Source organism: Massilia sp. UYP34, assembly GCF_056279385.1.
This window is the reverse complement of the sequence record NZ_JBWBRF010000005.1, coordinates 1-56,390: the sequence shown is the minus strand read 5'-3', so window position 1 is coordinate 56,390 and position 56,390 is coordinate 1. Positions and strand designations below refer to the sequence as shown.

The window sequence follows — 56,390 nt, the reverse complement described above, 5'->3', positions numbered from 1 at the left end:
CCGAGCCGTTGTTGATCGGGGCCGGCTGGCCGCCGTCGAACGGCAGCGGCGCCAGGTTCGCGCCGGGCGAGATCATGCCGCTCGAGACGCGGTTCGCGGTGCCGCCGCGGAACGAGGCGAACGAGGCCCAGTTGATGCCGCTCTGGTAGCTGTCGGAGAGCTCCACCTCGAGGATCTTCGCTTCAAGGATCACCTGGCGGTCCACCGACAGCTGGGTCGCCTTCAGGTAGGCGTCGACATTGCGCAGTTCGTCGGGCATGGCGCGGATCACCAGCACGCCGGACTGCGGGCTGACCACCACGCTGCGCCCGCCCTCGAGCGTGCCGACGATGGCGGCGATCGATTCCTTCAGGTCCTTCCAGAAGTCGTTGTCGGAGCTGGTCTGGACGTCGGTGCTGTTGAGCTGGCGCTGGCCATTCTGGCCGTTGCCGTCCTGGCCGTTCTGGCCGTTCTGGCCGTTCTGCCCGCCCCCGTTGCCGAGGCCCTGGCCCATCGCGCCGTTGTTGCCGTTGTTGTTACCGGCGTCGGCCACCGAGGTCGACGACACGCGCAGGTTCGACATGCCGCGTCGCTGGGCGGTCAGGTAGTTCACGTGGAACATGCGGGTCTGCATCGTCAGCGGACGGATGCTGATGCGCGCGCCCTCGATCCGGTAGTCGTAGCCGTACATGTCGCGCACGGCTTCGAGCGTCTCGACCAGGGTCACGTCCTTCAGGTTGGCGCTGATGTTGCCGCTCACGTCCGGGTGCACCAGCATGTTGTAGCGGGTGCCGGCCACGATCGAGCGGAAGAACTGCTGCGCCGGCACGTTGTTGAAGGCGACGTTGAAGCGCTCTTCGAGCGCCGGCCGCGCCTTCGGCAACTGGCTGGCCAGGGCCGCGGCCGGCGGCAGCAGCGCATTGGCCACCGCATCGTCGACCGCCGGCCGCGACGCCGGCTGGCTGCTGGCCTTGGCCATCTCCTGGGCGATGGCGTCGTAGGTGGCGTTCGGCGGCGCGCTCTGGCAAGCGCCCAGCAACAGCGCCGCCGCCAGCGCGCAGGGAGTCGCGAAAAGCTTGGTCATGGATTGCCTCGTCATTTGGCGGCGGCTGTCATGCCCGGCAGCGGCGCGTCCATGCGCAGCACCTGGCGCTCGGCGCCGCGCACCAGCACGACCTCGTTGGCGCTGACGCGCGCCACACGCGCGCCCTTGAAGGTCTCGCCCGGACGCACCGTCTCGCCGTCGATCACGGCCACGTGACGGCCGCCCGCATGGCGCGCGATCAGCACCGATTGCAGGCGCGGCCCATCGTCGCCGGCGTTGGCCTCGGGCGCGATCCGGTCCATCCCCGGCGGTGGACGGGTCGGATCGAGCAGCGTCTGCGCGCCGGCGGGGTGGGACAGCGCCAGGCAAGCCAGCGCGCTCAGGAACAGGTTTTTCACAGCTTCATCCATTGTCGGTCCAGGCTCAGGGTGTGCAGGGTGAGCGTCAGGCGCGCGGCGGGATACGCCTCCACGTCGAGCTGCGCGCGGCCCCAGAACATCCGGGTCGGCATCGCATCGAGTGCGCTCATGTAGTCGACCATGTCGAGATAATTACCGCGCACCGTGACTTCGATGCCGTGGCGGTACAGCAAGGGGGCGGGGGCCGGCGCCGACGTTGGCGCCGACGTTGGCGATGACCTCGCCGGCCCCGCCAGCGGCTCGACCGGCAAGGTGCGCATCGACACCAGCTTCAGGCGCCCGTTGGCGCGCAGGATGCCGTCGACCAGTGGGCCCATGCGCTCGGGCGGCACCAGGCCGTGCTCGATGGCCAGCAGCTGGTCGCCGAGCTGGCCCACCTCCTGGCGCAGCGCATTCAGGCGCGTGCGCGCCGGCGCGTCGGGGTCGAGCTGGAAGGCTTGCACGCGGCCCGTGATGGCGTCGTCGATGGCGGCCATGTCGGCGCGCTGCTGGGCGATCTGGCTGCGCAGCGCCTCGCGCGCCGCGTCCATCGGCGAGAGCACCAGCGCGTGGCCGAGGATGGCCAGCAGCGCGCACGCCGCCAGGCACACCAGGGCGCGTTCGCGCAGCGACAGCGCGTCGATGCGCGCACGCAGCTGAAGGATGCGCTCCTTGATTTGCCCGCTCATGGAACAGGTTCCTCGACAAGCGATTGCAGGCTGAATTCGATATAGGGCGCCGGGCGCGTGGCCGGCTTGCCCTCGGCATCCTGCACCTGCAGCGGCGCGGCCTCGCCGATCTGCAGGCTGGCGAACGACTTGCCCTGCATCAGCGGCTCATGGGTCAGGCGATTGAGGTAGCCCGGCACCATGGCCGGATCGACCGTGCGGCCCTTGATGCCGATCTGCGCGCCGCCGGCGCCGATCGTCACGCCGGTCAGCCACAGGCCCTGCGCGCTCTGGCGCGCCAGCGCCTCGAAGTAGCCGGCGAAGCCGCCCGCGGCTCCCAGCTCGCCGCGCGACAGCGCGCCGGTGATGTGGCGCATGGCGGCCAGCCGGCTGCTCGCCTCGGCGGTCTGCGCTTCCAGCGTCGCATCCTTCTGGCGCGGGGTGAATTCGCGGTTGGCCGACGCCAGGCGCGCCTGGCGCAGTTCGAGCTGGGCCGCGCCGCTGTCGGCCTGCCGCCGGAGTTCCGTCGTTTCCATCTGGCCAATGACGGCGAGGATGGCGACGCCGGCGAGCACGGCGCCGACCGCCAGCGCGATGGTGGCGCTCGACAGCGCCTGCTTCTGCGGCTGGAACGCTGGATTGAACAGGTTGATCTGCTGCTTCATGCGCCCTCGCCTTCGCGCAGCGCGGCGCCGATCGCAAGAAAGAAGCGCTGCTGCTGCGCCCGGTCCGCCAGCTCGGGCGTGCGCGACAGGTCGAACAGCGTGGCCAGGTCGAGCGTCTCGACCGGCGTGTACAGGTTGCTCGACAGGTATTCGTCCAGGCCAGTGACGGCCGACGGGCCGAGCACCAGCTTGGCGACGCTGATGAAGGAATACTGGCGCTCGAAATGGTCGAGCGAGCGTTGCAGCTCCAGGGTGATCTTGTCGAAGCTCTGGTGCTTGCGCTCGTGGTCCGCCTCGAGCAGCTGGTCCAGGGTCACGTCGAAGCGCCGCGACAGATACAGCTCGCCGCGATACGACACCGTGAGCAGGCCGCCGTCGTCGCCGAACGACAGCATGGCGACGCCGCGCCCTTCCGGCTCCAGCATGGCCGACACGTTGCGCTGGGCCATTTCGGGGATGTCGATAGCATGCAGGTCGACTTTCGCGTCGAGGAACATCTTCTGGCGCGGCTGGATCACGGTGTTGCGGGCGGCGACCGCGAAAATCGATTGCTGGGCGCGTGAACTGGCGTCCAGCGGGATGTCGAGCACGTCGATGGTCGCCTCGAGCGCCGGGAAATCGAGGATATCCTTCAGGCGCCAGCGCATGGCCGTCTTCATTTCATCTCGCGGCACGTTCGGCGCTTCGACGTTGAGAATCTGGTATTCGCCGCCGGCCAGCAGCGTGACGACGTGGCGCGATGCGACTTGACCCTCGCGCGCCACCTTGTCCAATGCGTCAACGCCAGGGTGGCCAGGGAAGAACTGCATCACGCCGAGAGCCGGCCTCGCATTCGCGTGGCAGTCGACTGTGACGGCCGCCACCCCATCTCGCAGCAAAGCAATGGCTAGCCAGCCATCCTTCTTTTTTGCTCTATTAAACAGGCGCATGCAGGCAGCTAAGGTAGTCGAGACGGTTGCCGGTGGCAGAACTCTCTTGATTATAGACAATGCTACGCGGAAAAATCGCAGAAACTCGCGAATCCTGCAATTGACCGATTCCAGCGTGGCATACGTACATCAGGATAGAAGGAGTTCGTTACCGGGTCGGTTGTCGCGATAAAAAAGCGCTGCCTGGGCAGCGCTTCGATGGTGCCCGATTCGTTATTCACATTTGAGGGGATTCGCCACCGTCACCACAGCGGCGCCGCCACTCTCTGGGGCCGTATAGACGACATTACACGTATCCGCGAGATCTGCAGGCAAGTTCTTAGGCACAACGCGCAAACCCTTGGTGCCGATGGGGGTTGTGGTGAACTCTTCGTCCACACCCGCCGCTCTCGCCATCGTCGCGGCGGTTGGATACCCGTGCTCCATCGCCACGACGTGTCCGCCTTCGACCGTGATCGAGCTGGCGTTATTGATCAGCCACTTGCCATGCAGCATGGCCGACGTCGACACCAGCGAGCCGCGCGCGGCCTGGACTGCAGCTGCGCGGGCATCGCCGCCCAGGCCCGCAAATTTCGGCAGCGCGGTCGCGGCCAGGATACCCAGGATGACGATCACGACGATCAGCTCGATCAGGGTGAAACCACTCTGCGCTTTCTTGTTAAAACTGCCTTTCATTATTTCTTCTCCATGACGATAATAGGACGAGTGGCCATGCTGCCTAGCGCTACACTGCTGCACGATTCTACCGTGAGAACTCGCAACTTTGATGTCTTGGCGGAAAACAGGTCGCCATATTGCAATGTTTCATTGATGAAATTTTAAGTTTCATCGGGCCCGTGCGTGCTTTTTACAACATGGCGCCCGGCCGGCGCTCATTTCGGATGCAGCGCGGCCTGCCCGAGGTCCCACATCGGCATGAAGATCCCCAGCGCCAGGATCAGCACCATCGCGCCGAGGAAGGTGATCAGGATCGGCTCGATCTGGCTCGACAAGGTCTTGAGTTCGTAGTCGACCTCGCGCTCGTACATCTGCCCGATCTCGTCCATCAGGTCGTCGATCGACCCGGTTTCTTCCCCAACCGCGATCATCTGCAGCACGATCGGCGTGAACACGTTCGCCGCGGTCGAGGTGCGCAGGATGCTCTCGCCGCGCTCGACGCCGTCGCGCATCTGCTCGATGCGCGAACTCAGGTAAGCATTGTCGGCGGTCTGCGAGACCACGGTCAGCGCATGCACGATCGGCACCCCGCTGCGCATCGACAGCGCGAAGCTGCGCGCGAAGCGCGCCATCGTGGCCTTGTGGATGATCTTGCCGGCGATCGGCAGGCGCAGCTTGCAGCGGTCCCAGTCCAGCCGCCCCTTCGCGGTGCGGGTCCAGGCGCGAAATCCGAACCAGGCCAGCGCCGCGCCGCCGGCGATCGCCGGCCACCAGGTGACCGTGAAGCTGGAGGTCGCCAGCAGGATGCGCGTCATCAGCGGCAATTCGGACCCGAACGATTTGAACACCGAGGCGAACTGCGGGATGACGAAGATGTTGACCACCACCATGGCGAGGACCATCGCGATCACCACGAAGCCCGGGTAGCGTAGCGCCGTCTTGACCCGCTCGCGCATGTCGCGATCGAACTCCAGGTGGTCGAACAGGCGCAGGAACACTTCTTCGAGGCGCCCGGTCATCTCGCCCACCTTCACCATCGCCAGGTAGAACGGCGAGAAGCATTGGGGGTGACGCATCATGGCCGCCGACAGCTCGCGCCCGGCGTCGAGCGACTCGCGCAAGTCCTTGATCACGCGCGCGAACGACTTGCTGATGGCCGACTCCTGCAACCCGGCCAGGCCGCGCATGATCGGCACGCCCGACTTGAGCAGGGTATGGATCTGGCGGCTGAACAGCTGCACGTCCATCGACGTGACCTTCTTCTCGAACAGGCGTTCGCGCCAGAGCAGGCCCTTGGCGCCGGCGCGCTTGCGGGTGGCGCTGATCTCGATCGGCGTGACGCCGCTGCCGAACAACTGGTCGGCCACGGCTCCGCTGTCCGCGCCCTCGAGCACGCCCGTTACCTGCTCGCCGCGTCCATTGCGGCCCTTGTAGGCGAAATATGGCATCGATCAGTCCCGGGCGTCAGTCGTCCATCTGGTTACTGACCCGCATCGCCTCGGCGATCGTCGAGCGCCCCTGCACCGCCAGGCTCACCGCGTGGCGGCGCAAGGTCTCGCCGCGCATCTCGCCCTGGGCGACCTTGAGGAAATGCCCCGGATCCGGGTGGTTGACGGCGTCGGTGACGGCGCGCGTCATCTCCAGCAATTCGTAGACGCCGGTGCGGCCGCGATAGCCGGTGCCGTTGCAGTGCGAGCAGCCCTTGCCGTGATAAAAGCGCGTGCTCGCGGCCTGCTCGCCCAGTTCGGCGCGCAGCCAGTCGATCTCGTTGGCGGCCGGCCGGTAGTCGACGGTGCAGCTCTCGCAGATCACGCGCACCAGGCGCTGGGCCAGCACGGCCTGCAGCGAGCCGCTCACCATATAACGCGGCACCCCCATGTCCATCAGGCGCAGCGGGGTCGAGGCGGCGTCATTGGTGTGCAGCGTCGACAGCACCAGGTGACCCGTCATCGCGGCGCGCAGGCCGATGGCGGCGGTTTCCTGGTCGCGCATCTCGCCGACCAGCACGATGTCCGGGTCTTGCCGCAGCGCCGAGCGCAGCACGCGCGCGAACGACAGCTCGATCTTGTCGTTGACCTGCACCTGGTTGATGCCCGCCAGCCGGTATTCGACCGGGTCCTCGACCGTAATAAGCTTTTTCTCGACCGAGTTCAGTTCGGACAAGGCGCTGTAGAGCGTCGTGGTCTTGCCGCTGCCGGTCGGCCCGGTCACCAGCACCAGGCCGTTCGGCCGGGCGACGATGGCGCGGAAGCGCTCGACCAGGCGCGCCGGCATGCCGATCGCATCCAGGCGCAAGTTGGCGCTGACCTGGTTCAGCAGACGCATCACCACCGATTCGCCGAACTGGGTCGGCATGGTCGAAATACGCACGTCGATGCGCTGGCTGCGCACCTTGACCGCGAAGCGGCCGTCCTGCGGCAGGCGTTTCTCGGAGATGTCGAGATCGGCCATCAGCTTGAGGCGCAACGCGAGCGGCGTGGCGACCTTGAGGTCGGCCTCGGTCTGCAGGTGCAGCACGCCGTCGATACGGAAACGGATCTGCAGCCGCCCCTCCTGCGGCTCGATGTGGATGTCGGATGCGCGCACCTGGGCCGCGTCGTCGAACACCGATTGCAGCAGCTTGACGATCGGCGCTTCCTCGAGCCCCGGATTGGCGGCCAGCGCACCGAAGTCGATCGACGCATCGCCCAGGTCGGCCTCGACCTCGCGCGCGAGACCCGTGATCTCGCCGGTGCGGCGGTAGATGCGGTCGATCGCGGCCAGCACCTCGGTCTCGTTGACCACCGCCAGCTCGACACCCTTCTTGATGAGGCGCGCGATCTCGTCGTAGGCGAACAGGTCGGTCGGGTCGGATACGCCGACCAGCATCGTTTCCTTGCGGTCTTCCAGCACCAGCGCGCGGAAACGCCGCGCCGCGGTCTCGGGCAGCAGGCGCACCAGCTCGGCGTTAATGTTGTAGAACTTCAGGTTCAGGTAAGGGATGTCGAGCTGGCGCGCCAGAGCGCCCGAAATCTGGTCTTCGGTGACGAAGCCGCTTTCGACGAACACGCGGCCGAGCTTGCGGCCGGTACGCTTCTGATCGGCGAGCGCCTGCTGGAGTTGCTCTTCGCTCAACAGTTTCTGCTGCATCAGCACTTCGCCGAGGCGGACTTTCTCTGGCCTTGCCATACCATCCCTTGGGTTAATTCCTGCAAAAGGGATTCTAATGCCTGAAGGCACAATAGTGATTATCAGCATCATGCGGGCGCGCAATTCTGTCTCGGTTTCGCCTCGTTGCCAGTATCTTCCACTCACCTTCCGGTAACAATCTCCCTTCGACTGACGCATCTGTGGCGTTCAATCCGGACCAGGTGGAAGGTCCGGCATGTTGCAGGGTGAATACGATGCACGATGGCAATTAAAACCGGTGCTATGCGGCATGGATGGGGCCAGCTAACATGCTGGCTGTGTCCGTTACCACGTTAAAACCAGGAGTCGTCCTTGCCGTTTGCCCGTCTTTCGCTGCCTTCGATCCGCGCCAAGCTGTACATCCTGGTGCTGGCGTGCGCGCTGCCGATCCTGGTCGGCTACGTCGCCCTGGCGCGCGACGCCGCCGTACGCGAGCGCAACCACGTTTCGCGTGACGCCCAGACCGTGGCCGAGGTACTGGCGGCGGCGGTCGATCGCGACATCGACAGCGGCGAGACCGCGGCCCGGGTCCTGGCCAATACGTCGATCATGACCCGGGGCGACATGGTCGCCATCCACGAGATGGCCAGGGGCCTGCTGCGGCCCGACTTCCCGGCCCAGGCCTTCGTCCTGAGCCTGCCGAACGGTATGCCGTTGATTAATACTCGCTATCCCATCGGCGTTTCGCTGCCGCGCACCGGCAACGAGGACGACATCCGGCGCGTGGCCGTGACCGGCAACACCGTGGCCTCCGGCCTGCACCGGCTGGACGACGGCGGCCAGTACGCGCTGTCGGTCGAAGTGCCGATCTGGCAGGAGGGCGAGGTGCGCTTCGTGCTGTCGGTGCACCTGCGTCCGCGCCGCATGGCCGAGCTGCTCGACAGCCAGCACCTGCCGGAAGGCTGGATCGCCGGCATCTACGACCGCCGCTTGTTGACCATCTCGCGCAGCGGCGACCGTGGCCAGCACCTGGGCCTGCCGATGGCGCCGGCGCTGGCCAAGGCCGTGGCAAGCGGCGGCGCCGGCACCGTCGAACTGCCGCAGGATGGCGGGGCGCGCGGCTACGCGGCCTTTGCCCGTTCCCCCGAACATGGCTGGGTGGTGACGATCCGCTATCCGTACCACGCGGCGCGCGAGCTGCTGGGGCAGTCGATGGCCAAGACGGTGGCCGCGATCGGCGGCATGCTGGCGATCAGCCTGGCCCTGGCCTGGGCCCTGGGCGGCTCGATCGCGCGCGCCGTGCAGGGACTGGCCGGCCCCGCCGAACAGCTGGGACGCGGCGCGCCGCTGGTCTTGCCGCTCTCGAACATCCGCGAGGTGGAGACGGTGGCGCGTGCGCTGCGCCGGGTGGACGCCGAGCTGCAGGAACACCGGCACGGCCTCGAGACGCTGGTGGCCGAACGCACGCAAGAGCTGGAGCGCTCCAAGGCGCAGCTGGAGACGGTATATGCCTCGATCCCCGTCGGCCTGTGCTTCATGGACCGCGAGCTGCGGGTGGTGATGGTCAACGACTACCTGGCCGACATCAACGGCCGCCCGGCGCGCGACCATGCGGGCCGCAGCCTGCCCGAGCTGCTGGGACCGATCGGGGAGGAATTCGAAACGAACTACCGGCGCGTGCTAGCCAGCGGCCGGCCGCTGGTCGAGATCGAGGCCGCCGGCGAGGCCCCGTCGGCGCCGGGCAGCACGCGTCACTGGATCTCGAGCTACTTCCCGGTCTATGGACCCGACCGCCGGCTGATGGGCGTGAATGTGGTGGTGCTCGACGTCACCGAGCGCAAGCTCCAGCAGCAGCGCGAGCGCGACCACCAGGAGATGTTCCGCGCCCTGTTCGAGGCCGCCGGTGACGCCCACCTGCTGCTGGCCTACGGCGCCGGCTACGTCAGCGCCAACCAGGCCGCGGCCGACCTGTTCGGCTTCGCCAACCCGGCTGCCCTGCTCGACGAGTCGCCGGCCAGTCTGTCGCCGCTGCTGCAGGCCGACGGCCGCGCGAGCGACGAGGTGGCGATGGAGCACATGCGGCGCACGCTGGACGAGGGCCGGGATGCCTTCGAGTGGCTGCACCTGCGCGCCGACGGCAGCGTGTTCCATGCCGACATCCTGCTGACCCGGGTCGACATCGGCGGCGTCGGCATGATGCAGGCGACGATCCGCGACATCAGCACCCGGGTCGCGGCCGAGGCGGCGCTGCGCGCGACCGGCGTCCAGCTCGAGGCGGCGCTGCGCCTGGCCGAACAGGCCAGCCGCGCCAAGAGCGAGTTCCTGGCGAACATGAGCCACGAGCTGCGCACGCCGATGAACGCCATCGTCGGCCTGGCGCGCCTGCTCGAGGAGGGCCAGCTGGGCCGGCGCGAACGCGGCTATGTGGCGCGCATGCGCACCGCTACCCGCTCGCTGCTGGGCATGCTGAGCGACCTGCTCGACTTCTCGCGCATCGAGGCCGGCCAGCTGAACCTCGAGCGCATCCCGCTGCGCCTCGACGAGATCCTGGCCAGCATCGCGGTGCTGCACGGCCCCGGCGCCTGGGCCAAGGGCGTCGAGCTGACGTTCGCGGTCGATCCCCACCTGCCGCCGCTGCTGGAAGGCGATCCGGTGCGGCTCGAACAGGTGCTGCTCAACCTGGTGGGCAACGCGGTCAAGTTCACCGAGCGGGGCGAGATCGTGCTGTCGATCGCGCCGCGCGGCGATGCCGACGGCCAGCTGCTCCTGGCGTTCGAGGTGCGCGACACCGGCATCGGCATCGCTCCCGAGGTGCAGGCCGGGATCTTCGAAGTGTTCTCGCAGGCCGACAGCTCGACCGTGCGCAAATATGGCGGCGCCGGCCTGGGACTGTCGATCGCGCGCCGCCTGGTGGAGCTGGCCGGCGGCGCCCTGCGCCTGGAGAGCGTGCCCGGCGACGGCGCCGCCTTCCGCTTCGAGCTGTCCTTCCCGGTGCTGGAAGCCGCGGCCGACGCGCCGGCCGGTCACGACGATGCCCTGCGCGTACTGGTCGCCGACGACAACGCCAGCGCGCGCGCCGCCCTGGCCGCGGCCTGCGCCGCCTTCGGCTGGCGCGTGGACACGGCGCCCGATGGCGCCGCCGCCCTCGATGCCTTGCGCGCTGAGCGCTATGAGTTCGCTTTCGTCGACAGCGCCATGCCCGGTCTGGACGGCCTGCCGTTGATCTCGGCCGTGCGCACGGCGCACGCGCATGTGCCGCGCTTTTGCCTGCTGGCGCCCGACCCCGACACCGAGCGCTATGCCGAGCTGGCCGATGGGCTGGAGAATGAGTCGGGCCTGGCGGCGGTGCTGGGCAAACCCTTTACCCGGGCCAGCCTGCGCGCGGCCGCGTGCCGGCTGCTGGGCGGCGCCGGGGCGGCGCTCGCGCTCCCCGCCAGCACGCCGCTGGCTGGCGCCCTGCGCGGCCTGCGCGTGCTGCTGGTCGAGGATAACCTGATCAACCAGGAAGTGGCGGGCTTCATCCTGGCCCATGCCGGCGCCACGCTCGAGATCGCGGCCAACGGCCGCGCCGCGCTGAGCATGCTGCAGGAAGACGCCGCCTTCGACGTGGTGCTGATGGACTTGCAGATGCCGGTGATGAACGGCTTCGAGGCGACCGCCGCGATGCGCGCCGCCGGGCTGGACCTGCCAATCGTCGCCATGACCGCGAATGCGATGGACGAGGACTGCCAGCGCTCCCTCGACGCCGGCATGCAGGCCCACCTGGCCAAGCCGATCGACGTCGACGCGCTGGTGGCGACCTTGTCGCGGGTCACCGGCCGCGCGCAGGGCGCGCCCGCCGCGGCAAGCGCGGCTGCGGGCGCCGCGTCCGCGCCGTGCGCGCCACTGCCGCACCTGCCCGGCATCGACCTGAAATCGACGCTGCCGCGCTTCGCCGGCAGCATCGAGCGCTTCTGCGAGGTGTTCGTACGCTTCGCCGAGGGCCAGGCCCACACCTTCGGCGAGCTGCGCGCGCACGTCGAGGCCGGCGAGCGCGGCGCCGCAGGCCAGCTGGCGCACCGGCTGCGCGGCGTGAGCGCCAATCTCGGCGCCACCGGCGCGGCCGAGGCGGCCCGCGCCCTCGAACAGGCGCTGCGCGATGCCGACGACGCCACGGTGCGCCTGCGCCTGGCGGACCTGGCGCGCGCGCTCGAGGCCGTGACGGCGACGGCGCGCGAGCTGGCGCCGCCCGCGGCCCGTGAACCGGCCCAGGAACTACCTGGCATGGACCAGGGCGCCACGCTGCACGATGCGCTGGCGTGCCTGCTTCACTTACTGGAGAATAACAATATGAGGGCGATCGCCGCCGAAGGCGCCTTGCGGCCGGCGCTGGCGCTTGACGCCGGGCAGCCGGCCGCGGCCGCGCTGGCCGACGCTGTCGCCACCCTGCGCTTCGGCGACGCGGCGCGCCAGGTGGCAGACCTCATGAAGCGAAAGGGAACCCCATGAGCTGGACCGAGATGGCGCTCAATGGCCGCATCCTGGTGGTCGACGACGCGATGGAAAACATCCAGATCCTGCATGCGGCGCTGCAGGAAGAGCAGGAAGTGCTGTTCGCGCTGGACGGCGCGCGTGCGCTCGCGCTGGCGCGCAGCCAGCACCCCGACCTGATCCTGGTCGACGCGATGATGCCCGACATGGACGGCTACGCCGTGTGCGCGGCCCTGCGCGCGGCGCCCGAGACGCGCGACATCCCGGTCATCTTCGTCACCGCGCTCAAGACGCCGGAGGACGAAACCCGCGCGCTGGAGGCGGGCGCGGCCGACTTCATCACCAAGCCGGTCAACGCGGCCGTGGTGCGCGCCCGCGTGCGCACCCAGCTGACCGTCAAGCGCCAGGCCGACGCCCTGCGCGCGCTGACCCTGACCGACCCGCTGACGGGCGTGGCCAACCGCCGCGCTTTTGATGAGCGGCTGGAAGCCGAATGGCGCCGCTGCGCGCGCGCCGGGCTGCCGGTGGCGCTGATCCTGGCCGACGTCGACCATTTCAAGGCCTATAACGACCACTACGGCCACCAGGCCGGCGACGCCTGCCTGGTGCAGGTGGCGGCGGCGCTGCGCCGCGGCGCCGGCCGCACCCACGACCTGGTCACGCGGTATGGCGGCGAGGAATTCGCCATTCTGCTGCCCCAGCTCGACGCGCTCGGCGCCGAGGGCGTGGCGCACCGCCTGCAGGCCGAACTGGCCCAGCTCGGCCTGCCGCATGCGGCCTCGCCCACGGCGCCGTACCTGACGATGAGCCTCGGGCTGTCGAGCCTGGTGCCGCGCGACGCGCAAGGGCCCAACATCCTGGTGGCCAGCGCCGACGCCCTGCTCTACCAGGCCAAGGCGGGCGCAATCAGTATCGGATGAGCGGCATCGGCGCACTCGGCAGCGCCGGCAGCGCCGGCGGCCACGGGGTCTAGTGGCTGCGCCTCGGGTGCTACCGGCGCGTCAGGGGTAGCAGCGGATCAGAAATTCGGCCACGCATACGGGCTTGGTCGCCCCATCGGCTTCGATCGTCACGTCCCAGGTGAATTGCCAGCCGCCGGCAACCGGCTCGGCGCCGTGCAGGGTCCAGCGCCCGCGCACCCGGCTGCCGGCCGGCAGCGGACTCGGGAAGCGCACCCTGTTCAGGCCATAGTTCACGCCCACGCGCATGCCCTCGATCGCCAGCGCGCTGGTCAGCATGGCAGGCAGCAGCGACAGGGTGAGAAAACCGTGCGCCACCGGCTGGCCGAATGGCGACTCGCGCCTGCAGCGCTCGGGGTCGAGGTGAATCCACTGGCGGTCGTCGGTGGCTTCGGCAAAAGTGGCGATGCGGTCTTGCCCGACTTCGAACCAGTCGGAGACGGCGACTTCGCTGCCGATCCGGGCCGGCAGCGCATCGAGTGCGATCGTGACAGCCATCAATTCTCCTTGGCGGGCCGGCGCCCGTAGAGGCCGACGCCGTCGATCGTGCATACCGCGACGCCGTGCTGGTTGGTGGCGGTCCAGGTCGACCAGACGACGCCGCGATCGGGCTTGCTCGCGGACGCCTTGACCTGGCGCGTGAGATAGTGCACGCGCAGGGTGTCGCCGGCGCGCACCGGTTGCAGCCAGCGCACGCCGTCCAGGCCGGGCGAACCCATGCCGTCGGCCGCGCCCAACAGGCCATCGACCACCAGGCGCATCATCATGCTGCAGGTATGCCATCCGCTGGCGATCAGGCCGCCGTAGGGCGACGCTTGCGCCGCCTCGGCGTCGACGTGGAAGGACTGCGGATCGAACGCATGGGCGAAGGCGAGAATCTCGGCTTCGGTGACGGTGCGCTCGCCCAGCGCGATCTCCTGGCCCGGATAAAAGTCTTCGAAATACCAGCGCTTGCCAGCCGGCGCAGCGGGCAGTACGCGCTCGCGCGCGTGGGCCGGCGTGCCTGCTCCTTCGTCTGCTCCTGCCGTCATGCCGCCTCCCGGAAACCTGGCTGCGCGATGAAGCGGTCCAGGTGGTGGCCCATATCGCCCAGCGTCAGCTCGATCATCGACAGGCGCTTGAAGTAGTGCGAGGCCGGCAGTTCGTCGGTCACGCCCATGCCGCCATGCAGCTGGATGGCGCCCTGGCCGATGAAGCGCGCGGCCAGGCCGACGCGGTACTTGGCGGCCGACACCACACGCCGGCGCGTCTCGCGGGCGGCGGCATCGCGGTCGCCATCGCGATCGGCATCGGCGCCACCGGAACGCGCCAGGGCCAGCGCCGCCAGCAAGGCCATCGATCGCGCCTGTTCGAGGTGGATCGCCATGTCGGCCATCCGGTGCTGCAGCGCCTGGAACTTGCCGATCGGCGCGCCGAACTGCTGGCGCGTCTTGAGATACTCGAGCGTCATGTCGAACAGGGCCTCCATTGCCCCCAGCGCCTCCGCGCACACCAGGCCGGCGGCATAATCGAGCGCTGCATCGAGGATGGCGCCGCCCTCTTCCACCCGGCCGATCACGGCGTCGCGCCCGACCACCACGCCGTCGAGCGCCACGTCCGCCGCGCGCAGGCCATCGAGCGTACGGTACGCCGTGACGCGCAGGCCTGCGCTGTCGCGCGGCACCACGAACAGGCTCACGCCATCCATACCCTGCCCTTCGCCTACAGCCCCTGCGCTGCGCGCCGATACGATCAGGGCGTCGGCTTCGGCGCCATGCACCACCACGCGCTTCTCGCCATGCAGGCGGTAGCCGCCATCGACGGCATCGGCCCGGGTGGCGATGTCGAAGGCGTCGTGCCGCGACTGGCGCTCGCCCAGCGCGCAGGCGAGCTTGAATTCGCCGGCGGCGACCCGCTCGAGCAGCGCACCATGCCCCGCCTGTGCGCTCCCCAGGCGCAGGAATTCGGCGCCCAGTACCGTCGCCATATACGGTTCGACCACCAGTCCACGGCCGAGTTCCTGCATCACGGCGAACATGGCGAGGGCGTCGCCGCCGAAGCCGCCGCGTTCCTCGGGCACCGGCAGCGCCGTCAGGCCCAGTTCGGTCATCGTGGCCCAGGCGTCCGGCGAGACGCCCGAGGTCGAATGGACGATCGCGCGCCGCGTCTCGAAGCCGTAGTCGCGGCCGATCCAGCGCCGCACCGCATCGGCCAGCTGCTGCTGTTCCTGGTTCAGTTCGAAATGCATGCCGTCCTCACAGTCCCAGGATCATCTGGGAGATGATGTTGCGTTGGATTTCGTTCGACCCGCCGTAGATCGAGGTCTTGCGGTAGTTGAAGTAATGGCCCGCCAGCGGCGCCGCATCGTCGTCGCCCGCGACGGCGTGCTCGCGCGCGCCGGCCAGGTAGGCCGGATCGAAGGGCAGCGCCTGCGGGCCGGCCGCTTCGACCATCAGCTCCGTCAACTCCTGCTGGATCTCGGTGCCCTTGACCTTCAACATCGACGCCTCGGGACCGGGGGCGGCGTCGCCCCTGGCCAGCACGCGCAGCACCGTCATCTCGAGCGCGATCAATTCGATCTCGAGCGCCGCCACTTTCGCGCCGAACAGGGGGTCGTCGAGCAGCGGCCGTCCGCGCTTCTGTTCGCGCAGCGCCAGGCGCTTGACGAAGGCCAGCTCGCGCTTGGAGCGGCCCACGGAGGCGATGCCGGTGCGCTCGTGGCCGAGCAGGTATTTGGCGTAGGTCCAGCCGCGGTTTTCCTGGCCCACCAGGTTGGCGACCGGCACCTTGACGTCGTCGAAGAAAACTTCGTTGACTTCGTGGTCTTCGTCGAGCGTCGCGATCGGACGCACCGTGATGCCGGGACTGCGCATGTCGATGAGGAGGAAGGAAATGCCCTCTTGCTTGCGCACGCCGGGATCGGTGCGCACCAGGCAGAAGATCATGTCGGCGTGCTGGGCCAGCGTGGTCCAGGTCTTCTGGCCGTTGACGACGTAATGATCGCCATCACGGACCGCGCTCGTCTTGAGCGCGGCCAGGTCCGAGCCGGCGCCCGGTTCGGAATAGCCCTGGCACCACCAGTCCTCGCAGGACAGGATGCGCGGCAGGTAATAGTCCTTCTGCTGCTGGCTGCCGAAGGCCATGATCACGGGCGCCACCATATTGACGCCGAACGGCAGGACTTGCGGCGTGCCGGCCAGCGCGCATTCTTCCTCGAAGATATGGCGCTGTAGCGGCGTCCAGCCGGTGCCGCCGTATTCCACCGGCCAGCCGGGCGCGGCCCAGCCCTGGGCGGCCAGGATGCGGTGCCAGCGAACGTAGTCGTCGCGGGTCAGGCGCAGGTGCTGGCGAACCTTGTGCCGGAGGTCGGGGGGAAGATGGGAAGCGAGAAAGGCGCGGACCTGGTCGCGAAAGACCAGGTCCTCGTCGGAGTAATACAGGTCCACGTCGTCTCCTTGTTGTTGTCGTCATGAATAGCACGATCGTTCACAAGGATTGTACCCGAATCAGCCGCGCCGCCAAGCCTGGGCAGCGCGGATCAGCGCACCTGGCGCGGGCGGGAAGCGCCCGGGCCGGCAAGCCATTTACTGCTTAGCGTTGCGGCGGCGCGAGAACACGCCAGCGCCCATCAGGCCGGCCATCATCAGCGCGATGGTGCCTGGTTCCGGCACCGCATTGACCTGGTTCGGCAGTGCGCCGATCTGGTCCTGGCTTGGCAGGGCGAAGATCGGTTCGGCATCCGCCACCGGGACGGTCACGCTGCCGCCACCGCTGGCGCTGCCCGAGCCTGGCGCGGCCGGGGTGGCGCTGCCGCCACCCACTGCGACGCTGCCACCCACCGCGGCGCCGCCGCCAGTGCTACCGCCGACGGCTGGGGCGCCGCCATTCTGACCAGCCACGATCCTCACGCCATCGCCATCGTTGATGACAGAGACCGAGTTACCATAACGCGCTGCCAGCAGGCCGTTACCGGCGCTCAGCACGTACGAGGCGTCGATACCTTGCTGAACGAAGAGCTGCTGTGCGTCCGCGGACGACAGGCTGGCGCTTGCCATGCCGATCAGGTTGCCGTTGGAGCCGTGCGCGACGCCGCCAACCAGGCTGACGTCGCTGCCGAGCACGCCGGAACCGATCACACTGGTGCCGTTACCGGCGGTCCATCCATTCTGGAAGCCTGTCGTGGAGACGACTTCGGCCTGGGCTGCACCGGCACAGGCCAAAAGGGCAGCAACAACGAGGTGACGTGTTGACATAGAGATAACTCCTGAGTTAAGTAAGGATTATTGTTTTTGCAACTGCAGAGTTATCGTATCACAAACTAAAAATACCTATCTATTAACTATCTGCAAATCGTGCATGCGATCTTATTGTCGAGTGATAGTTTTCTCATGCCAATTCTGTGATCTTTAAAGCAATTTCATTTCCTTTAGATGCTTGCCTAAAGAACATGTACTTTTAACAGACACACGAACGTCCGCCGGTCACCATGATTGCCTTGCCAACAGGTCGGCCAGGTACGGCAAGGCCTGTTTGCTGGAGACCAATAAAAAAGGCCGCACCAGTCACGGTGCGGCCTTCACGCTGCGGCGCGGCGTGTTGTCGGCGTACTTACTTGCTTTCGACCACGGTCATATATGGCATGACGCGTGACGCCATCCGGGTATCGGTCTTCAACATGCCGACCTCATCCGCCAGGATATTCGCGGCTTCCTGCAGCATCACGTCCTTGGCATCCTTGGCCGCCTTCTCTGCTGCCAGTTCGGCCTGGAGATTGCGCTCGTCGGCTTGCAGGCCATCGTCCTGGCGCGGCGTGCCGCGCAGGGCGACCACCGACTTCTCGGGCTTGGTCGGATCCGGCGCCTCGGCGCGTTTCTCGGCGCTGCCCGGACCGCTGGTGGGCTCGTCCGGCGTGGCCGACGTGCCCGCCAGGCGCGCTTCGCGCAATTTCGAGCGGGCATCCTGGGCGTCGCGTTCCTTGCGGCGCACGACCTCGTTGAGCGAGATGACGTTTTCCTTGCGCAGCTTGAGCACCTCGTTGATATCTTCCTGCAGGAACTGGAAGTCCTTGTCCTTGGCGATGCGTTCTTCATGGCGCTTCTGCAGCGGTGCGACGAGCTCCTTCAGGTCGCCCAGCGGCATGTATTGCGCCGGCTTGATCGCCACCCATGGCAGCGCATTGTCGTAGGACGATTCGCCAAAGGTGTCCATATCGGTCAGCACCGGCAGCTTGATGTCCGGCGTGACGCCACGCAACTGAGTGGTGCCGCCATTGATGCGGAAGAACTGGGCAATGGTCATCTTCAGCTCGCCGTAGCGCATCTTCTCGTTCGGCGCAAAGCGGTCGAGGTCGATCAGGGTCTGGACCGTACCCTTGCCGAAGCTCGGCTCGCCGATCACAAGGCCGCGGCCGTAATCCTGGATCGCCGCCGCGAAGATTTCGGACGCCGAGGCCGAACCGCGGTTGATCAGCACGCCCATCGGACCATCCCACGCCAGGCCCGGCTTGGTGTCGCTCTCGACTTCGACCCGGCCTTCGGCCGTGCGCTGCATGACGACCGGGCCCTTGTCGATGAACAGGCCGGTCAGCTCGACCGCCTCGATCAGCGAACCGCCGCCGTTATTGCGCAAATCGATCAGGACGTTGTCGACCTTCTCTTTCTTGAGCTCGGCGAGGATGCGTTCGACGTCGCGGGTCGCGCTGCGGAAATCGCGCTCGCCCTTGCGGCGCGCTTCGAAATCCTGATAGAAGGTCGGCAGCGAAATCACGCCGATGCGGCGCTCGACGCCGTTTTCCTTGACCTTGATGATCGTCTTCTTGGCGGCCTGCTCTTCCATGCTGATCTTGTTGCGCACCATCGACACGGTCACGTGCTTGGCGTCCACGCCGCCGTCGCCCGGGATCACATCCAGGCGCACGGTCGAGCCCTTCTCACCGCGCACCAGCGCCACCACGTCGTCCAGGCGCCAGCCCAGGACGTCGACGAACGGCTTGTCGCCCTGGGCCACGCCGACGATGCGGTCGCCGACCTTCAGCTTGCCGGACTTGTCGGCCGGGCTGCCCGGCACGATTTCGCGGATGATGGTGTAGTCGTCGCGCGTCTGCAGCACGCAGCCGATGCCTTCGAGCGACAGGCGCATCGCGATGTCGAAGTTGTCGGCCGAGCGCGGGCCGAGATAGTTGGTGTGCGGCTCGATCGCGGTCGCATAGGCATTCATGAACATCTGGAACACGTCCTCGTTGTTCAGCTTGCCGATGCGGCTGACATAGTTGTCGTAGCGTTTATCGAGCGTTTCGCGAATCGACTTGTCGTCCTTGCCCGCCAGCTTGAGGCGCAGCCAGTCGTTCTTGACGCGCTTGCGCCACAGGTCGCGGATGTCGTCCTCGCTCTTGGCCCAGGCCGCCTTCTCGCGGTCGAGTTCCATGGTCTCGTCGGCGCCGAAATCGAAATTGGTCTTGAGCAGGCCGCGTGCATAGGCCATGCGCTCGGCAAAGCGCTTCTGGTACAGGTTGTAGATGGCGAACGGCGCGTTCAGGTCTTCGTTGTTGATGGCGTCGTCCATCTGGGTGCGCAGCGCGGCAAACCGATCCAGGTCGGCCTGCACGAAGTACAGCTTCTCGCCGTCGAGCCCATCGAAGTAATTGTCGAAGATCTTGGCCGACATCGCGTCGTCCAGCGGCACCGGGCTGTAGTGATAGCGGCCCAGCACGCGCGAAGCCCACAGCGCGGCCTGGGTCTGGGCGGCGATCGGCTTCATCTCGGGGGATGCCGGCGCGGCCTTCTTGTTGGCATCGAGGGGTTTGGCGGGCGCCGCGGGCGTTGCGATGGCAGCCGATTTCTCGGGCTGCGCGGTCACCACGTGGGCGGACATGGCAAATGCCAGGGCTGCGATGAGCACGTGCTTCTTCATTCTGCGTTTCTCCGAACGGAATTCCTTGCGGATGCGACATGACCATATATCGATAAGCCAGCCATACCGCGCTTTACGGTCCATTCTACAGGATAGAACCCGGCGCCAGAGGCGGCTTGTCCCGCCGAAAACGCCGAAATCGCCGGGAATTAAGTCTGCCGTAAGCCATTTTTTGCGCGGTATTTACGCCTTGATAAGCCCCAGCACCGCATCCTTGCAATACCAGCATGCCGCGACCAGCGCCAGCAGTGGCGCCCAGGGCCAGGACCGGGCCGCCAGCTTCCAGTCGACCGGCGATGGCCAGAATGACAGGAACTGGGGCGCGAGGAAGAACATGATGGCCAGGTCGGCCGGCGCGAAGTCCAGCCCCCCGCGCGTGCGCCACCACGCCACGCCCAGCGGCACCAGCAGCACCAAGAGCGGCGCCAGCGCGGCCGGGGCCGCGTTGTACCAGCGCAGGTTGGCAAAGGTGACCGAGCCGAGTTCCCAGTTGTGGCCGCCGGGTTGGCGTCCTTTTGGCCGCTTGATCCGGCGCGGGACGACGCTCATCCCTACCGGCTCGGCATTGGTCAGCAAGCCCATTGAGAAGTGGGCAAGCTCATGGCACAGGGTGCCAGCGGCGGTGAACACGAAAAAGGCGGGATGTGCGCTGGAGGCGATCCACAGCAGCACGGCCAGCGCGGCCGAGGGGATCAGGTACAGAGCGATGTCGAGCGCGGGCCCGGCCGCGGCGCAGGCGGCGGCGGGGAGCCAGGCGCCGCAACCGAACGACATGGCGGGCTCAGGCCGAGTAGAAGCAGCGCCCGCAGGCCTGACGGTAGCGCTCGTTGCCGCCGATGCTGACCTGCTCGCCCTCGCGGATGCGGCGCCCCTGTTCGTCGACGCGGATATTCATGGTCGCTTTCTTGCCGCAGGTGCAGATATTCTTGATTTCCTCGATATCGTCGGCCAGCGCCAGCAGGTAGGCCGAGCCGGGGAACGGCTCGCCGCGAAAGTCGCTGCGCAGCCCGTAGCAGATGACGGGCACGCCCCGCACCTGGGCCAGCTGGTGCAGCTGACCGACCTGGGCGCTGGTGAGAAACTGGGATTCATCGACCAGCAGGCAAGCCACGCCCGACACTTGCTCAAGGAAATTGGTGTCGGCATCGAACACCTCCGCATGGCGCTGGGCGCCCAGGCGCGAGGTGATCAGGCCGACGCCATAGCGGTTGTCGATCGCCGCCGTGTAGAGCTTGACCTGCTGGCCCTGCTCTTCGTAGTTATGGGCGACCTGCAGCAGGGCAGTCGATTTGCCCGCATTCATCGCCGAGTATCTGAAATAGAGTTTGGCCACTGCCCTGTCCTGCCTTGCTGTCCTTTGATGCGAAGCTGCGATTATAGCAAGCCCGTCGCAAGCCCGAAACAAGCCCGAAGCAGGCGCCGCCAGCCATCCGGCGCCAGACAAGAGCGTGATCAGCCCGAAATCGGCTGCGCCGGATTGCCCGCGACCTGGGCGCCGGCCGCCACATCATGGGTGACGACGCTGCCAGCGCCCACGATGGCGTCGTCGCCGATCGTCACGCCGGGCAGGATGATGGCGCCGCCGCCAATCCAGACGTTGCGTCCGATCGTGACCGGCCGGCCCGATTCGAAGCCGGCGCGGCGCAGGGACGGGTCGCGCGGATGGTCGGCGGTATAGATATGCACGCCCGGGCCGATGCGGCAATCGTCGCCGATCGTGATCGGCGCGACGTCGAGGAACACGCAATCGAAGTTGATGAAGACGCGCGCGCCGAGGGTAATGTGCCAGCCGTAGTCGCAGTGAAACGGCGGACGCACGGTCGCTCCCTGCCCCGCGCGCGCGATCCGTTCGCCCAGCAGCGCCGGCCAGCCGGCCGGTTCGCCCAGTGCCGCGTTGTAGCGCGCCAACCAGGCCGCCGTGGCGTGCTGCTCGGCGCGCAATTCGGGATCGCTCGCATGGTATGGCATGCCAGCCAACATCTTCTGCTTTTCGCTCAGTTCCACGAGGTCCTTTCTGTGGTGGCTGTCATGCTGCCGCGGCAGGCACTACTGGCCCGGATGGTATTTGCGTTCCAGGTTACGCTCGATGTCTTCCTTGTAGAACAGTACGTCCTTGAACTCGCCGCGCGCATACATCGCCGCCTGGTCGTTGAAGTGCGGCGAGCGCGGATCGCCGCTCTGGCCGCCGGCCAGGATGCTCTTGGCCTTGATGCGCGGGCCGAACTCCACCGCCGCGACGAAGCTGTTGCCGCGATCGCCGTAAATGCGCTTGGTCTTCTGCTTGGCCGACATGCCGAACGAGGCCAGCGAACCCCAGTTGGCCGAGGCGAACGCCACCGGGATACTCGGCTTGCCGTCGTCGTATTGCTGGTCGACGTCACCGCTGAGGCGCTGGAAGCGGTTGATTTCGCCCCACGGCGTGCGCCAGTCGCCGAAGTCGGCCTGCAGCCTGTTCGAGGCGCGCACCAGCGCATCGAGACGATCGGCCGGGCTCAGGCGAGCAGCGATGTAGTCGACCGCCGGGATGCTGTCGGCACGCGCACGCGCCCCATGCTCCGCCACCATCTCTTGCCCCCAATAGATCGCGAGCGAGGTCGGCACCGAATCGATCGCGTAACGCAGGTTCCAGTCGCGCAGCACGGCGATTTGTTCCGCCAGACCGGCCTTGCGCGCATCGCTTTCGGGCAGCGCCGCATGATCGGCCACCACGGCCGGCACCACCGGCTCGAACGCGGCCAGGCGCGTGTCGTACGACGCCGCGATCAGCCCGTCGATAGTGAGCGCCTTCGCGTCCTTGAACACACGGTCGGCATTGCGGCCACGGGCATTCTCGGGCAACGACCACATATAGGCCGGGTAGCTGGCGCATTTCGGGCTGCTGCCGGCACCGGCCGCATTACACGGCCAGTTGTTGGTGTTGGAGATGTAGCCACTCGCTGGGTTCAGCAGGGTGATCGTTTCCTTGATCTCGTGCAAGCCCTGCCACTCGGTGGCCGGATTGCTGCCGTCGACCGGCCGGGTCCAGTCAAAGCGCGGATCGCGCTTCGGAATGAAATTGCCGTGGAAGTAGGCAATATTGCCCTGCCCGTCGGCGTACACCGTATTGTTCGAGGAATTGGTGCGCAGCTCCATGGCCTTGTAGAACGCGTTGTAGTCGCGCGCCTTGGTGCGCGTATAGGACTGGGTCAGCGCATTGAGCGGATCGTCCATCATCTTGACCGACACCCATTTATCGCCCTCCTGGCGCACGACCGGGCCGTGGTGGGTGAAATAGGCGGTGACGCTGCGGCTGGCCATGCCGCCGTTCGGCGTCTTGTATGGCACGTTGATCTGGGCAACCCGCATCCGGCCTTCGTGCTTGCCGTATTTGTAGAAGAACTCGCCATCGCGCTCGACCACGGTCTCGAGGTATTCGTCGATCACGTCGCCGCCGCCCGAGGTGTGCATCCAGCCCAGCTTGTCGTTGAAACCCTGATAGATGAAGAACTGGCCCCAGGTCACGGCGCCGTAGGCATTGAGTCCCTCGTCGCTGATCATATGCACCTCGGGACGGAAATAGAACGAGGTATGCGGGTTGATCATCAGGAGCGCATGGCCGTTGGCCGAGCGCCTGGGGGCGATGGCGAAGCCGTTCGAGCCGCGCGGCTCGGGGTCGAAACCCTTGTCGAGGCCGCCGCCGGCGAGCACCGGCCGCTTGCCATAGAAGCGTTCCAGTTCCTTGAGGTCGATCGACTCGATGTCGCCGCCGATGCTGCCTTCACTGAACGTCAGGGCCATCCACGGCTCGAAGCGGGTCAGGAGCTTCGGCTTGACCTCGGGGTGGGTATGCAGGTAGTAGTTCAGGCCATCGGAGAAGGCATTCATCAGGTTCTTCAGCCACACCGGGCTGGCGGCGTACTTGGCCTGCATGTCGGCCGGCTGGATGTACAGCTTCATGCGCAGGTCGCGCCAGATTTCCTTTTCGCCCTCGACCTCGGCCAGGCGCCCCATCGCATTGATGTAATTGAGCTCGATGCGATTGAAATCATCCTCGGCCTGGGCGTACAGCATGCCGAACACGGTATCGGCGTCGGTGCCGCCATGGATGTGCGGAATGCCCCATTTGTCGCGCATGATCGTCACGCGGTGCGCGCTCGCCTTCCAGCGCGCGACCTCGGCGGCACTGAAGGGTTGCGCGGCGGGCGCGACCGGCGCGGCGCCGGCAGGCGCCTTGCTCTGCGCAACGGCGAGCCCTGGGGCGGCCGCAGCGGCCAGGAGAGCGCCGAGCAGGGCCGGCGTGAACGAACGTGGCATGCGCATCGATGGTCTTCCTTCAGGTCGTGTCAGTCGTCGGCCAGGCCGGCATTGGCCAGGCGCTGCTTGAGCCGCTGGTTGTCGGTCAGCAGCGTGGCCAGGCGGTCTTTCAGGCTCGCCACTTCCTTGCGCAGGGCCGCGAGCTCGTCTTCCGGATCGAGCTCGGCCTTTTCCTTTTTCGGACGGCTGGCCATCTTTTGCTCGCGCACCTGGCGCGCGGCCTGCTGCAACTCCTTGCGGCCGCCGGCGACGGCGGCGATCTGCTGCTCTTGCGGCAGCTGCGCCACGTTGGCGGCGGCGTTGATCGAGATGGCGCCGGTACGGACAGCCTCGCGCAGCTGCGGGGTGGCGGCCTTCTGGATGCGCTCGATCTGGCTGATGGTATTGCTCGACACCCGCGCCGCGCGCGCGACGTCCTCGCGCGTGTTCCAGGGCGGCGTGGCAGGGTCGGCCGGGGCGTTGTCGTCGCCCTCCTCCGCCGGCGGATGCTCGGCCATGCGCGCGGCGACGATTTCCTTCTTGCGCAGCGCGAACACGCCGCGCTGGAAGTCCGACACGCTGCGGCGCGCCAGGTGGTTGTCGATCATCCACAGCATCACGTCTTCGAGCGAGGCGAAGTTGTTGTTGTGAACGGTGCGGAACGGAATGCCGTGCTTGGTGCAGATCTCGTAGCGGTTATGGCCGTCGATCAGCGTGTCGCGCCAGAGCACCAGCGCGTCGCGGCAGCCCTCGGTCTGCAGGCTGCGCTCGAGCGCGGCGTATTCGATGTCGGTGAGCGGGTCGACGAAGGACCGCAGCTCGTCGTTGATCTTGATGTCCAATTCTTGTCCTTGCTAGTCTTGCCTGGGGCGGCGTCATGGATGACGCCGTTTGGCATGCTACACCATCCGGCGAGGGTTCCAAAGATGCAAGAGACCGTTTGGGGAGGGATGGGCGGGCAATCATGCCGCAATACGGGGGCTGATCGGGGGATAAAGTTGCCGAACTGCTCCGACTTGAGCACGCCTGTGCTAGAATCGCGGGCGTTGCCCGGATGGTGAAACTGGTAGACACCGCAGACTTAAAATCTGCTGCCAGCAATGGCGTGCCGGTTCGATTCCGGCTCCGGGCACCAGTGTTTACAAGGCTCTCACTGAGAGGCTTGCTCCGATTGTAGTTCCGCAAAATCGAAGTGGTTTCGCAAAAACCTTGGTTGCGAAACGGTTATAGCGAATCGAAAACCACACTTACTTGTCCTTGGCGCGCTGGAAGGTACAGGGGCGCCCCTCGACTTTGTCACGAGCAACGCGGCGACCATCGTTAGGTCGCCCTCGCACGGACCGTGCCGTCAAGTATTCCCGCTCATCACGCTTTTGGCCGAGCCGACGAAGCTGCTCCGCTTGGCTATGCATTTTTACAGTATGCCAGTGCGCTTGCTTGACCTGGGTCGCTGCCGGCGCCGATCGGTCCACTACGCTACCCTGATGTGCGCCCGAACCGACCTCATGGCCGCCAGCCACGTCGACGTTACCCTCACCCTGCTGCCGTTGATCGGGCTGGCAAATGCGGAGCAGATGCTTATCGGCGCCGGCGTGCCACGCACCGTTCTCAACCGCGTGCTAACGCACCCAGCGGAGCGCCGCCCAATGATTGAACCCGAGGTCAAGATTAACGCCCTACCGGCGTCCGGCTGAGGCAGACTCGACAAAGCGGCTCCTGCGCGCTCGCTTTATTGTTGACGCCAACCAATTCACCCACGCAGCGCATCGGCCACGATGGCCTTTCCAACTTGGGAGGACACGATGGCTCGACAACAGCGGATGACGACATGCGCGGTGGCTCTACTGGCGGCTCTGCTGCCGGTCGAGTTGCTTGCCGCACCCTACACCCCAACCTTAACCGGCGAGAAGTTCGTTCGGGACGTTTTGGCCGCGCCTGACAACGGCGCTGCTTCGATGCGTCGTGAGCGCGCGATGGGCTACATGGATGGCGTCATGGATGGCACGGTCGGTTTGCTCTGGTGCCCGGCTGGCCAGCACGTTGGGCATGAGCTCAGCTACCTGGCCGCTGAGCAAATGAAGTCGCTGCCGGCGGACCAGTTGAAGAAAGGCGCCGCGCCGTTGGTCGTGGCTGCCTTGGCCAAGATCTACCCGTGCCCGGTCAAAGGGAGGACGTCATGAGGCCGCCACTGCTCAGCGTGATGATGCACTATCCCCGTCGCACAACGCGTGAACACCTGTATGCCGATATTGGCTGGAATGACCTCATCGACAACAAGGCCTACAACGACACCTGCGCGATCCGCATGAGCTATGGCCTGCTCATGGCCGGGGTGAGTTTGCCCGGCGCGCGCATGAAGGCGAAGGCCGGCGCCCCTCAAGGGCAAATACATTGAGCCGGGCCAGGCCAAGCTGTCGAACATACTGCGGCAGCAGTGGGGCACTCCCGAGGTCTATCAAGGTGAGCAGGCGGCGCGCAATGGAATCGGCTCGCGTACAGGCGTGGTGTCGTTCTTCCGCATTGGCGGAGGCCACGGCGGACACATCGACCTGGTCGTGCACAAGCCCGGCGGAACTTTCCAGGATTGCGCTCGAGTCTGCTTTTGGGACTCGGATACGATCTGGTTCTGGCCTCTAACGTGACTCCACCGGCCGGCATCGCCTGGCGATGGGCACCCTAGTTCGACCTGGCCTGCACGGTCTTCACGTGGCGAGCCGCGCACTCAGCATACTGGCGCAGCAGCTCGAAGGCCCAGGCCTGCCAGACGTCGTAGTCGGCGGCGACCGGGTGCTCGGTCACCGGGCACCGCGCCGCCCGCGCGCTATCGAGCGGCGGCCTGGTTGGCGGCGTCGATGGTGGCGTCGAGGTCGCACACCCGGACAGGATCAGGGCATCAATCAGCGACAAGGAGCTTCGCGCTGCGCAGCTCCTTGGTGAGCGCCGTCATGCCCGGCGCCAGGGTGGATTGGATGGTGGCCGACTCGCTCGCGGCGGTGCGGATCGCCGCAGCGTCGGCCTGGACATCGGCGAGTGAAAGCGACAGGGCCATATCTGACACCTTTTCCACTTGTAGCTCGGCGACCCGACGGTCAAAGTCGCGTGCCATGACACCTTCGCCCAGCAGCTCGAAACAGCACATCCTGGTTTCGACAAGGCTACGCCGGTGGTTGCCGCTCCACCTCTTCCATATTGCCCGCCCCACCCTTTTTGTTGTCCGCAGGATATCGTTACGTGCATCGGCACCGCAGCGGTTCGCCCTCCAGGGCTTAGCGTTCTTGCGGATCGCGATAATGGCATGCGCGGCGCGCAAGGCGATGGCCACCTGTAGCGTCTTTTGCCGCCGGCTTGCCGTGCTGTAGCCCGGCGCCGGCCAGTCGAGCCCAGCCAGGCGCAGCAGGCTTGCGCCATGCCATGGCCTGGCGTAGTGGTAAATTGAAGAGGCACTTGATGCTCAGGCAGAACTCGATCGACTCGTCGCTGAACGTCTGGCTGCGCCCGCGTTTGCTGCTTGGCTGGCCGTGCCACTTCATCGGGTCCAGCCAGATGAGCAGCGAGCCGCGTGACCTCAACGCTTCGTTGTACGTCTTCCAGTTGGTCGTGCGGTACTTCTGCGGAGCTGGTTACGTCCGTTCGGGCTACCAGACCTGCGGATATTACGCTGCCCCAGCCTGATTTGCGCAACAAAGCCTCGCAGAGGGAGAAACACCGGAAACAGGTCGGCTATCTTCATGATGCGTCGACAAGGTGCGCCAGGATGCCCAGCACCTTGCGACGCACGAAAATAGTGTGTAGATGACACGAGGCGCACCAGAACTGACCGTTCGATGCATTTCCACATCATTTCGCCCGGCCCAAGTGCACTGCTCGGTGCCGACGCCGGGACCTTGCACTACGAAGAGACGCACCTGTTACTGGAAGGGGCCCTCGAAAAACCGTCACAAGCGGCGGGGCTGCGCGGCCCGACCGCAACGCAACGCAACGCGCATCAGGTTGTCGACATGCCCGAAAGTGGCACGGAAAATGCTACCTACCATCTCATGCGAGATGAACAGACTCACCACAGTGCCTCCGCCACCGGGTGGCTGGCCAGCCTGGAACTGGAAATCGCCTTCAAAGGCGGCGCCAGCGTCCTGGCTCGCAACCGCCATCACGGACCGCTACGCGTGCAGAAGCCGCTTTATCCGGAAGGCATCCAGACCGCTCACGCGATCGTGGTGCATCCTCCAGCGGGCATCCGCGCCGGCGACCGGCTCCAGATCGACACCAGGGTCGGCCCGGCGGCGCACGCCTTCCTGACTTCTCCAGGTGCGGCCAAGTGGTATCGCGGCGACGACGGCGAAGCGACCCAGTCGGTACAGCTATCGGCCGGCGACGGCGCGGCGCTCGAATGGATGCCGCAAGAGACCATCTACTTCAACGGCGCCCGGGCGGCGCAGCGCCACATCGTGCAGCTTGGCCTTGGCGCCCGCTATATCGGCTGCGACGTGATGTGCTTCGGCCGGCAGGCCAGCGGCGAGCGCTTCGAACGTGGCCAGCTGCGCCTGCATTCGGAGATCTGGTGCGGCAGCCAGCTGCTGTGGTACGAGCAGGCACGCCTGCGCGCCGGTTCGGAAGCACTCAATGGTGAGTTCGGGCTCGATGGCCAGACCGTCTGCGCCACCCTGACGGCAGTCGGGCCGGCGCTCCCCGCTCTACTCCTGGCGCAGATCCGCGCACTTGACCCTGCGCTCGGGGCCAGCCAGCTCAAATCCGTTTTCATGGCGCGCCTGCTATGCAGCGACAGCGAACGCGCGCGGCGGGTGATGACGCGCGCTTGGCAGCTGCTGCGCCCGCACCTGATTGGCCGCCCGGCGCTCGATCCCCGCATCTGGGCCACCTGACCTCACCCTTGCACAGTACCGACATGGACCTGAGACCAAGAGAAAAAGACAAGCTGTTGATCTTCACCGCCGCCCTGCTGGCGGAGCGGCGCCGCGCACGCGGGCTGAAGCTGAATTATCCGGAATCGGTGGCACTGATCTCGGCAGCCATCATGGAAGGCGCGCGCGATGGCCGCAGCGTCGCCGAGCTGATGTACGAAGGCACACAGATCCTCGCGCGCAGCGACGTGATGGAGGGCGTGCCGGAGATGATCCCCGACATCCAGGTCGAAGCCACGTTTCCGGACGGGACCAAGCTCGTCACCGTCCACCACCCGATCGTTTGAGGTTGAGTCCATGATTCCTGGTCAAACCATCCTGCGCGAGGACGACATTGTCCTCAACGCCGGTCGCCCTGCGCTCACGCTGCGTGTGGCCAACAGTGGCGACCGCCCGGTGCAGGTCGGCTCGCATTTCCATTTCGCCGAGGTCAATCCGGCGCTGCGCTTCGATCGCGCCGCCGCGCTCGGCATGCGCCTGAACATTGCCGCCGGCACGGCAGTGCGCTTCGAGCCCGGCCAGCACCGCACGGTCGAGCTCATCGCACTGGCAGGGGCGCGCGAAGTCTACGGCTTCAATGGCCAGGTGATGGGCGCCTTGCCCCCACTGGCGGAGAACTGAGATGGCCACCATCAAGCGCCAGGCCTACGCCGAGATGTACGGTCCCACCGTGGGCGACCGCATCCGCCTGGCCGATACAGAGCTGTTCATCGAGATCGAACACGACTACGCCGCAGCCCACTACGGCGAGGAAGTCAAATTCGGCGGCGGCAAGGTCATTCGCGACGGCATGGGTCAGTCGCAACGGCTGCATGCGGACGTCATGGACACCGTCATCACGAATGCGGTCATCGTCGACCACTGGGGCATCGTCAAGGCCGATATCGGACTGAAGGACGGACGCATCGCGGCCATCGGCAAGGCCGGCAATCCCGACATCCAGCCCGGCGTGACGATGACCATCGGCGCGGCGACCGAAATCATTGCAGGAGAAGGCCATATCGTCACCGCGGGGGGCGTCGATACCCACATCCACTTCATCTGCCCGCAGCAGATCGAAGAAGCGCTCACGAGTGGCGTCACCACCATGATCGGCGGCGGCACCGGGCCGGCGGTGGGCACGGCGGCGACGACCTGCACACCCGGTCCCTGGCATATCCATTCCATGCTGATGGCGGCCGATGCCTTTCCGATGAACCTGGGTTTCATGGGCAAGGGAAACGTCAGCCTGCCGGGCCCCCTCGAAGAACAGATCAGGGCCGGCGCAGTGGGCCTGAAGCTGCATGAAGACTGGGGCAGCACGCCGCAGGCCATCGACAACTGCCTGGCCGTTGCGGAGCGCTTCGACGTGCAGGTTGCGCTGCACTCCGATACGCTCAACGAGGCCGGCTTCCTGCAAAGCACGCTCGGCGCGTTCAAGGGCCGCACTATCCATACCTTCCACACCGAAGGCGCGGGCGGCGGGCATGCGCCGGACATCATCGCGGCCGTCGGCGAGGCCAACGTGTTGCCCTCGTCAACCAACCCGACCCGCCCGTACACGGTCAACACGCTCGACGAGCACCTGGACATGCTGATGGTCTGCCACCACCTCGACGCGTCCATCGCGGAGGACGTGGCATTTGCGGAGTCGCGCATCCGCCGCGAAACCATCGCCGCCGAAGACATCCTGCACGACCTGGGCGCCATCTCGATGATGTCCTCCGACTCCCAGGCACTGGGCCGCGTCGGCGAAGTCATCCTGCGCACCTGGCAAAGCGCGCACAAAATGAAAGTACAACGCGGCCACCTGGCGGACCCCAACGCGCCGAACGCGCCGGCGGCCACCCACGACAACTTCCGCGTCCGGCGCTACATCGCGAAATACACGATCAATCCGGCCATCACCCACGGCGTAGCGCACGTAGTGGGCTCGATCGAGGTCGGCAAGCTGGCCGACCTGGTGCTGTGGAAGCCGGCGTTCTTCGGGGCCAAGCCGTCGATGATCCTGAAGGCCGGCATGATCGCGATGGCGCAGATGGGCGACCCGAATGCGTCCATTCCGACGCCGCAGCCGGTGCACTACCGGCCGATGTTCGGGGCATTCGGCGGCGGACTGAAAAAGTCCGTGACCTTCGTCTCGCAGGCGGCGTTCGACGACGGCATCGCGCAGCGCCTGCAGCTGACGAAGACGGTGTTGCCGATCCGCGGCACGCGCGGCCTGGCCAAGGCCGACATGATCCACAACAGCGCCACCCCCGTCATGCAGGTGGACCCCGAAACCTACGAGGTGCGCGCCGACGGCCAGCTCCTCACCTGCGAACCGGCCACCGAGCTGCCGCTGGCGCAGCGCTACTTTCTGTTTTGAGGCGTATTTTGGAGGACTATCCGATGCTGACCCTGCATACCCGCCTCGAGCGGGCCGACCATGCCACCGCGCATGTCACTGCGCATGTCACTGATGAAGCAGTGCTGGCCTACGACCAGCGCGAGCGCTGCCGCTTGCGTCTCTCGCTCGCGTCGGGCGCAGCGGCGGCGCTGTTCCTGCCGCGCGGCTCGGTGCTGCGCGACGGCGACCTGCTCACCGGACCGGAAGGCGCGGTGGTGCGCGTCCGCGCGGCGATGGAAGCAACCTACCGCGTCAGCGCACACGATCCACAAGCGCTGGTGCGCTGCGCGTTCCACCTCGGCAACCGCCACGGCCAGGTGCAGATCGGCGTCGACCACCTGCGCATCCGCGCCGATCCGGTGCTGCGCGACATGCTGGCCGGCCTGGGCGCCACCGTAACAGAAGAGCATGCGGCGTTCCATCCGGAGCCCGGGGCGTATGGCGGTGGCCACGGCCACGCCCATGGCCACGAATCGCGCCACCTGCTTGCCCCTGTTCCGCTGCGCCAGAAAATCCACCGCCCGGGCGACGCGGAGAGCGCGTGAACGGGACGGCCCTGCTGCACCTGCTGCAATTGGCCAGCCCGTCGCTGCCAATCGGCGCGTACAGCTATTCGCAAGGCCTCGAAACGGCCATCGAACGCGGCAGCGTGCGGTGTCCGGACAGCGCGGCGCGCTATCTGGCGCGCCAGCTGGGCGATGTGCTGGCGCCATGGGACGGCGCCGTGTTCTGGCGCCTGCTGGCCGCCTGCAGGATTGGCAATAGCAGCGGCAATGGCGCTGAGGACAGCGCCGGGGGCAGCGAAGCATTCTGGCAATGGAACGCGCGTTACCTGGCCTCGCGCGAAAGCGCGGAGCTGCGTGCGGAAACGGTGCAGATGGGCTACTCGCTGACCCGGCTGCTCATGGAACTGAATCTGGTTCCATCCGGCCCGATGCGCGACACCTGCCTGCCCGCCGCGCTGGCGCAAGCCGTGCATGCGCTGGGGGTGCCGCATGAGGAAGCGTTGCTGGCGATGCTGTTCTCGTGGACCGAGAACCAGGTGCTGGTGTGCGTGAAATCGATCCCGCTCGGCCAGGTGGCCGGGCAACGCCTGCTGCTGGGGCTGAGGCCGGCGATCGAGCAGGCGGCCGCGCAGGCGCGCTCGCTGCCTGACGACGAATTATCGAGCTGGGCGCCGGGATTGGCCCAGCTGTCCATGTACCACGAAATCCAGAGCGGCCGGCTGTACCGGTCGTGATCATGAAAGGAGCAAGCATGCAATCGAATCCCCTGCGCGTGGGAATCGGCGGCCCGGTCGGATCGGGCAAGACGGCGCTGTGCGAGCAGCTCTGCAGGGCGATGCGCGACCGGCACGACATGGCCGTCATCACCAACGATATCTACACCCGCGAAGACATGGAGATCCTGCTGCGCGCCGGGGCACTGCCGCCGGAGCGCCTGATGGGGGTCGAGACCGGGGGCTGCCCCCACACAGCCATCCGCGAAGACGCCTCGATCAACCTCGAAGCCATCGCACGGCTGCAGGCGGACTTTCCCGGCCTTGAACTCATCCTGGTGGAGTCGGGCGGGGACAACCTGGCGGCCACCTTCAGCCCTGAACTGTCGGATCTCACCCTGTACGTCATCGACGTGGCCGGCGGAGAAAAGATTCCGCGCAAGGGCGGGCCGGGCATCACGCGTTCGGACTTGCTGATTATCAACAAGACCGACCTTGCCCCGCATGTGGGCGCCAATCTCGACATCATGGCCGCCGACGCGCGCCGCCAGCGCGGCGACCGGCCCTTTGTGTTTACCAATCTGCGCACAGGCGCCGGCGTGGACGACATTGTCGCCTTCATCCGCGAACAGGGTCTGCTGGACGCCGTCAACGAGGAGCACGCAGCATGAAACGCTTGAGCAACCTGAGCATCCTGGCCATTCTGATCTCCGCCGGCAGCGCCTGGGCACACCCGGGTCACGCCAGCGGGGGCTTTGCCGCCGGCCTCGTCCACCCTCTGCTCGGGCTGGACCACTGGCTGGCCATGCTTGGGCTGGGGCTGTGGAGCTGCGCCGCCGCCATCCCCCGCAAGGCGCTGGCAACGGTCTGCGCCGCCATGGCGGTGGGTGCGTTCGCGCCCCTGGCGCTGCCCGCAGTGGAGCCGCTGCTCGCGGCGAGCGTGCTGGTGGCGGGCCTGATGGGCCTTGGCGCCACGCGGCTGCCGGCAGTCCTTGGCCTGGTCCTCGCAGGCGCGTTCAGCCTGGTGCATGGCCATGCGCACGGACAGGAAACGGCCGGCCTCGCCGCAGCGGCCGGCGCACTCTGCATGAGCATGGGCCTGATGGCCATCGGCTGGCTGGCCGGACGCAATGCACGCCTGCAGAAAGTGGCGCCGGCACTGGTCACGCTCGCCGGCGCCGGCATGCTGGGCTTCGCCTGACGGATCGGGACTGTTGAAACGACCGGGCTGGCCGCCCCCAACGAGCACCATGTCGAGCGCGGATGATCTGGTCACGAGAGTTCGCATGCTCGAGGACCTGATTTCGTTGGGTATTCCAGTCTTGCCCGCGCAGGCGCGCGAACCCTGGCGGCGGCCAGCTGTTCGCGCGCGGCGACGTCAGCGCGGTGCACTACGTCGAGTCGCTGGCCGCTGGCGGCCCAGCCTGCGCAGCCGGCGGAGCCGGGGAGCGCCGTGACCGGCAGGCCGGCACTGCTGGCCGCCAGCGTGGGGTATGGCGTTTCACAACACCCGAGTAGCCGAAAGCGACCGAACGGTGCCATTGCCCGTTCAAAATCTTGCATAGTTACAAGTTCCGTATTACGCTGACCAAGTTAACTTCTGGTGAGCATCATGGGATTTTTTTCGGCATCAAAATCGGTGTTGTCCGCCATCGCAGGCGCGCTGATCACGACCCATTCCTGGCAGTACAACGCATCCCGAGGCCAGCGCACCTGCACCTGCTGCGGGCGGCAAGAGGAAATGGTTCTCGATCTGGTCAGCACGAACTGGGAAATGCTCGCGCCGGGCGACCCGGCCGCACACGCCGTTAGGACAGTTCCTGCCGAACCGTCCCCTTGCACCGAGCCAGACCTTGCCGCAGCACGCACCCCAGGCATCTCCACCTGAGCACACGACATAAAAAAAGGCCGCTGCCGCACGAAGCAGGCAACGACCGAGTCCTCGGCAGGGCCGAGATGGAGACACAAGAGAACCGACCACATCGCCGGTAATGACATAAGTATGCGGCCATTCCGCGCGGTCACAAGGCCTGAAAGAGGTAATCGGCACCGCGTCCTTGCGTCAGAGCAGTCGTACGCATACAGGACAATTTTTACTCGCGTTCAGTCTCCCTTCTTTCTTAGTTTTTGATTCACATCAACCACATTCCTGACACGCACCCCGCGTGGGAATAAAGTGGACTTCAAGTAATCCAAGCACATAGGTCAGATGCCGTCCACGGTCCTGCTCCAGCGGCGGATACCGGCACGTCCATCCGCCCGAGTGCGCATTGCGCGAAAGAAAGGAACGAGCATGTACAAGACCATCGTGGTTCACGTCGACGGCAGTCCCGAGCAAGAGGCGCGCCTGCGCGCCGGCGCCATGCTGGCCAATGCCTTCGACGCCCACCTCGTCGGCAGCGCCGCCACCGGCATCTCCTGGTTCGAATATTCGCTGCTGGTCGGCTCGATGGGCGCGCCGATGATGCCCGAATCCGATTTCAACGGGGTGCGCGAGGCGGTCGAGGCGCGGCTCGAAGAATTCAGCACCGCGGTCCAGCGCCTCGGCGTCAACAGTTTCGAAACGCGCATGCTCGAGGACGACGCCCGCTACGCCCTGCTGCTCGAATCGCGCTACGCCGACCTCGTGATCGTCAGCCGCGACGCCGAACCGATCGTGGTGCCGGGCATCCCGATGCAGGCGCGCGGCTTGCCCGAATACGTCGCGCTGCACGGCGCGCGTCCCGTGCTGGTGGTGCCGCCCGGCTGGAAAGAACGCCCCCTGCCCGGCACCGCCGTCGTCGGCTGGGATGGCAGCATGCAGGCGATCCGCGCCATCAGCGCCGCCCTGCCCCTGCTGCGGCAGGCCGATGCCGCCAAGCTCGCGCTCGTCAATCCCGGCGCCATGGCCGAGATGCATGGGGAAGAACCGGGCGCGGACATGGCGCTGCACCTGGCGCGCCACGGGGTCAAGGTCGATGTCGTCATCGAGACCACGCGCAGCAGCACCGGCGAGGCGCTCCTGAAGCTGGCGCGCGAACACGATGCCGGGCTGCTGGTCACGGGCGCCTTCGGCCACAGCCGCTACCGCGAGTTCGTCCTCGGCGGCGTCACCCGTGCGCTGCTGGCGGGCAGCACCACGCCGCTCCTGATCGCGCACTGAACGCCGCAGCATGTCGCCAGCCTCCGCCATGGCGCCCGATACCCGCCCCACCCCCCGCCCCGATGCCGCCGACAGCACGCGCCGGCTCGAAGGCAGTGCCTGGCTCGGCGGCACCCACCGCCATGCGCGGATCGCCGGCGGCGGGCAAGTCCATGCCGACCTGGTGCTGTGGGCCTGGCTCGGGCGCATCACCGGCAACCTGTCGCCGGCCGCGCTCGGCCTGGCCTGGTTCGACTGGGCCAGCCACCTCCTGATGTCGCCCGACAAGCAGCATGAGCTGGCCACCGACGCCGTCCTCGGCTGGCAGCGCTGGCTGCAATACCTTGCCACGCCGGCCGGCCATGCGGTCGACCCGGTACGGCCACTGGCCCAGGACAAGCGTTTCGTCGATCCGGCCTGGAGCACCGCGCCCTGGCGCCAGCTCAGCCAGGGCTTCCTGATGAGCCAGCAATGGTGGCACCGCGCTACCTCCACCGTGCGCGGCGTCGCGCCGCACCATGCCGACGTCGTCACCTTCGTCGCGCGCCAGCTGCTCGACTGCGTGGCGCCGTCGAACTTCGTCACCACCAATCCGGTCGTGCAGCGCACCGTGCTGGCCAGCGGCGGAATGAACCTGGTCAATGGCGCCATGCGCGCCTGGCGCGACGTGCAAGGCCTGCTCGCGGGCAAGCCGCGCGTGGTCAAGCACCGGCCGGGGCGTGACGTCGCCGTCACGCCGGGCAAGGTGGTGATGCAGAACCGGCTCATCGAGCTGCTGCGCTACGATCCGGCCGGCACCGCCGTGCACGAAGTGCCGCTCCTGATCGTGCCGGCCTGGATCATGAAGTTCTACATCCTCGACCTGTCGCCGCACAACTCCCTGGTGCGCTACCTGGTCGAGCACGGACACACCGTCTACATGGTGTCCTGGAAGAACCCGCAAGCCGATGACCGCGACCTCACCATGGACGATTACCGCCAGTTGGGCATCACCGCCGCGCTCGACGCCATCGTGGCCCAGACTGGCGCCAGCCAGATCAATGCAGCGGGCTATTGTCTGGGCGGCACCCTGCTCGCGATCGCCGCCGCCGCCATGGCGCGCGACCATGACCGGCGCCTGGCCAGCATCTCGCTGCTGGCGGCCCAGGTCGACTTTACCGAGCCCGGCGAGCTGTCGCTGTTCATCGACGACAGCCAGGTCAGCTTCCTGGAGGCCGCCATGTGGCAGCAGGGCTACCTCGACACGCGCCAGATGGCCGGCGCCTTCCAGCTGCTGCGCTCCAACGACCTCATCTGGTCGCGGCGCCTGCGCCACTACCTGCTCGACCTGCCCGAGCAAGAGAGCGACCTGATGTCCTGGAATGCCGACGCCACCCGCATGCCCTACCGCATGCACACCGAATACCTGCACCGCCTGTTCCTGCGCAACAGCCTGGCCAGCTCGCGTTACCTGGCCGGCGGACGGCCCGTCTCGCTGAGCGACATCGACGTGCCCATCTGCGCGGTCGGCACGCTCACCGACCACGTCGCGCCATGGCGCTCGGTGTACAAGATCATCCCGCTGACCGACACCGAGGTCACCTTCATTCTCACCAGCGGCGGCCACAATGCCGGCGTGGTTTCTCCGCCGGGCAGCCCCAACCGCAGCTACCAGGTTGCCGTGCACCGCCATGACGACCCGTACGTCGATCCCGACCGCTGGCTGGCGCGCGTGCCCCAGCTCGAGGGCAGCTGGTGGCCCACCTGGGAGCAATGGCTTGCCCGCCATGCCGGCAAGCATGTACCCCCGCCGGCGCCGCTGCCAGACATGGCGCCCGCGCCGGGCGAATACGTCCTTCAGCAATAGCCTGGTTCCTCCTTACGCCTCACCGCACCGGCCCGCGCCGCAGGTCGGCGCGCATGGCGCCCGCGTCGCCGTCGCCGTCGCCGTCGCCGCCAGCCTGCGTACGCTGGCGGCTGATGCCCGCAGCCCACAGATACTTCAAGTTTCAAGGGAACGCGGCCTTCCCGACAGCTGACTTAGAATCAATTCGACAATTCCGCAAGCCCTTCCACACCTGTCGGCGCCGACGTCTTTACGCCAAGAACGGGCGTGGGCAACGTACTCAAGAGAAGGAAGCCACAAGCATGGACCAATTCAGCGACGTCAAGCTCACCCGACGCGACCTGTTGATCGCCGGCGCCCTGTCGGTATCGACCGCGGCCGTACCAGGCGCGCACGCCCAGCAGGCCGCACCAGCGGCTGCCGCGACCACCACTCCCGAGCCAGTCACCACCGGCGTTACCTTCACCGTCAACGGCAAGCAGGTGACGCTGCAGCTGGACACCCGCACCAGCCTGCTCGACGCGCTGCGCGAGCACCTGCATCTGACCGGCTCCAAGAAGGGATGCGACCAGGGCCAGTGCGGCGCCTGCACCGTCATCATGGACGGCCGCCGCATCAATTCCTGCCTGTCGCTGGCGGTCATGCACGAAGGCGCCGAAATCACCACCATCGAGGGCCTCGGCACGCCAGAGAAGCTCCATCCGATGCAGGCCGCCTTCATCAAGCACGACGGCTACCAGTGCGGCTACTGTACCCCCGGGCAGATCCGTGCCAGCGTGTCGGTGATCGAGGAAATCCGCCAGGGCATTCCGAGCCACGTGACCGCGGACCTGAATGCGAAGCCCCTGCTCTCCGTGGAAGAGATCCGCGAACGCATGAGCGGCAATATCTGCCGCTGCGGCGCCTACTCGAACATCATCGACGCAATCACCGAAGTGGGAGGGGTCAAGGCATGAAGGCATTCACCTACCAGCGCGCCACCTCGCCGGGTCAAGCCGCCGAGCTCGTCGCGCGCACCCCGAACGCCCGCTTCATCGCCGGCGGCACCAACCTGCTCGACCTCATGAAGCTCGAGATCGAGACCCCGACCACCCTGGTCGACGTCAACGGCCTGGGCTTCGACCAGATCGAACCCACAGCGGACGGCGGCCTGCGCGTGGGTGCGCTGGTGCGCAACACCGACCTGGCGGCCGATGCGCGCGTGCGCAAGGATTACGCCGTGCTGTCGCGCGCCCTGCTGGCGGGCGCCTCGACCCAGTTGCGCAACAAGGCGACCACCTCCGGCAACCTGCTGCAGCGCACCCGCTGCCCCTATTTCTACGATACGGCGCAGCGCTGCAACAAGCGCCAGCCGGGCAGCGGCTGCGCCGCCATCGGCGGCTACACCCGCCACCACGCCGTGGTCGGCGCCAGCGACGCCTGCATCGCCGTCCACCCGAGCGACATGGCCATCGCCATGCGCCTGCTCGACGCCGAGGTCGAGACCGTGAAGGCCGACGGCAGCATGCGCAGCATCCCGATCGCCGACTTCCACCGCCTGCCGGGCAACACGCCGCATATCGAGACCGTGCTCGAGCCGGGCGAATTGATCACTTCCGTCAAACTGCCCAAGCCGCTGGGCGGCGTGCACGCCTACCGCAAGGTGCGCGACCGCGCCTCCTACGCTTTTGCCCTGGTGTCGGTCGCCACCGTGATCCTGCCCGACGGCAGCGGACGCGTGGCGGTCGGCGGCGTGGCCCACAAGCCATGGCGGGTCGAAGAGGCCGAGCGCCAGATGGCGCAAGGCGCCAAGGCGGTGTCCGACCGCCTGATGGCCGGCGCCCGCACCACCGACGACAATGCCTTCAAGGTGGCCCTGGTGCACCGTACCCTGGCCGACGCACTGGCCACCTCTGTTTCAGCAGCGAAGAAAGGCTGATCCCATGAAATTCACTACTCCAGCCACCACCAATCCCATCGACCGCCAGCGCTATGTCGGCCAGCCGCTTGACCGCATCGATGGTCCGCTCAAGTGCACCGGCACGGCGCCTTACGCCTACGAGCACCACAAGGAAGTGCCGAACGCCGCCCACGGCTTCGTGGTCGGCTCCGGCATCGCCAAGGGCCGCATCGCCTCGATCGAGATCGAGGCCGCGCGCCGCGCGCCCGGCGTGCTGGCCGTGGTCACGGCCGCCAATGCCGGCAAGCTGGGCAAGGGCGACAAGAACGTCGCCCACCTGCTGGCCGGCCCGAAGATCGAGCACTACCACCAGGCCGTGGCCCTGGTGGTGGCCGAGACCTTCGAGCAGGCGCGCGCCGCGTCCCACCTGGTGCGCGTGAAGTACGTCGAGGAAAAAGGCCGCTTCGACCTGGCCGCCGAAAAGAACAAGGCGGTCAAGCCGGACTGGGAAGACGACCCGGCCGACTCCAGCGCCGGCAACTTCCAGCGCGGCTTCGATACCGCGCCCGTGAAACTCCACGCCACCTACACCACCCCGGACCAGTCGCACGCGATGATGGAGCCGCATGCGTCCACCGCGGTCTGGGAGGGCGACAAGCTGACGGTCTGGACCTCGAACCAGATGATCAACTGGTGCGTCCAGGACCTGTCCAAGACGCTGGGCATGCCGAAGGAGAAAGTGCGCGTGATCTCGCCCTATGTCGGCGGCGGATTCGGCTCCAAGCTGTTCCTGCGCGCCGACGCCGTGCTGGCGTCGCTCGGCGCGCGCGCGGCCAAGCGTCCGGTCAAGGTGGCGCTGCACCGTCACCTGATCTTCAACAACACCACCCACCGCCCGGCCACGATCCAGCGCATCCGCATCGGCGCCGGCCGCGACGGTCGCATCATGGCCATCGGCCACGAGTCATGGAACGGCAACCTGCCCAAGGGCAGCTCGGAAGTGGCGACCCAGCAGACCCGCCTGCTGTACGCGGGCGCCGACCGCATGACAACGACGCGCGTCGCCCTGCTCGACCTGCCTGAGGGCAATGCGATGCGCGCCCCGGGCGAGGCGCCGGGCATGATGGCGCTCGAAGTCGCGATGGACGAGATGGCCGAAAAACTGAACATCGACCCGGTGCAGTTCCGCATCCTGAACGACACCAAGGTCGATCCCGAGAAGCCGATCCGCAAGTTTTCCGAGCGCCGCTTCGTCGAGTGCATGCGCATGGGCGCCGACAAGTTCGGCTGGAACAAGCGCAATCCCAAGCCCGGACAGACGCGCGAAGGCCGCTGGCTGATCGGCTACGGCGTGGCCTCGGCCTTCCGCAACAGCCCGGTGATGAAGTCGGCGGCGCGGGTGCGCCTCGCGCAGGACGGCAAGGTGATCGTCGAAACCGACATGACCGACATCGGCACCGGCAGCTACACCATCATCGGCCAGACCGCGGCCGAGATGCTGGGCGTGCCGCTCGAGCGGGTCGAGGTGCGCCTGGGCGACTCCAGCTTCCCGGCGTCGAGCGGCTCGGGCGGCCAATGGGGCGCGAACAGCTCGACGTCGGGCGTGTACGCCGCCTGCGCCAAGCTGCGCGAACTGGTGGCGGCCAAACTCGGCGTCAACGAGCGCGATGCCGAGTTCGTGGACGGCGCCGTCCGTGCGGGCGGGCGCGACCTGCCGCTGGCGCAGGCCGCTGCCGGCGGCGAGCTGGTGGCCGAGGACACGATCGAATTCTCCGGTGGCCTCGACAAGAAGAACCAGCTCTCGACCTTCGGCGCCCACTTCGTCGAAGTGGCGGTCGACCCGGTGACCGGTGAAATGCGGGTGCGGCGCATGCTGGCCGTGTGCGCGGCCGGCCGCATCCTCAATCCCAAGCAGGCGCGCAGCCAGGTAATCGGCGCCATGACCATGGGCGTGGGCGGTGCGCTGATGGAACACCTGGTGGTCGACAAGCGCCTCGGCTTCTTCGCCAACCACGATCTCGCCAGCTACGAGGTGCCGGTGCATGCCGACATTCCGCACCAGGAAGTCGTGTTCCTGAAGGAAGAAGACGAGCTGTCCTCGCCCATGAAAGCCAAGGGCGTCGGCGAACTCGGTATCTGCGGGGTCGCCGCGGCGGTCGCGAACGCGGTCTACAACGCCACCGGCGTGCGGGTGCGCGAATATCCGATCACGCTCGACAAGCTGATCGAGAAGATGCCGCTGTCCGCCTGAGCGCAGGCGGGCGCATGTCAGGCTGACGTTCAGCCTGACATGCAGGCGGACATGCAGCCGACGGCGTCCAAGCAGTGGCGTTCGCCGCGCGTTGCCGCGTACAAGGCCTGGTCGGCCGCCTCGCTCAGCGCGTGCGGCACGCTCAGGCGCGTGCGGTCGAAGGCGACGCCGGGTCGGTCAGGCAGGGCTTTGCAGCAAGTGCCAGGCCATCGCCACGCAGACGATCGCCACGAAGAGCAGCAGGCCGAACACGAAGATGCGCATCGAATTGGCCAGGCCCGTCACGGCGCGGTTGGCGGTCTCGCCCAGCTTGCCCCGCCGGCGCGCCCCGTTCAGCAGCAGCGAGAAGAAGATGAACAGGGTCGCGCAGATCAGTACCAGCTTCATCTAGGTTCGCACCGCCACCAGGATCAAGGCCACCACGGCCAGCAGCGCCGACAGGCCGGCGGTCACGCCGAGCCAGGTGATCTTCTGGCGCTGCACGTCCATCTTGGCGATCAACTGGGCGTTCTGATCGGCCAGGTTGGCGATCAGTTCCGAAGCCGAGCGCATCTGGTTGCGCAGGTCGTTCAGCTCGGCGTCGCTCTGTTCGGCACGCGCGATCAGGTGGCCGATGACGTCGTCTTCTTGTGCCGCCATCTCAGGGCTCAAGCCGGTCGCCGGGTTCACTTCCCCCGGTCTGCGATTGACCGTGTCCCACAAGCGGCGCGCGCCGGTCGCCACCTGGGGCGCGGCGTGGATCACCTCGCTCCATGGGACGGTCTTCAATACGGTCCACCAGCCTGCTGCCATACCTGCTCCTTGTCAATCATGTGAGGCTGGAGCATACCATTGCCGGACGGTGCGGCCAAACGCCGCACGCGTCCTGCACCGGGCTCGCACAGATCTTGCACGGATCCTGCACGGGTTGTGCATGGGTCTCGCATGACGGCGCGCCTGCCGCGTGCTGCCCGACAGCGGCTTGCGCTAGTATCGCGTCATGTGTGGACGATTTGACCAGAGCCAGACGGCTCGCAACTACGCCAGCGCGATCGGCTGGCTCGACGCGGTGTACGACAGCGAATCCGCGCCGGCCTACAACGTGCCTCCCGGCACTTACCGGCCTGTGCTGCATATCCAGGACGGCCAGCGGCGGGTGGACGACGTGTACTGGAGCTACCAGGCGCGTTGGGCCAAGGGCAAGGTGCCGGTGACGATCAATGCGCGCATGGACAAGCTCACCAACCGCTACTGGCGCGGCCTGCTCAAGTCGGGGCGGGCGCTGGTGCCGGCCGAAGGCTGGTATGAATGGACTGGCGAAAAAGGCCACAAGCAGCCGTGGCACATCCACCGCCGGGACGGTGCGCCGCTGTTCATGCTGGCCCTGGCCAATTTCGGCGGTTTTACCGAAAGCCGCGCCGAAGCCGGTTTCGTGCTGGTGACCGACGACGCCTCGGGCGGCATGCTCGACATCCACGACCGGCGGCCGGTGGTGCTGGATGCGCGCGACGCCGACACCTGGCTCGATCCAGCGCTCTCGAGCGAGGAAGCGCTGGCGTTCGCGCGCCGCGCCGCCCTGCCCTCGGATGCATTCGAATGGCACGCGGTCAGCACGCTGGTCAACCGGGCCGGGGTCGGCGGTCCCGAAGTCGTGCAACCCATCGATACCGAAGCCGAATGAACAAAGGCCCGGACGCTCGCACGTCCGGGCCTTTCAGCTGGCGGCCACGCCGCCAGCGCTCCTCGGTAGCGCCGCTTGACCTGGCGCTGCCGACGGCTGCTTAGCGCTGATTTAGCGCTAATTTAGCGCTGATTCAACGCTGATACGCGCCGAGGTCGATGCTGCCGCCACGCGCCTTGCCGTCGATGTCGGTCTTCGGCGCATAGGTCGCGAGGCCACGACCGATTGCCGGCGAGCTCGCCGTCAGCTTGTAGTCCGGCGTTGCCGCGGTGCGCGAGTAGCCGGCGAACAGCGGTTCCGAGCTGATGGTGCCCGTATGGGTCAGGCCATTACGCAGCTGGAAGTTGTAGGTCGTGTTCTTGGTGACCAGGTTGTTTTTGTACGTATTGCCCTTGCCGGTCGTGCCCTGCTCGGAAATGCCGTACTTGTTGTCGTACACGATGTTGTTGTGCACGTGGACGTTGTTGGCGCCCGCTTTGGTGAAGTAGAAGTCGCCGCCGCCGACGATGATCCCGAACACCGACGAGCTCACCGTGTTGTTGACGATCTGGAGGTCCGTGGCGTCGTGCCACAGGTGGATCGCCGCCGAGCCCACGCGGTAGACCACGTTGTTCTTGATCGTGCCCGAGGTGCTGTGATAGATGCCCTGGACGTAGGTGCAGCCGGCCGGGCCGATATCGTGCACGACGTTGCCGATCACGTCGCCCTTGACGCCCTTGTAGTAGCTGTCCACGCCGATCGCCGAGCCGCCGGCGCTGTTGCACGGAATGGTTGTCGCCATGTGGTGCACGCGGTTGCCCTGGATGACGTTGTACGAACCGCCGGTATAGATGCCGAGCACCCATTTGGTGCCGCTGCCGATCTTGCTGCCATCGACGTCGAAACCGATGATGCTGACGTAGTTGCCGCGGTTGTCCCAGGCGGTCTTGTTGGTCGAGTTGGCAGGCGGCACGATCTTGGCGCCCCACTTGGTCGTCGACACCCAATAAATGCGGCTGCTTGCCGTGCCACTGGCGGTGGTCCGGATGCCGCCGGCGTAGGTGCCGGGCGCCACGAACACGGTGGTGCCGGCCTTCGTCACGGCCTGGGCGGCGCGCGCCAGGGTCTTGAACGGCGCGGCCTTGGTGCCGGCGGCGCTGTCCGAACCGGTCGGCGAGACATAGAAATTGTTTGGCGTAGCCGGGATGCCCGCGCCGACGACAGGCGCTGGATTGCGCGCGGTATATTCGGGGCTGCGCTTGATCTCCGCTTCGATGTTCGCCAGGCTGACGCCACTGTTCATCGCTTGGGTCCAGAACTGCCAACCTTCCGCATCGGGTTCACGGCCGAGCAGGGTCAGGTACAGCTGGCGCACTTGATCCTGGGCCGAGGCAGCGGCGGTGGCGGCTGGCGTCGGGCTTTGCGGGGCCGTGGCGGCCTGGGCCGATGCGGTGGCGGCCAGCAGAACGGCTGCGGCAACGGCAGTCAGGTTGGTACGAAGGTTCGAGGCGATCATGGTGCTGCTTTTCATCTGAGGTTTCCTTCTAGTCCGGAAAAAACACCGGGCAATGGAGGGGCCACGCGCAGGGCGCGGCAGTCCACGCGGGACGTGGGCTTCTCCTGATGTGTCGGAGCGGACGGGGCGCATGCGCCCGTCCACGAGGTCGCCAGCTGGCGCTGGCGTGGGTGACGCCGGATGAAGCTGGCCAGGGCTGGCTTCGGTCCGGCTCGGTACTGCGGGGGGACTGCGTGGTAGTGCTTAGCGCTGGTAAGCGCCGAGGTCGATGGCCGTGCCACGCGCCTTGCCGTCGATGTCGGTCTTCGGCGCATAGGTCGCGAGGCCACGGCCGATTGCCGGCGAGCTCGCTGTCAGCTTGTAGTTCGGCATCGCCGCGGTGCGCGAGTAGCCGGCGAACAGCGGTTCCGAGCTGATGGTGCCCGTATGGGTCAGGCTATTGCGCAGCCGGAAGTTATAGGTCGTGTTCTTGGTGACCAGGTTGTTTTTGTACGTATTGCCCTTGCCGGTCGTGCCCTGCTCGGAAATGCCGTACTTGTTGTCGTACACGATGTTGTTGTGCACGTGGACGTTGTTGGCGCCCGCTTTGGTGAAGTAGAAGTCGCCGCCGCCGACGATGATCCCGAACACCGACGAGCTCACCGTGTTGTTGACGATCTGGAGGTCCGTGGCGTCGTGCCACAGGTGGATCGCCGCCGAGCCCACGCGGTAGACCACGTTGTTCTTGATCGTGCCCGAGGTGCTGTGATAGATGCCCTGGACGTAGGTGCAGCCGGCCGGGCCGATATCGTGCACGACGTTGCCGATCACGTCGCCCTTGACGCCCTTGTAGTAGCTGTCCACACCGATCGCCGAGCCGCCGGCGCTGTTGCACGGAATGGTCGTCGCCATGTGATGCACGCGGTTGCCCTCGATGACGTTGTACGAACCGCCGGTATAGATGCCGAGCACCCATTTGGTGCCGCTGCCGATCTTGCTGCCGTCGACGTCGAAACCGATGATGCTGACGTAGTTGCCACGGTTGTCCCAGGCGGTCTTGTTGGTCGAGCTGGCAGGCGGCACGATCTTGGCGCCCCACTTGGTCGTCGACACCCAATAAATGCGGCTGCTTGCCGTGCCACTGGCGGTGGTCCGGATGCCGCCGGCGTAGGTGCCGGGCGCCACGAACACGGTGGTGCCGGCCTTCGTCACGGCCTTGGCGGCGCGCGCCAGGGTCTTGAACGGCGCGGCCTTGGTGCCGGCAGCGGTATCCGAGCCGGACGGCGAGACGTAGAAATTGTTTGGCGTGGCCGGGACGGTCGCGGCATTGGCCGCCATGGCGGCGGCCAGCATGGCGACGGCGGTAGCGGCGCGGGCGACGCTGGTACGGGTCGGAGCGAAAGTAGCAAAAGTCTGCATGTCGAGGTCTTACCTTAGGTGAACGAGGTAACCCTTTGAACGCAGGAAACTTCCTAAGTTCAACTTTTTCTAGGAAATTTTTTCTAGAAGTATCAAATTCCTAAACGAAATTTCACTGTGGAAATAAAATACGCGCCAGCGATGGGCGTCGTGATACGTACCCGAGGCGGCGTAGTCGAGTGATCTAGCTAACCGCGCGTCGTGCGGTATGCGCTTGCGCGGCATGTGCTGGACGGCAATGCGTCCGGGCACGGTGTCGAGTCGAAACGGCCGGCCTCTGTGAATGAAGTTAACTTCTGTAGTCCAAGTTATTCAAAGAATTTTTTCCGGATGAAATCACTCCTCACGAGATTCGTCCCCATAGAAATTAAACCTCCCCATGATCTAGATCGAATCAAACGCGAAACCAAAAGTCGCGCTCAGCAGTCTTATCCCACTGCTACTTAACGCGAGGTGATTTCAATGGGCGAATACATGCAAATCCGGGGCATGCTGCAAGACGGCGAGGAATACGCAGGTCTGATCTTGGGCAAGGACGAACCCGACTACCACCTGGTCCTGCTGCCAGGCGATTCCTCCGACGTCAGCTGGCCCACTGCGGTGGACTGGGCCATCGCTCATGGGGGGGCGCTGCCGACGCGGCGCGAACTGGCTCTGCTGTTCGCGAACCTGCGCGAATCGTTCGAGCGCAACTGGTACTGGTCGAGCGAGCCGCACGCCACCCGCGCGCAGCTGGTCTGGGGCCAGAATTTCGCGAGCGGCATCCAGACCATCTATGGCCGGCCCTACCGCGGCCACGCGCGCGCCATACGGCGCATCAGCACGGCGGCTTGAGCCGGCGGCGCGGGCGACCCTGGGTCAGGGCTTCGGCACGCTGGAGCGGCCGATGTCCTGCTCCATATTGGCCAGGTACCAGGCAGTCGCGGTCATCAGCGCCACATGGCGGCGCAGGATGTCCGGATCTACCTTGTCCAGGGTGTCGGCCGGCGTGTGGTGGTAGTCGAAATAGCTTGAGGTGTCCACGATCGGGGCGAAGCTCGGCACGCCCGCGCGTTCCAGACCGGCCAGGTCGCCGGTGGCGAGCACGTCCTGGCGCTGGAACACGTTGGCGCCGATCGGCTGCAATGCCGCCTGCAGCGGCGCGAACAGCTTGACCGACTGCGGCATCACGCTGGCGCGCAGGCCGAAGGGGCGGCCGACGCCGTTGTCGCTCTCGATCGCCCCGAAGTGCTTGCCCGCGTTCGCCTGTTCGGCGGCGAGGTAGGTGCTCGCCCCGCGCTGGCCGTTCTCTTCATTCATCCAGGCGACGAAGCGGATGGTGCGGCGCGGACGGTAGTCGAGCTTTTGCAGCACCTCGAACACGGCCATCGCGCTGGCGACGGCCGCGGCGTCGTCGTGCGCGCCCGGCGACAGGTCCCAGGAGTCGAGGTGGCCCGAGACGATCACGATCTCGTCCGGTTTCTCGGTGCCCGGCAAGTCGGCGATCACGTTGAAGCTGTCGGCGTCCGGCAGGTTCTGCGGGGTCAGCACCAGCTTCATGCTCAGCGGGCCGCGCCTGGCCAGGCGCGCCATCAGCATCGCGTCCTCCGCCGTCACGGCGGCGGCCGGGATGCGTGCGTTCTCAAGCAGGCCCGACGAACCGGTATGCGGCAGGCGATAGGCCGCGCCGCCGACCGACCGCACCAGCGCGCCGACGGCGCCGAGTTCGGCCGCCATGCGCGGACCGTTGCGGCGATAGGCCGACCCCTGTCCATAGGCATGCCCGGCCAGGCCGCGATCGGCCATGTGCTGGTCGAACGCCACGTCGAACAGCACGATCTTGCCCTTCACTTCCGCGGCGCGGGTCTTGAGTTCATCGAAGCTCTTGAGCACGAGCACCGGCGCCACCAGGCCCTCGGCCGGAGTCGCGCCCGAGCCGCCCAGCGCGGCCAGTACGACGCGCTGGGTCACGCCTTGCGGGCGCCCCGTGTACTCGACCAGCTCGCCGGTCTCGATGCCGCGCACCCAATGCGGCACCTTTACTGGTTGCAAGGTCACCCTGGCGCCGAGCTTGCGCATCGCTTCCGCCACCTGGGTGACCGCCGCCGCCGCGCCGGGCGAGCCGGACAGGCGCGGACCGATCAAGTCGGTCATGTCTTCGGTGCGTTGCCAGGCGTAGTCGCTGCTCATCGCCGTGTCGCGGATCTTGGCGAGGGCAGCCGGATCATTGCCGGGGCTGGCAGCCAGGGCCGGCACGCCCAGCAGCGCGGCGGCGATGACGCCCATGACGGGAAGATGGTGGAGACGGAAGCTGCGTTTCATGCGCGGAAACCCTTGCTAGTTCGAAAGGATTCAAACGATAGCGCATTCGGCAACTTTTTGCCCCTGTTTTTTGCCGTACGTACATGCGGCAGATGGCGGCGCAGCGCCGTGCTCAGGCCCGCACCAGGCGCACCAGGGTGATCTCGGATGGCGCGCCGAAGCGCTTCGGCGGCCCCCAGTAGCCGGTGCCGCGGCTGGTATACACCCACATGTCGCGCACACGGTTCAGTCCAGCAACGAAAGGCTGCTGCAGCGGCACAAACAGGTTCCACGGAAAGAACTGGCCGCCGTGGGTATGGCCCGACAATTGCAGGTCGAAGCCGGCCGCCGCCGCCGCCGGCGCGCTGCGCGGCTGGTGGGCCAGCAGCACTTTCACGCCGACCTCGGGCGGCGCGCCACGCAGGGCGCGCTGCGGGTCGCTCTTGTGCTCGGGGTGGAAGTGGTGGGCGGTATAGTCGGCCACGCCGGCGATCATGAGCGCGGCGCTGCCGCGCCGGCGCACCACGTGCTCGTTCATGAGCACCGTCAGGCCCAGCCGCCGCACCTCGGCAATCCACTCCAGCGCGCCGGAATAGTATTCGTGGTTGCCGGTGACGAAGAACACGCCGTCGCTCGCCTTCAGCCGCGCCAGCGGTTCGGTATGCATGGCCAGGCGCTGCACGCTGCCATCGACCAGGTCGCCGGTCACGGCAATGGCGTCGGCGCCGAGCTTGTTGACCTGGTTGACGATGGCGTTCAGGTAAGGCCGCTTGATGGTGGGGCCGACGTGGATGTCCGAGATCTGGGCGATGGCGTAGCCGTGCAGATCGGCCGGCAAGTCGCGGATCGGCACGTCGACCTTCACCACCCGCGCCACCCGCCGCGCGTTGACGTAGCCGACCATGGTCACGGCCAGCGCCACCAACGGCACGGCCAGCGCGCTGCCATGGGCGAGCGCCGGCGTCAGCGCGCCGAAGGGCAGCAGCACCAGCAGGACGATGTCGCGCAGCACGGTCGCGACCAGCAGCGACGAGAACAGGCCCATCGACAGCAGGCCGAGCCAGGCGGCCAGGTCCGACCACCGCCGCCGCCGCCGCAGCGAGGACGACACCAGGCCGACCGGGACCAGTGTGCCGAGCAGGCCCAGCAGAATGACGGCGGCGACGGTGCCGGCCGCCGCCAGCCCGAGGTCGGGCAGCAGGCGCATGCCGATATACACCAGCAACAAGACCAGCAGGGAGAAGACAATGACGATGCTACGGCTCGGGCGCATGGCAGGTTCGGATAACGGTGGTCGTGCGTAGATGGGGCGCCCGACGCTGCTTGCAAGGTGGAATGTTACTGGCTGAGATGCAGTTGTAAAAAACTGTATTAACGAATGGCATGATCCGCCGTCGGGAATATCGTACCTCCATGCCCGGTGTCGCAGTTATCATCCCGATCTCCGCCAGGGTACGAGGAAAAACCATGTTGAAATCGACAACCCTTGGTGCTGTGCTGCTGGCCGCTGTCGCGGTATCGCCGGCGGCAATGGCCGGTGATCGTGGTACGAACACGGCCGTTGGCGCGGTGCTCGGCGCCGTCGTCGGCCACACGGTCGGCGGCACCGGTGGCGCGGTCGCCGGCGGCGTGATCGGCGCGGCGGTGGGTAATTCCATCAACACCCGCGACGACCGCCGTCATTATGGCCATCACAATGGCTACAACAACGGCTACCACCAGCCGCGACCGGTGTACGTGCAGCAGCGACCCGTGTATGTGCAGCCGCGCCCGGTCTATGTGCAGCCGCGCCCGGTGTACGTGGAATCGCGACCGGTCTATGTCCAACCGCGCCCGGTGTACGTGCAGCCGCGCCCGGTCTATGTCGAGCATCGTGGCCGCGGCTGGGACCGTCATGACCGGCATGACCGTCGTGACCGGCACGATCGCTGGGACCGCGACGACCGCCGCGGCCACGGCCACGGCCACGGCTACGGCCGCTGATCCACGCCGATCCGATGAGCCGCGCACCGCGCGGCTTTTTACTGGGCGCCACACGGCCACGGCGCCTTTCCCCTCCCCTCCGCTAGTTCCCCGCATCGGCGCCATGCGCCAGGCTCGGGGGACACCATGTACGAAGCAGGCACCGTCATTTCGCTGGCCGGCGGCCAGTACCGCTTGCGCGAGGCGCTGGCCGGCTCGGCCTATGGCGTCGTCTGGCGCGCCGACAGCCTGCACGCCAACGGTTGCGTCGCCCTCAAGCTGGTCAACCTGGAACAGATGGAACGCGCACCAGTCGGCTTGCGCGCGCGCTGGCTGGCCAGCGCCAGCACCGAGATCGCCTTCCTGCGCGCCCTGGCGCCCTGGGACGCCCGCCACATCGTGCGCCTGCTCGACAGCGGCGAGCACGCCGGCATGCCGGCGATGGCGCTCGAGCTGCTCGACGGCGACCTGGCCGGCCACCTGAGCCGCGCAGCGGCGCTGGGGCGCACGGTCGCCCCCGACCGCGCCCTGGCCTGGATCGGCCAGGTCAACCAGGCGCTGGCCAAGGTCCATGCCAGCGGCTGGCGCTACCTCGACCTCAAGCCCGGCAACCTGCTGCTCGACGGCGCCAGCGACGCCGTCAAGCTGGCCGATTTCGGCACCAACCGCCGCCTCGACGACTTGCGCGCCCACACCTACGCCGGCACCGCCAACTGGCAAGCCCCGGAACAGTTCTTCCCCGACGCCGACGGCTACGCCACCGAAGCGCGCACCGATTATTTCGCCCTCGGCGCCCTGCTCTACTACCTGGTCTGCGGCCGCCTGCTGCGCTACAGCAGCGCCTGCGGCCAGGCCTGGCAGGCGCATGGCCGCCATGCGGCGGCCAGCCTGCTGGGCGAACGCCAGGTGCGGCCGGCCGTGCTGCAAGCGGACGAAGCGGCGCTGTTCGCCGCCCGCCTGGGCCCTGCCGCCGCACCCGGCCTCGCGCTGCTGCGCGCTTTGGTGGCCGAGCGTCCCGCCGACCGTCCACGCCACGCGCTGGACATCAGCCGCAGCCTGGCGCGCGCCGTCTCCGCCCTGGATGCCGAACCGCTCGAGAGCGCGGCATGAAGCATGTCGCACAGCGTGGCATACCGCGAGGCATACCGCGTCCGCCCCTCGGCGCCGGTCTCGCCTGGATTCTTCTGGCGCTGCTGTGCGCCGTGCAACTGCTGGCCCTGCTCAGGACGCCGGCGGCCTGGTCCCCGTCCGAGATCGCGGTGACGCTCGCCGCGGGCGAATCGGTCATGCTGGGGCGCCACGAACTGGGCGCGCCGCGCGCCGCTTCGCGCCAGCTGGTGTTGCGCCGCGACCGCGACGGCGCCTGGCTGCTGCGCAACGCCGAACCGCTGCAACCCGTGCTGCTGCGCCGCGGCGATGCGCGCGAGCGCAGCAGCGACTTGCCGCTCGCGGCCGGCCAGCGCATCCGGGCCGGCGCGCTGCAACTGCAGGTGCTGGCCGCCGATGCGGGACGCGCTACCTTGCACGACGGCGAACGGACCTGGGACTACGACGGCGCCACCGTGCTGCGCGATGGCCAGCCGCAGCCGGCCTGTGCCGACAGCGGCCTGCCGGCGCGCGCGCTGGCCGCCTGGAACCGCCTGCTGCCGCAAGGCGCGAGCCTGGCGCGACCCCTGAGCCTCGGCGGCCTGCTCTACTGCGGCAACCGCATCGCCGCCGCCGCGATCGAACCGGGCGAGGTCCTGCTGCTGCGCCAGGACGACGGCCGCATCGCCTTGTCGGCGCGCGGCGCCCGGCCGGTGCTGGTCTCGAGCGGCGCCGGCTGGGTCGATGCCGCCCAGCGCGAGCTGCCGCTGGCGGACGTGGATGCCTTCGCCGTGGGCCGCACCCTGTTCACACTGGCGCCGGACGGCGCCACCCTGCGCCTGTCGCCGTCGCGCCAGGTCGCGTTGTCGGCTGCTCCCTCCAGCCAACTGCCGGCCGCGGTGAGCTGGCGCTGGGAACGGCGCGACCATCTCGCCTTGCCCGCGCCGCCGCCGCTGGCCTGGGTCGCCGCCGGTCTCGTCCTCCTGGCGGCGCTCGCCTGCATCGCGCCATCGCTGCGCCGGCGCAGGATGGATCGGGATCTCGTGCGCCCGTGCGCGGCCGCCCTGCTGGCCTCCAGCGCCATGCTGCTGCTGGTCACCCAGCGCACCGTCGGCGCCCCCGGCGCCGCCATGTCCCTGCTGCTGGCCTGGGCCACCCTCTGGCTGATCTTGCTGTACCCGCGCCGCACCGGGCTGCTGGCCTCCAGCGCCGCGCTGCTGCTTGGCGCCGGGTTGCTGGTGCAGCTCGAATTGGGCCTGGGGGCCGGCGACACCGCCTGGCTGCGCCACTTCCAGAACACGGTCGCGCTGCTGGGCCTCGGGCTGCCGGGCGCCCTGCTGTTGCTGTCGCGCTTCGCCCACGGCGCCGTGTCACGCCCCACCACCGAACGCGTGCTGCTGGGATGCGCCGCGCTCGCGCTGGGCGGACTGTTGCTGCAGGTGTGCTTCGGCAACGAGACCGGCGTGTTCGACATCCAGCCCTTCGAGTTCGCCAAGTTGGCCCTGGCCGCGCTGAGCGCGCACTGCCTGGCGCTGGCCGCCGGCGGCGCGACCCAGGCCAGGCGCGACTGGCGCTTCTGGCTGCGCATGGCGGCGCCGGTGCTGCTGTTCATGTTCCTGCTCGCGGTGGCCCTGGTGCGGGTCGACGATTATTCGCCGCTGCTGCTGCTGCTGGTATGGTGCGGCGCCATGCTGCTGGCCTGGGGCGCGAGCCATGGACGGCGCGCCGCGCTGGCCTCGATCTTCCTGGCCGCCTGCCTGGTGGCAGCCGGCGGCGTGACGATGCGCGCCGGCGGCGAGCTGCTCGGCGCCTTCGGCTTCTATCCCGAGCGCTTCCAGGTCTGGAGCGAGCCGACGATCCACCCGCACACCGGCCAGCAGATGCTGCAGGGCAGCCGCGCCATCGTCCAGGGCGGCTGGCTGGGCGCCGACGGGCTGCTGGGCCTTGCGGCGCTGGGCGGCGCGGCCGGCGAGGCGCTGGCCATCCCCGCCATCCAGGACGACTTCGCCCCGTCCTTCCTGCTGCACCGCCACGGCCTGGCGGCGGGCCTGGCGCTGTGGAGCCTGCAGGCGCTGTTCCTGGCGGCGCTGCTGCGCGCCGCCGCCGGCGCCTGGCGTTGTTCGAATGCGTCCAACGACTTCCGGCGCGCCTGGGTCGGCCGCTTCCAGTGCTTCGCCCTGTGCGGCGGCGCAGCCTTCATCGCCGGCCACCTGCTGCTGTCGTGGGGCACCAACCTCGCCATGTTCCCAATCATGGGCCAGCCCATGAGCTTCCTGTCCGCGGGCGGCTCGCACCTGCTGTTTTTCATCTGCCCCCTGCTAGCGTTCGGCATGGCGAGCACCCAATTCAACGAGGAGAGTCAATCATGCCGGTCTATGTCCAACACGAAGTCCTAGGCAAGGTGCAGGATGTGTTCAACGCCGACGCCCTGTGGCAGGCGCCTGGCCTTGCGCTGTTCTCGCGCCGCCCGCTGCTGCGCGACCTGCTCGAGCGCTCCCCGCGCGAGCAGCGCGGCCGCGCCGCCACCCGCTGCTTCTCGCACGTGACCCTGGTGCTGCCGCAGGACGAGGTCGACGACGACCGCCACCTGACCCGCGGCGCGCGCGTGCGCGACCTGGCCCAATCGCTGGCCGCCCTGCACCAGAAGGATTTCGGCGACCTGCTCGGCGGCGAGGAGGTGCGCTACCACGTGCTGGGCAGCGACGACCTCGATCCGGGCGAGGTGCAGGTCAAGTTCGGCCACGCCGTCTACCTGCCGGCGCCGGGCGAGCAGGTCCAGTACACCGTGACCGCCTCGCGCGACAGCGCGATCTGGCAGCCGGTATGCGCCATCTACCCGAACCAGCGCCTGACCCTGGTCGGCCTGGACGCCGCCAGCGCCACCTTCGCGGCGCCCGGCTGGCCGTTTGGTCCGGACGGCGGACTGCTGCTGGTGAACGACGGCCCGGGCGCCCCGCTCGAACTGCAGGTGCGTCCCAAGGACAGTTTCGACTGCCGCTTCGACGCCGCCAACGGCTACTATGTCCTGCGCGGCAAGGGCGCCAGCGCCCAGCGCCTGCTTGTGAAAATCAGCCGCGCCGGCGCGGGCGCCGCCGCCCGTGCGCAGCCGGCGCCGGTCGCCGACCCGGTCATGCCGAGCGCTTCGCCGCAGCGCAGCCCGGCGGTGTGGAAGTCGCGCGCCGTCACGCCGCCGGCCGCCGACCTGACCGCGATGCCGCTGGCCGCGCCGGCCCCGGCGGCTACGCCCGCGCCGACGACGGAGCCCGACGCCACCTATGCCCCGGTGGCGCGCCATCGCATCACGCTGGCCGCGTTGGCCCTGCCGCGCCTGAGCCGCTACCGCGAGACCGGCGCCCAGGCGCTGGAGGTCGGCCTGGACGCTCGGTTGCTGCCCAGCGCGCCGGGCAAGGACAGCGTCATCCGCTTCGCGGTCGACGACGCCGACGAGTTGCACGCGATCACCCCGGCCGGCCGCCAGCGCATCGCCGTGCCGTCCCAGTTCGCTCCGCTCGACAACGCCAGCATCCGCCTGCTGGCGGTCCAGCAGCAACTGGCCGAGCGCTACAGCGCACTGCTGGTGCTGCCGCAGGGCCCGTCGCAGCCGGCGGCAGCCGGCACGCGCCTGACCTTCGGGCGCGGCATGCCGTCGCTGGGGGCGCTGCGCGTGCTCGACACGCCGCAATGCGTGCGCCAGGGCGACGGCGCCCCGGCCGCCAGCGCCGACCGCCTCGGCCTGTCGCGCAACGCCTTCAGCTGGGAAGCCTCGAACGATGGCCTGCGCGTGGCGCGCCTGTCGCCCACCCAGGCGCTGTACCACCTGGACGAGCAACTGGCGCTGGTTGCCCAGATCGAGAGCGCGACCCCGGAGCAACCCTATCTGATCCCGCCGGGCCATCACCTGGCGGCGGGACACTACGTGCTGCGCTTCGACGCCTGAGGACGGCGATGGTCACCCTGACGCAGGCGGCCGCGAATTGGCTTGCATTCGCGCTTGCCTTCGGCGCGGCCCTGGTGCTGACCCTGTGCCTGTGCGCGTGGCTGACGCCGCGCGCCTGGTGGTGGCGGCCGAACGCGCGCGCACTCGGCGTGCTGGGCGCCGGCACCGCGGCCGGCGGGACGCTGTTGCTGGCCATGTTCGGGACGCCCGCGCCAGGCCCGCAACTGGTGCAGTCGGCACAGGAGCAGGAGGCGGCGGGAGTCGAGGTACCGGTCGCCGGCGCCCGCTATCGCGTGCACGATGCGCTCAACCTGCGCGTGGCGGGAGGGATCGGCGCCGCACGCCTGCTGGTGGTGCCGGCCGGCGCGCGGGTGGAAGCGACGGGCTTGCGCGACGGCGACTGGTGGCAGGTGCGCGCCACGGTCGACGGCAAGGCGGTCGAGGGCTGGGCCAGCAGCCTGTGGCTGCGGCGCGCCGATGAGTGATTTTTGACTGCGGACGAACGATAAATTTTGCCATAGCGCTCACGGCGCGCGGGTACGCGACGAGCCGATGTCGACCCGGAGTCGACGTAGCCAGATCGCTACACGCCGTCGCTATTCCACTGAGACAGGCCATCTACCGGCTGGGGTAACCTGCTTTCGAGCCATTTCGTGACGGTTCCCGGTCTGAACGTGCTATCTGCACATTCGATTACCCAGGAAAGATAATCTCTGGGCCGTCCATTAAGGTAGGGCGGTGGAGAAAGCGGCTTGAAAACGGTTGGAAGCCGCTCACTGACCGAAAGATAGTTCAGCACATGTGCCAACTCCTGAACCACTTGCCATGCAAGCGGATGGTCAACGTCAATCGCAAACTGAACCGCCCCGGGTTTTGTAGAGGCTCCATTCTTTGAGAAAATGGAGCTATGAAGAAGCAACCGAAGTATTCCCCCGAAGTCATCGAGCGCGCT

53 protein-coding genes, 1 tRNA gene and 2 pseudogenes (1 of these 56 running past the window's edge) are annotated in these 56,390 nt (G+C 67.3%); 28 read left to right on the top strand and 28 right to left on the bottom strand.

The features are described from left to right. The 8 genes from mshL to ACZ9AQ_RS10740 form a co-directional block, all read right to left on the bottom strand. Positions 1-1,063, bottom strand: the 5' portion of a protein-coding gene (mshL, locus tag ACZ9AQ_RS10775; protein ID WP_429204782.1) for a pilus (MSHA type) biogenesis protein MshL. 740 nt of this gene lie to the left of the window's left edge; the window shows 1,063 of its 1,803 coding nt (coding positions 1-1,063); it begins with the start codon at positions 1,061-1,063; the stop codon falls past the left edge of the window. Between the two features lie 11 nt (positions 1,064-1,074). Then, positions 1,075-1,422, bottom strand: a complete 348-nt coding sequence (locus ACZ9AQ_RS10770; RefSeq protein ID WP_429204781.1) for a hypothetical protein — start codon at positions 1,420-1,422, stop codon at positions 1,075-1,077. Next, positions 1,419-2,111 (bottom strand): type II secretion system protein GspM, encoded by a 693-nt coding sequence (gene gspM / locus ACZ9AQ_RS10765; RefSeq protein ID WP_429204780.1) that lies wholly within the window; start codon positions 2,109-2,111, stop codon positions 1,419-1,421. The genes ACZ9AQ_RS10770 and gspM overlap by 4 nt, the downstream gene beginning before the upstream one ends. Beyond that, on the bottom strand, positions 2,108-2,755 hold the full coding sequence (locus ACZ9AQ_RS10760; protein WP_429204779.1) for a hypothetical protein: 648 nt from the start codon (positions 2,753-2,755) through the stop codon (positions 2,108-2,110). The genes gspM and ACZ9AQ_RS10760 overlap by 4 nt, the downstream gene beginning before the upstream one ends. Then, positions 2,752-3,684 carry an agglutinin biogenesis protein MshI gene (locus ACZ9AQ_RS10755; RefSeq protein ID WP_429204777.1) on the bottom strand — a complete coding sequence of 311 codons (933 nt, stop codon included), beginning with the start codon at positions 3,682-3,684 and terminating at the stop codon, positions 2,752-2,754. The genes ACZ9AQ_RS10760 and ACZ9AQ_RS10755 overlap by 4 nt, the downstream gene beginning before the upstream one ends. A gap of 213 nt (positions 3,685-3,897) precedes the next feature. After that, the gene (locus ACZ9AQ_RS10750; RefSeq protein ID WP_429204775.1) at positions 3,898-4,359 is read right to left on the bottom strand and encodes a type II secretion system protein; all 462 of its coding nucleotides are present in this window, start codon (positions 4,357-4,359) and stop codon (positions 3,898-3,900) included. A 197-nt stretch (positions 4,360-4,556) separates the two neighbouring features. Continuing rightward, entirely contained in the window at positions 4,557-5,789 is a 1,233-nt protein-coding gene (locus ACZ9AQ_RS10745; protein ID WP_429204774.1) for a type II secretion system F family protein, read from the bottom strand. 16 nt (positions 5,790-5,805) lie between these two features. Next, positions 5,806-7,509: a GspE/PulE family protein gene (locus tag ACZ9AQ_RS10740; protein ID WP_429204773.1), complete on the bottom strand. Its 1,704-nt coding sequence runs from the start codon at positions 7,507-7,509 to the stop codon at positions 5,806-5,808. Positions 7,510-7,821: 312 nt separating this feature from the next. On the opposite strand from ACZ9AQ_RS10740, the gene ACZ9AQ_RS10735 reads away from it, so the two are divergent. Beyond that, complete coding sequence (locus ACZ9AQ_RS10735; protein ID WP_429204771.1) at positions 7,822-11,937, top strand: response regulator; 4,116 nt, start codon at positions 7,822-7,824, stop codon at positions 11,935-11,937. After that, positions 11,934-12,839, top strand: a complete 906-nt coding sequence (locus tag ACZ9AQ_RS10730; protein ID WP_429204770.1) for a diguanylate cyclase domain-containing protein — start codon at positions 11,934-11,936, stop codon at positions 12,837-12,839. Before ACZ9AQ_RS10735 ends, ACZ9AQ_RS10730 begins: the two co-directional genes overlap by 4 nt. Positions 12,840-12,920: 81 nt before the next feature. Here the strand turns inward: ACZ9AQ_RS10730 and ACZ9AQ_RS10725 are convergent, their stop codons facing one another. The 11 genes from ACZ9AQ_RS10725 to ACZ9AQ_RS10675 form a co-directional block, all read right to left on the bottom strand. After that, a complete protein-coding gene (locus ACZ9AQ_RS10725; protein WP_429204768.1) occupies positions 12,921-13,376 on the bottom strand; it encodes a MaoC family dehydratase in 456 nt (151 codons plus the stop codon). Further along, on the bottom strand, positions 13,376-13,909 hold the full coding sequence (locus ACZ9AQ_RS10720) for a MaoC family dehydratase (protein ID WP_429204766.1): 534 nt from the start codon (positions 13,907-13,909) through the stop codon (positions 13,376-13,378). Before ACZ9AQ_RS10720 ends, ACZ9AQ_RS10725 begins: the two co-directional genes overlap by 1 nt. Continuing rightward, entirely contained in the window at positions 13,906-15,105 is a 1,200-nt protein-coding gene (locus tag ACZ9AQ_RS10715; RefSeq protein WP_429204764.1) for an acyl-CoA dehydrogenase family protein, read from the bottom strand. The genes ACZ9AQ_RS10720 and ACZ9AQ_RS10715 overlap by 4 nt, the downstream gene beginning before the upstream one ends. Positions 15,106-15,112: 7 nt before the next feature. Then, on the bottom strand, positions 15,113-16,303 hold the full coding sequence (locus ACZ9AQ_RS10710; protein ID WP_429204762.1) for an acyl-CoA dehydrogenase family protein: 1,191 nt from the start codon (positions 16,301-16,303) through the stop codon (positions 15,113-15,115). A 138-nt stretch (positions 16,304-16,441) separates the two neighbouring features. Beyond that, positions 16,442-17,110, bottom strand: coding sequence for a PEP-CTERM sorting domain-containing protein (locus tag ACZ9AQ_RS10705; RefSeq protein WP_429204760.1), 669 nt, complete (start codon positions 17,108-17,110; stop codon positions 16,442-16,444). Positions 17,111-17,465: 355 nt separating this feature from the next. Next, on the bottom strand, positions 17,466-19,766 hold the full coding sequence (locus ACZ9AQ_RS10700) for a carboxy terminal-processing peptidase (RefSeq protein ID WP_429204758.1): 2,301 nt from the start codon (positions 19,764-19,766) through the stop codon (positions 17,466-17,468). A gap of 183 nt (positions 19,767-19,949) precedes the next feature. Next, a complete protein-coding gene (locus ACZ9AQ_RS10695) occupies positions 19,950-20,540 on the bottom strand; it encodes a hypothetical protein (protein WP_429204757.1) in 591 nt (196 codons plus the stop codon). Between the two features lie 7 nt (positions 20,541-20,547). Further along, positions 20,548-21,099: a thymidine kinase gene (locus ACZ9AQ_RS10690; RefSeq protein ID WP_429204755.1), complete on the bottom strand. Its 552-nt coding sequence runs from the start codon at positions 21,097-21,099 to the stop codon at positions 20,548-20,550. A 119-nt stretch (positions 21,100-21,218) separates the two neighbouring features. Continuing rightward, entirely contained in the window at positions 21,219-21,770 is a 552-nt protein-coding gene (locus tag ACZ9AQ_RS10685; RefSeq protein ID WP_429204753.1) for a sugar O-acetyltransferase, read from the bottom strand. A 42-nt stretch (positions 21,771-21,812) separates the two neighbouring features. After that, positions 21,813-24,065 (bottom strand): penicillin acylase family protein, encoded by a 2,253-nt coding sequence (locus tag ACZ9AQ_RS10680; RefSeq protein WP_429204752.1) that lies wholly within the window; start codon positions 24,063-24,065, stop codon positions 21,813-21,815. A gap of 23 nt (positions 24,066-24,088) precedes the next feature. Continuing rightward, positions 24,089-24,880, bottom strand: coding sequence for a ParB N-terminal domain-containing protein (locus tag ACZ9AQ_RS10675; protein WP_429204750.1), 792 nt, complete (start codon positions 24,878-24,880; stop codon positions 24,089-24,091). 206 nt (positions 24,881-25,086) lie between these two features. Between ACZ9AQ_RS10675 and ACZ9AQ_RS10670 the strand changes: the two genes are divergently transcribed. From ACZ9AQ_RS10670 to ACZ9AQ_RS10650, 5 genes are all read left to right on the top strand, one after another. Beyond that, positions 25,087-25,173, top strand: a tRNA-Leu gene (locus tag ACZ9AQ_RS10670). Positions 25,174-25,543: 370 nt separating this feature from the next. Further along, positions 25,544-25,732, top strand: coding sequence for a hypothetical protein (locus ACZ9AQ_RS10665; RefSeq protein WP_429204748.1), 189 nt, complete (start codon positions 25,544-25,546; stop codon positions 25,730-25,732). Positions 25,733-25,840: 108 nt separating this feature from the next. Further along, a complete protein-coding gene (locus ACZ9AQ_RS10660) occupies positions 25,841-26,218 on the top strand; it encodes a Rap1a/Tai family immunity protein (protein WP_429204746.1) in 378 nt (125 codons plus the stop codon). Beyond that, a complete protein-coding gene (locus ACZ9AQ_RS10655) occupies positions 26,215-26,433 on the top strand; it encodes a hypothetical protein (protein ID WP_429204744.1) in 219 nt (72 codons plus the stop codon). The genes ACZ9AQ_RS10660 and ACZ9AQ_RS10655 overlap by 4 nt, the downstream gene beginning before the upstream one ends. Further along, positions 26,429-26,680, top strand: a complete 252-nt coding sequence (locus tag ACZ9AQ_RS10650; protein WP_429204915.1) for a T6SS effector amidase Tae4 family protein — start codon at positions 26,429-26,431, stop codon at positions 26,678-26,680. Before ACZ9AQ_RS10655 ends, ACZ9AQ_RS10650 begins: the two co-directional genes overlap by 5 nt. Positions 26,681-26,714: 34 nt before the next feature. Here ACZ9AQ_RS10650 and ACZ9AQ_RS10645 read toward each other — a convergent pair whose 3' ends face one another. Beyond that, positions 26,715-26,945 carry a hypothetical protein gene (locus tag ACZ9AQ_RS10645; RefSeq protein ID WP_429204742.1) on the bottom strand — a complete coding sequence of 77 codons (231 nt, stop codon included), beginning with the start codon at positions 26,943-26,945 and terminating at the stop codon, positions 26,715-26,717. A 157-nt stretch (positions 26,946-27,102) separates the two neighbouring features. Further along, positions 27,103-27,607: pseudogene (locus ACZ9AQ_RS10640) on the bottom strand (transposase); the annotation flags it as partial. A 255-nt stretch (positions 27,608-27,862) separates the two neighbouring features. Between ACZ9AQ_RS10640 and ACZ9AQ_RS10635 the strand changes: the two are divergent. The 14 genes from ACZ9AQ_RS10635 (at position 27,863) to paoC (ending at position 41,620) form a co-directional block, all read left to right on the top strand. Next, entirely contained in the window at positions 27,863-28,918 is a 1,056-nt protein-coding gene (locus ACZ9AQ_RS10635; RefSeq protein WP_429204740.1) for an urease accessory protein UreD, read from the top strand. Positions 28,919-28,941: 23 nt separating this feature from the next. Further along, entirely contained in the window at positions 28,942-29,244 is a 303-nt protein-coding gene (locus tag ACZ9AQ_RS10630; RefSeq protein WP_429204739.1) for an urease subunit gamma, read from the top strand. A 10-nt stretch (positions 29,245-29,254) separates the two neighbouring features. Then, entirely contained in the window at positions 29,255-29,578 is a 324-nt protein-coding gene (locus ACZ9AQ_RS10625) for an urease subunit beta (protein ID WP_429204737.1), read from the top strand. 1 nt (position 29,579) lies between these two features. Beyond that, entirely contained in the window at positions 29,580-31,304 is a 1,725-nt protein-coding gene (gene ureC / locus ACZ9AQ_RS10620) for an urease subunit alpha (protein WP_429204736.1), read from the top strand. A 23-nt stretch (positions 31,305-31,327) separates the two neighbouring features. Next, positions 31,328-31,870 (top strand): urease accessory protein UreE, encoded by a 543-nt coding sequence (gene ureE / locus ACZ9AQ_RS10615; protein WP_429204735.1) that lies wholly within the window; start codon positions 31,328-31,330, stop codon positions 31,868-31,870. Then, entirely contained in the window at positions 31,867-32,565 is a 699-nt protein-coding gene (locus ACZ9AQ_RS10610) for an urease accessory protein UreF (RefSeq protein ID WP_429204733.1), read from the top strand. Before ureE ends, ACZ9AQ_RS10610 begins: the two co-directional genes overlap by 4 nt. Positions 32,566-32,582: 17 nt before the next feature. Next, positions 32,583-33,215, top strand: a complete 633-nt coding sequence (gene ureG / locus ACZ9AQ_RS10605) for an urease accessory protein UreG (protein WP_429204731.1) — start codon at positions 32,583-32,585, stop codon at positions 33,213-33,215. Beyond that, positions 33,212-33,745 carry a HupE/UreJ family protein gene (locus ACZ9AQ_RS10600; RefSeq protein WP_429204729.1) on the top strand — a complete coding sequence of 178 codons (534 nt, stop codon included), beginning with the start codon at positions 33,212-33,214 and terminating at the stop codon, positions 33,743-33,745. The genes ureG and ACZ9AQ_RS10600 overlap by 4 nt, the downstream gene beginning before the upstream one ends. Before the next feature lie 411 nt (positions 33,746-34,156). Next, positions 34,157-34,432, top strand: coding sequence for a hypothetical protein (locus tag ACZ9AQ_RS10595; RefSeq protein ID WP_429204728.1), 276 nt, complete (start codon positions 34,157-34,159; stop codon positions 34,430-34,432). Between the two features lie 405 nt (positions 34,433-34,837). Continuing rightward, positions 34,838-35,686, top strand: coding sequence for a universal stress protein (locus tag ACZ9AQ_RS10590; protein ID WP_429204726.1), 849 nt, complete (start codon positions 34,838-34,840; stop codon positions 35,684-35,686). Positions 35,687-35,696: 10 nt separating this feature from the next. After that, entirely contained in the window at positions 35,697-37,511 is a 1,815-nt protein-coding gene (locus ACZ9AQ_RS10585) for a PHA/PHB synthase family protein (RefSeq protein ID WP_429204725.1), read from the top strand. Positions 37,512-37,792: 281 nt separating this feature from the next. Beyond that, the gene (gene paoA / locus ACZ9AQ_RS10580) at positions 37,793-38,446 is read left to right on the top strand and encodes an aldehyde dehydrogenase iron-sulfur subunit PaoA (protein ID WP_429204724.1); all 654 of its coding nucleotides are present in this window, start codon (positions 37,793-37,795) and stop codon (positions 38,444-38,446) included. Further along, a complete protein-coding gene (locus ACZ9AQ_RS10575) occupies positions 38,443-39,408 on the top strand; it encodes an FAD binding domain-containing protein (RefSeq protein ID WP_429204722.1) in 966 nt (321 codons plus the stop codon). The genes paoA and ACZ9AQ_RS10575 overlap by 4 nt, the downstream gene beginning before the upstream one ends. Before the next feature lie 4 nt (positions 39,409-39,412). Next, entirely contained in the window at positions 39,413-41,620 is a 2,208-nt protein-coding gene (paoC, locus tag ACZ9AQ_RS10570) for an aldehyde oxidoreductase molybdenum-binding subunit PaoC (protein WP_429204721.1), read from the top strand. Between the two features lie 177 nt (positions 41,621-41,797). Here the strand turns inward: paoC and ACZ9AQ_RS10565 are convergent, their stop codons facing one another. Together ACZ9AQ_RS10565 and ACZ9AQ_RS10560 are read right to left on the bottom strand one after the other, a co-directional pair. Next, positions 41,798-42,007 carry a hypothetical protein gene (locus ACZ9AQ_RS10565; RefSeq protein ID WP_429204719.1) on the bottom strand — a complete coding sequence of 70 codons (210 nt, stop codon included), beginning with the start codon at positions 42,005-42,007 and terminating at the stop codon, positions 41,798-41,800. After that, complete coding sequence (locus tag ACZ9AQ_RS10560; protein WP_429204717.1) at positions 42,008-42,412, bottom strand: hypothetical protein; 405 nt, start codon at positions 42,410-42,412, stop codon at positions 42,008-42,010. A gap of 187 nt (positions 42,413-42,599) precedes the next feature. Here ACZ9AQ_RS10560 and ACZ9AQ_RS10555 point away from each other — a divergent pair, with 187 nt between their 5' ends. Then, on the top strand, positions 42,600-43,280 hold the full coding sequence (locus ACZ9AQ_RS10555) for an SOS response-associated peptidase (RefSeq protein ID WP_429204716.1): 681 nt from the start codon (positions 42,600-42,602) through the stop codon (positions 43,278-43,280). Positions 43,281-43,413: 133 nt separating this feature from the next. Here the strand turns inward: ACZ9AQ_RS10555 and ACZ9AQ_RS10550 are convergent, their stop codons facing one another. Both ACZ9AQ_RS10550 and ACZ9AQ_RS10545 read right to left on the bottom strand, forming a co-directional pair. Then, positions 43,414-44,790, bottom strand: a complete 1,377-nt coding sequence (locus tag ACZ9AQ_RS10550; RefSeq protein WP_429204714.1) for a DUF4214 domain-containing protein — start codon at positions 44,788-44,790, stop codon at positions 43,414-43,416. Positions 44,791-45,018: 228 nt separating this feature from the next. Beyond that, positions 45,019-46,173: a choice-of-anchor Q domain-containing protein gene (locus ACZ9AQ_RS10545; RefSeq protein WP_429204713.1), complete on the bottom strand. Its 1,155-nt coding sequence runs from the start codon at positions 46,171-46,173 to the stop codon at positions 45,019-45,021. A gap of 474 nt (positions 46,174-46,647) precedes the next feature. Between ACZ9AQ_RS10545 and ACZ9AQ_RS10540 the strand changes: the two genes are divergently transcribed. Continuing rightward, complete coding sequence (locus ACZ9AQ_RS10540; RefSeq protein WP_429204711.1) at positions 46,648-47,007, top strand: Lcl C-terminal domain-containing protein; 360 nt, start codon at positions 46,648-46,650, stop codon at positions 47,005-47,007. A gap of 24 nt (positions 47,008-47,031) precedes the next feature. On the opposite strand, the gene ACZ9AQ_RS10535 is transcribed toward ACZ9AQ_RS10540, so the two are convergent. Next, positions 47,032-48,474: a M20/M25/M40 family metallo-hydrolase gene (locus tag ACZ9AQ_RS10535; protein ID WP_429204709.1), complete on the bottom strand. Its 1,443-nt coding sequence runs from the start codon at positions 48,472-48,474 to the stop codon at positions 47,032-47,034. 112 nt (positions 48,475-48,586) lie between these two features. Further along, on the bottom strand, positions 48,587-49,726 hold the full coding sequence (locus ACZ9AQ_RS10530; RefSeq protein WP_429204707.1) for a metallophosphoesterase: 1,140 nt from the start codon (positions 49,724-49,726) through the stop codon (positions 48,587-48,589). A gap of 194 nt (positions 49,727-49,920) precedes the next feature. Between ACZ9AQ_RS10530 and ACZ9AQ_RS10525 the strand changes: the two genes are divergently transcribed. The 5 genes from ACZ9AQ_RS10525 to ACZ9AQ_RS10505 all read left to right on the top strand — a co-directional run bounded on the left by ACZ9AQ_RS10525 (position 49,921) and on the right by ACZ9AQ_RS10505 (position 55,923). Further along, complete coding sequence (locus ACZ9AQ_RS10525; RefSeq protein ID WP_429204706.1) at positions 49,921-50,436, top strand: glycine zipper 2TM domain-containing protein; 516 nt, start codon at positions 49,921-49,923, stop codon at positions 50,434-50,436. 126 nt (positions 50,437-50,562) lie between these two features. Continuing rightward, positions 50,563-51,525: a protein kinase domain-containing protein gene (locus tag ACZ9AQ_RS10520; protein ID WP_429204704.1), complete on the top strand. Its 963-nt coding sequence runs from the start codon at positions 50,563-50,565 to the stop codon at positions 51,523-51,525. After that, positions 51,522-53,897, top strand: a complete 2,376-nt coding sequence (locus tag ACZ9AQ_RS10515) for an FtsW/RodA/SpoVE family cell cycle protein (RefSeq protein WP_429204703.1) — start codon at positions 51,522-51,524, stop codon at positions 53,895-53,897. Before ACZ9AQ_RS10520 ends, ACZ9AQ_RS10515 begins: the two co-directional genes overlap by 4 nt. Continuing rightward, on the top strand, positions 53,867-55,438 hold the full coding sequence (locus tag ACZ9AQ_RS10510) for a hypothetical protein (RefSeq protein ID WP_429204701.1): 1,572 nt from the start codon (positions 53,867-53,869) through the stop codon (positions 55,436-55,438). The genes ACZ9AQ_RS10515 and ACZ9AQ_RS10510 overlap by 31 nt, the downstream gene beginning before the upstream one ends. A gap of 8 nt (positions 55,439-55,446) precedes the next feature. Beyond that, entirely contained in the window at positions 55,447-55,923 is a 477-nt protein-coding gene (locus ACZ9AQ_RS10505; RefSeq protein ID WP_429204700.1) for an SH3 domain-containing protein, read from the top strand. A gap of 98 nt (positions 55,924-56,021) precedes the next feature. Here ACZ9AQ_RS10505 and ACZ9AQ_RS10500 read toward each other — a convergent pair. Further along, positions 56,022-56,390: pseudogene (locus ACZ9AQ_RS10500) on the bottom strand (hypothetical protein); the annotation flags it as partial.

Coding starts and splice junctions, on each gene's coding strand:
- ACZ9AQ_RS10655 (WP_429204744.1), top strand. CDS start 26,215: ATGAGGCCGCCACTGCTCAGCGTGATGATGCACTATCCCCGTCGCACA.
- ACZ9AQ_RS10595 (WP_429204728.1), top strand. CDS start 34,157: ATGGGATTTTTTTCGGCATCAAAATCGGTGTTGTCCGCCATCGCAGGC.
- ACZ9AQ_RS10760 (WP_429204779.1), bottom strand. CDS start 2,755: ATGAAGCAGCAGATCAACCTGTTCAATCCAGCGTTCCAGCCGCAGAAG.
- ACZ9AQ_RS10540 (WP_429204711.1), top strand. CDS start 46,648: ATGCAAATCCGGGGCATGCTGCAAGACGGCGAGGAATACGCAGGTCTG.
- ACZ9AQ_RS10530 (WP_429204707.1), bottom strand. CDS start 49,726: ATGCGCCCGAGCCGTAGCATCGTCATTGTCTTCTCCCTGCTGGTCTTG.
- ACZ9AQ_RS10720 (WP_429204766.1), bottom strand. CDS start 13,909: ATGACGGCAGGAGCAGACGAAGGAGCAGGCACGCCGGCCCACGCGCGC.
- ACZ9AQ_RS10660 (WP_429204746.1), top strand. CDS start 25,841: ATGGCTCGACAACAGCGGATGACGACATGCGCGGTGGCTCTACTGGCG.
- ureE (WP_429204735.1), top strand. CDS start 31,328: ATGCTGACCCTGCATACCCGCCTCGAGCGGGCCGACCATGCCACCGCG.
- paoA (WP_429204724.1), top strand. CDS start 37,793: ATGGACCAATTCAGCGACGTCAAGCTCACCCGACGCGACCTGTTGATC.
- ACZ9AQ_RS10525 (WP_429204706.1), top strand. CDS start 49,921: ATGTTGAAATCGACAACCCTTGGTGCTGTGCTGCTGGCCGCTGTCGCG.
- ACZ9AQ_RS10510 (WP_429204701.1), top strand. CDS start 53,867: ATGCCGGTCTATGTCCAACACGAAGTCCTAGGCAAGGTGCAGGATGTG.
- ureC (WP_429204736.1), top strand. CDS start 29,580: ATGGCCACCATCAAGCGCCAGGCCTACGCCGAGATGTACGGTCCCACC.
- ACZ9AQ_RS10600 (WP_429204729.1), top strand. CDS start 33,212: ATGAAACGCTTGAGCAACCTGAGCATCCTGGCCATTCTGATCTCCGCC.
- ACZ9AQ_RS10680 (WP_429204752.1), bottom strand. CDS start 24,065: ATGCGCATGCCACGTTCGTTCACGCCGGCCCTGCTCGGCGCTCTCCTG.
- ACZ9AQ_RS10515 (WP_429204703.1), top strand. CDS start 51,522: ATGAAGCATGTCGCACAGCGTGGCATACCGCGAGGCATACCGCGTCCG.
- ACZ9AQ_RS10695 (WP_429204757.1), bottom strand. CDS start 20,540: ATGTCGTTCGGTTGCGGCGCCTGGCTCCCCGCCGCCGCCTGCGCCGCG.
- ACZ9AQ_RS10740 (WP_429204773.1), bottom strand. CDS start 7,509: ATGGCAAGGCCAGAGAAAGTCCGCCTCGGCGAAGTGCTGATGCAGCAG.
- ACZ9AQ_RS10505 (WP_429204700.1), top strand. CDS start 55,447: ATGGTCACCCTGACGCAGGCGGCCGCGAATTGGCTTGCATTCGCGCTT.
- ACZ9AQ_RS10575 (WP_429204722.1), top strand. CDS start 38,443: ATGAAGGCATTCACCTACCAGCGCGCCACCTCGCCGGGTCAAGCCGCC.
- ACZ9AQ_RS10565 (WP_429204719.1), bottom strand. CDS start 42,007: ATGAAGCTGGTACTGATCTGCGCGACCCTGTTCATCTTCTTCTCGCTG.
- ACZ9AQ_RS10725 (WP_429204768.1), bottom strand. CDS start 13,376: ATGGCTGTCACGATCGCACTCGATGCGCTGCCGGCCCGGATCGGCAGC.
- ACZ9AQ_RS10535 (WP_429204709.1), bottom strand. CDS start 48,474: ATGAAACGCAGCTTCCGTCTCCACCATCTTCCCGTCATGGGCGTCATC.
- ACZ9AQ_RS10545 (WP_429204713.1), bottom strand. CDS start 46,173: ATGCAGACTTTTGCTACTTTCGCTCCGACCCGTACCAGCGTCGCCCGC.
- ACZ9AQ_RS10585 (WP_429204725.1), top strand. CDS start 35,697: ATGTCGCCAGCCTCCGCCATGGCGCCCGATACCCGCCCCACCCCCCGC.
- ACZ9AQ_RS10590 (WP_429204726.1), top strand. CDS start 34,838: ATGTACAAGACCATCGTGGTTCACGTCGACGGCAGTCCCGAGCAAGAG.
- gspM (WP_429204780.1), bottom strand. CDS start 2,111: ATGAGCGGGCAAATCAAGGAGCGCATCCTTCAGCTGCGTGCGCGCATC.
- ACZ9AQ_RS10730 (WP_429204770.1), top strand. CDS start 11,934: ATGAGCTGGACCGAGATGGCGCTCAATGGCCGCATCCTGGTGGTCGAC.
- ACZ9AQ_RS10665 (WP_429204748.1), top strand. CDS start 25,544: ATGGCCGCCAGCCACGTCGACGTTACCCTCACCCTGCTGCCGTTGATC.
- ACZ9AQ_RS10555 (WP_429204716.1), top strand. CDS start 42,600: ATGTGTGGACGATTTGACCAGAGCCAGACGGCTCGCAACTACGCCAGC.
- ACZ9AQ_RS10635 (WP_429204740.1), top strand. CDS start 27,863: ATGCATTTCCACATCATTTCGCCCGGCCCAAGTGCACTGCTCGGTGCC.
- ACZ9AQ_RS10550 (WP_429204714.1), bottom strand. CDS start 44,790: ATGAAAAGCAGCACCATGATCGCCTCGAACCTTCGTACCAACCTGACT.
- ACZ9AQ_RS10520 (WP_429204704.1), top strand. CDS start 50,563: ATGTACGAAGCAGGCACCGTCATTTCGCTGGCCGGCGGCCAGTACCGC.
- ACZ9AQ_RS10745 (WP_429204774.1), bottom strand. CDS start 5,789: ATGCCATATTTCGCCTACAAGGGCCGCAATGGACGCGGCGAGCAGGTA.
- ACZ9AQ_RS10705 (WP_429204760.1), bottom strand. CDS start 17,110: ATGTCAACACGTCACCTCGTTGTTGCTGCCCTTTTGGCCTGTGCCGGT.
- ACZ9AQ_RS10560 (WP_429204717.1), bottom strand. CDS start 42,412: ATGGCAGCAGGCTGGTGGACCGTATTGAAGACCGTCCCATGGAGCGAG.
- ACZ9AQ_RS10755 (WP_429204777.1), bottom strand. CDS start 3,684: ATGCGCCTGTTTAATAGAGCAAAAAAGAAGGATGGCTGGCTAGCCATT.
- ACZ9AQ_RS10715 (WP_429204764.1), bottom strand. CDS start 15,105: ATGCATTTCGAACTGAACCAGGAACAGCAGCAGCTGGCCGATGCGGTG.
- ACZ9AQ_RS10625 (WP_429204737.1), top strand. CDS start 29,255: ATGATTCCTGGTCAAACCATCCTGCGCGAGGACGACATTGTCCTCAAC.
- ACZ9AQ_RS10700 (WP_429204758.1), bottom strand. CDS start 19,766: ATGAAGAAGCACGTGCTCATCGCAGCCCTGGCATTTGCCATGTCCGCC.
- paoC (WP_429204721.1), top strand. CDS start 39,413: ATGAAATTCACTACTCCAGCCACCACCAATCCCATCGACCGCCAGCGC.
- ACZ9AQ_RS10750 (WP_429204775.1), bottom strand. CDS start 4,359: ATGAAAGGCAGTTTTAACAAGAAAGCGCAGAGTGGTTTCACCCTGATC.
- ACZ9AQ_RS10630 (WP_429204739.1), top strand. CDS start 28,942: ATGGACCTGAGACCAAGAGAAAAAGACAAGCTGTTGATCTTCACCGCC.
- ureG (WP_429204731.1), top strand. CDS start 32,583: ATGCAATCGAATCCCCTGCGCGTGGGAATCGGCGGCCCGGTCGGATCG.